The sequence below is a fragment of the Novosphingobium sp. FSW06-99 genome, assembly GCF_001519065.1.
Classification (GTDB): Bacteria; Pseudomonadota; Alphaproteobacteria; order Sphingomonadales; family Sphingomonadaceae; genus Novosphingobium.
This window is the reverse complement of sequence record NZ_KQ954261.1, coordinates 57,251-114,921: the sequence shown is the minus strand read 5'-3', so window position 1 is coordinate 114,921 and position 57,671 is coordinate 57,251. Positions and strand designations below refer to the sequence as shown.

Below are 57,671 nucleotides of genomic sequence, written 5' to 3'. Positions count from 1 at the left end.
CCGACGGGCGTAGCGCCACCGTCTGCACCACTTCGCCGTTGACCAGCACGACCAACTGGCTGAGATCGCCCAGCAGCGCGGGTGACCAGGCGAAATGCAGCGTCAGTGTGGCATCGGTCACCACATCGCTTTGCCGCATGCCGAACGGAATGCCGATCTCGCCGCGCGTACCCGCCAGCCGGATCGGAGTCTTGATCCGCAAGTCCTTGAGCGACAAGTGCAGATGCCGGGTGCCATTGCCCGCCTTGGCCGGATCGATCAGCGGCGCGGGCGTGCCGGCCACCGCCGTCACCGGCTGGGCCTGGGCCTGTACCGCGCGCGGCTGTGCCACCAGGCCCAGCCCCAGCGCCATCAGCGCAATCGCCGCCGCACGGGCCAGCGGGCCCTTGCCCGGCTTGGCGTTGTCACGTTCGGTGCTTTCCGCATCTGCGCGGGCGGCGGCGGCGCGCTTTTGCGCCTCGACACGCTGGGCGCGCAACAGGCGCCGTTCGGCAAAGTTCAGGCGCAGGATGCGTTTCATGGTAACCCGGTCGACCCTGATGATATCGCCGATCGATCGCAGGCCGGACACCACCGGATGCGGCGCGGGCAATTGCCAGGCATCGGCACGCCCCATCACCGCGCGCACCAGTTGGCGCGAGGCGGTCATGTCCATCGGCCGAAACCGCAGATAGCTGGCGCCCGCCACCGAACGGACGGTTTCCACCGGCACGGCGAGCGTTTCGTCGCCCATCGCCAGCGTGATATGAGTGACTTTCAGATCGCGCATCGGCATTTCGCGCGGCAGCGTCACCGCCGCGCCGCCCATCGAGATGTTGATCGTGGTGCCCGCCACGACATGGCCCGACGCGAGATAGATCATCACCGGCAATTCGGCGGGAATGCGGATATCGGTGCGGGTCTGGCGCGATTCACGCGCGACCGAGACCGCCGCCAGCAGGATGATCAGGCTGAACGTGGCCCAGGCGGTGTTGAGCACCAGCGAATCGAGCTGGATGTTGAACATCTGCGGGAACAGCAACAGCTTGGCAAAACCCAGCAGCACCGAACCGACGATCAGCGCGATGCAGATCAGATGCGGGCGCACGATCGCCCAGTCGAAAAACGTCTGGTCGAGCAGATCGCCCTTGTCGGTCACGTTGAATTTGCCCTTGCGCGGCTGAAACCAGGTCATCACCGTCGGCTTGACCAGGTGGAACGCCAGGATCGTTTCGTAGACTTCGCCCCAGAACGGGCGCCGGTCGCCCCGGTGCATGCGCTTGCTCGCCGCCGACGAACAGAACAGGTGCGGCAGGGCATAGGCAAAGATCTGTCCCGCCGAGGCATGGATGATGTTTTGCCCGAACAGCAGATAGGCCAGCGGGCTGGTCAGGAACACGATGCGCGGCAGCGGAAACTGGAAATGCAGCATCGCGTTGAGATAGCAAAGCCGCTGCTGCCACTTGAGCCCCGGGCCGGTCAGCGGATTGTCGATGCGCAGGATCTGCGTCATCCCGCGCGCCCAGCGCACGCGCTGACCGATGTGCACCACCAGCCGTTCGGTGGCGAGGCCTGCGGACAGGCGCGCGTTGATATAGGCGGTGTTCCACCCCGTGCGTTGCAGTTTCAGCGCGGTATGCGCGTCTTCGGTGACGGTTTCACCGGCAAAGCCGTTGGTTTCTTCCAGCGCGGCACGCCGGATAATCGCGCACGATCCGCAAAAGAACGTGGCGTTCCACAAGTCGTTGCCTTCCTGCACCGGGCCATAGAACAGCTCGCCCTCGCCAGGCATGTCCTTGACCGTACCCAGGTTGCGCTGGATCGGATCGGGCGAATAGAAATAGTGCGGCGTCTGCAACAGGGCCAGCCGCTGGTCCTTTTGAAACCAGCCCACCGTCAGTTGCAGGAAAGCGCGCGTGGGCACGTGGTCGCAATCGAAAATGGCGATCAGTTCGCCATCGGTGCGCTTCATCGCGGCGTTGAGGTTGCCCGCCTTGGCATGCAGATTGTTGTCACGGGTGATATAGCCGCAGCCCGCTGCCCGCGCAAAGGCGCGGAATTCGGGCCGACGCCCGTCATCGAGAATGAACACCCGGAACCGCCCGGCCGGATAGTCCATGTCCATCGCCGCGTAGACCGTGTTGCGCACGATCGCCAGGCTTTCGTTATACGTCGGGACATAGACGTCGACCATCGGCCAGGCTTCGGGCGCGCCGGTGATTTCCACCACCGGACGCGTCAATGGCCAACTGGTCTGCACCACACCCAGCAGCAGGATCACCCAGGCATAGACTTCGGCCAGGTACAGCGTGCTGCCCAGCAGGAATTCCAGCGGCGTGCCGAACGACAGCGTCTGAGTGGTGCGCCAGAACAGATAGCGCGTCGATACCAGCACCGACAACAGCGCCAGCGTGATCGTGGTCCGACGGCTCTTGCCGCGCGCCAGCACCAGCGCGCCGACAATCGTCGCGCCCGCGCATTGCCATTGCTCCCGGCCATCGAGCGGCACGCCGACAGTCAGCACGATCAGCGGCAGCAACAGCACGACCGAAGCCAGCCGCATGGCCCATGAACGCCAGGTATTGCTCATGCCGCCGCACTTTTCCCGGCCCGTGCTGCCGTGGCTTCGGGCTGTTCAACGGGGGCAACGCCTGCTTTGCAGCGGGCCTCGACCAAAGTCACCAGCGCCTGCATGCCGATCAGCGCGGCGCTCGCCGGGGCATAGCGAGACAGCGTCTGCTGCATGCCGACCGCTTCGTTGACGGCTTCGTCGCGATGGATCTGCGCGACCAGGTTTTCGCCCAGCAATTCGCGCAGGAACAGCGTGGCATGGCGCGCAAAGCGCCGCGTTTCATCAAGCTGGTTGAGCACGAACATGGTGCCGGTCAATGCGTCGAGCGGCCGGCCCGGGCTGATGCGCGGCAATTGCGCCAACGCCATCGCGGTCGGGCTCAGCGTGCAGATGTGCAACAGCGCATAGCGGCGCAGGATCTGCGCCAACGCCACATCGGTCGACGCGACATCGGCAATATACACGGTTTCGCCATCGAACGGCAGATCGCCAGTCCGCAGGTCCTGCGCAAAATCAACGCTGTGCGCACTGCGCCAGCCCGAACGCAGCACGACCCCGCCGACGGTCACCTGATCGATCACATCGTCGTCGAAATCGGGCAGACGCTGATCGGGGGCCAGCCCGAAATAGAGCTTCAGGCCGTCCTGTGCGGTCATGTCGAGCGCCACGACATCGCGCCCCAGCAACGACAGGCCTTGCGCCAGCCCCGCCGCGACAAAGCTGGTTCCAACGCCGCCTTTGGGCGAATGGCACACGATCAGCGGCATTACAGATCTCCGGATTGGACGCGGTCGCCCAATTGGCGCAGCAACGATCGCACATCGTCGGGTTTGTGCGTCGCCACCGGGGCTTCTTCATAACGGTTGAACAGCCCGGTCGGTCGCGAGGGCGCTGCCGCAGGTGAGGCTTCGACCACAGACTGGGCGGTATGATCCTCGCCACCATGCGTGTCGCCGGCAATGCGCGGGTCACGGATCAGCGCTTCGAACAGCGGCCATAGCTCCATATCCGCAAAATTATCGCGGAATTCCTGATATTTGAAGTTGTTCTGGCCCAGCCTGTTGAGCAGATTGGCGGCGTCCGAGCGCATGACGAAAACCTTCCGTAAGATTACTTAAGTTGTCGCCGGGAATGATTAATATCCCGTTGCCCAATTCGCCGAAATCGCTTGCTTTCTAGCACTTTGAGGCAAAATCTTGCGGTGCAGCATCGGCCCCCGGTCCTTCACGAAGGTTAATACCGTCGCGGGGAAAGCCGCGCCGGGACAACCTTGCGGGGCATCTCTTTTTAAGCGTGCGCCTGATCTGTCGCGGTGCAACCCGACGGCGGCAGGCGGTCTGCCGTCCGGACCTGGCTATCCGGCAGGCAGAACCGCCTGCAAAGGTTTGCTGAATCGCGATACAAATTTTTCATTTTTTCAACATCCCAGCAATTCTGCGGGGTTGGCGGCGGACACGCACGCTTTGTGACACCCAAGTCATCAAACCGTAAATGCGCTGCAACAATTCGCGGCCACTCGCCGCCTCGCATACGCAACAACTGAGTCCAGTTTCAGGGGGTTTCATGAACATCCAATCGCGTTGCTGGCTGCTGGCCAGCGCGGGCATCCTTGCGCTTGGCGGCGCCCTGCCCGCTTTTGCCGCCGATGCCGCAGCCGACAGTGCGACCACCACGCCGATCACCAACTCCGACGACATCGTCGTGACCGCGACCAAGGTGAACCAGGCGACGCCGATCACCGCATCAATCCACACCTTCGAACCGCAGGCGATTGTCAGCCGCGCGATCATCGAGGATTCGATCGCGCCGACCGCCGACTATTCGCAGATCGTGCTGTTCACCCCCGGTGCGTCGATCCTGCCCAGTTCGGGCAACGGCGTCGGCCTCGGCGACACCAAGATCGTGCTGCGCGGGTTTCAGGACGGCCAGTACAACATCACGTTCGACGGTATTCCGTTCGAGGATTCGAACGATCCGACGCACCATTCGACCTCGTATTTCCCCGACGGCACTTATGAGCGCCTGATCATCGATCGCGGCCCGGGCGCGGCGACTGACCTTGGCCAGTCCAGCTATGGCGGCAACATCCATATCATCTCGCGCGATCCGACCAAAGAGTTCGGCCTGCAGGAACAGGCGCTCTACGGCAGCTTCAACACGTTCCTCGAACGCCTGACGGTCAATTCGGGCGAAATCAAATCGCTGGGCGATCTCAAGGTGATCGCGGTAGGCGAATACAAGCGCACCGACGGCGCGCTGACCAACCAGCCCGGCTGGTGGGGCAACGGCTATGTCAAGATCGTCAAGCCGCTGGGCGACAATGCCCAGTTCAGCATCCTGGCCAATTACAACCAGAGCCTGTTCAACCAGTCCGACGCCGCCGGTGGCGCCACCGCCGCGCAGGTCGCGGTCTATGGCAAACAGTTCGGCGCAACCACCGCCGACAATCCCGGTGACTATGCCAACGCGCGCAAGGACTGGAACTGGGAAAACAAGACCACCGATATGGAAGTGGCGCGGTTGCAGTGGGAACCGTCGAGCATCATCACCATCGACAACAAGCTCTACACGTTCTTTTACAAGAACTTCACGCTGTCGACCGAAGATTCGAGCGACCCGTGCAACACCATCAACACGTCGAACAACACCTGCAGCCTGACGCTGGCCACACAGGTCTATGCCCAGGGCACCGGGCTGGGCGGCAGCGGCGGCAAAGTCGTGGCGGGTGATATCGCCGGCTATACCAAGGTCAACCAGTACCGCGACTGGGGCGACATCCTGCAAATCGATGTCAAGACTCCGATCGGCGTGCTGAAACTGGGTGCCTGGTACGAACATTCGCAGTCACACCGCTATCGCTATGAATACGACTTTACCAAGGGTTCGGCCAACGGCGGGATCAGCAACTACAATTTCAACTTTGACATCATGAACGATGGCCAGAACTGGAACTGGCTGGAAAAGGACAAGTCGTACAACGTCGAACAGAACGGGTCGCTCGTCCCCGCCTATGTCAACTATGACGAACGCACCAAGTGGAACCAGGAACAAGTGTTCGGCGACTATGAAATCAAGGCGCTGAATGACACACTGACCGTCACTCCCGGTTTCAAGGCGCTGTTCTTCACGCGTGAAGTTGATTCGCCGATCGCCGACCAGCACAGCCGCATCGGCGGCGATGCGCAGGAAACCTACAAGCCGGTGCTGCCCTATGCCACCGTCAACTATCTGATCACGCCGCAATTTTCGGCCTATGCCCAGTATGCACGGGGCTTCATCGTGCCCGCGCTGTCGGTCAGCCTGGAAACCAAGGGCGCCGGCAACGTCAATGTGCCGGTCGATCCGGTGCCGACCAAGACCACCAACTATCAGGCCGGGGTGGTGTTTGCCGGGCAACGCCTGAACTTCGACGGTGACATCTATTACATCAAGGCGTCGAATTCGACCGCGGTCGACCCGACCAACAGCAACAACGTTACGCTCGACGCCAATCCGGCGGTGTACAAGGGCATAGAAGGTCAGCTCAGCTATGTCGTGGTGCCCGGCCTGACCGCGATCGCCAACGCCACGCTGATGTCGTCAAAGGATTCGGTCACCGGGCTGTGGCTGGCCTATGCCCCCGATTACACGGCCACGTTCGGCGCAGTCTACAGCATGGGTCACCTCAAGCTGAGCTATCTGCACAAGCTGACCGGTCGCCAGTATGAAGACGGCCCCTCGTCGGGCGACGAAGGCACGACCAGCGGCGGCAACAATGTGCGGCTGGCGCCCTATAGCTATGAAGTGCTGTCGGCGAGCGGGACGTACGGCAACGTAACCGTGGGCGTGACGGTCAACAACCCGCTGGGCACGCGCCCGATCACCGCGCAATCGGGCCCCTCATCGAGCGCATCGACGCTGTACCTGTTCCAGGCGCCGACCAGCTATCAGGCGCAGATCAAGCTCCGTTTCTGACGAACTGAAACGCCACGACACAGCGCACATGGGCCGGGGAGCAATCTCCGGCCCATTCTCGCTTGGTCAAGCACGCAGCACAGGTTACCCGGCAGAGGCACAAGGGAGCCAGGTCTTGCACAGTCTTCCCAAGGTCGATGCGCGCTACGGGAAAGCGCTTTGCGTGGCGAGCCTGCTTGTCGCGCCGGTCGGCCTGTTCCACGCTGCTTTCCCAAAGCGCGGGGAGGCTGGCGTTGTTGCGTAAGGCCCTGCGGTGGGGATTGCCGGGAATGGCCGCGCTGATCCCCCTGCCCGCGTACGCCGGGCCGCCGTTCGTCACCGACGATCCCGAACCGACCGATCCCGGCCATTGGGAAATCTACAACTATGCCGGCGGCACGCTGCAACCGGGCAACAATGCCACCCAGTTCGGGTGGGATATCAACTATGGTCCGGTCAAGGATGTGCAATTGACCACCACGCTGCCGCTGGCCACCCAGACCGGCCAGCCGTTCGGCCTGGGCGATGCCGAATTCGCGATCAAAGTCAAAGTGCTGCACCATGACGACGGGGTGATCCCGCTCGACATTTCGGTGTTCCCGCGCGTGATCGTGCCCACCGCGCATGGCAGCACCCAGACGCAAGTGTTGCTGCCGGTGTGGGCCGAACACGACTGGGACGGGTGGAGCGTGTTCGGCGGCGGCGGCTACACGCTCAACCCCGGCGCGGGCAATCGCGATTACTGGCAACAGGGCGTGGTCGTAACGCATATGGTGCGCGCAGGGTTCATGCTGGGGCTGGAATATTACGGCCAGTCGCGCGACAGCTTGACCGAACGTGCGGTGACCGGGGTGAACCTTGGCACGCAAATCCACCTGGCCGGGCCGTTTTCGCTGCTGGGCGCGTTCGGCCAGGGCCTCAACCGCAAACAGACGGTGTTCTACACGTCGCTGAAACTGGATCTCTGACAATGTCCGACCGCAACACCACACTGGCCAAAGTCCCCACCGTCACGATCGGTTTCTGGGTGATCAAGATCCTGGCCACCACGCTGGGCGAAACCGGCGCGGATCTGTTCACGCAGCAATTCGCGATGGGCTACTTGCTGGGGATCGTGGTGTTTGCGTTGCCGCTGGCGGTGCTGGTGGCCTGGCAGATCCACACCACGCGGTTTCATCCCTTACTGTACTGGGCGACCATCCTCGCCTCGACCACGGCGGGCACGGCGGCGGCCGATTTCTTCGACCGGTCGCTGGGCATCGGCTATGCCGGGGGCGCCGCGGTCTTGTTGACCGGTGTGCTGGGCGCGCTGGCGGTCTGGCGCTGGACGCTGGGCACCGTCTCGGTTGCCAGCGTGTCGGGGCCAAAGGCGGAAAGCTTTTATTGGCTGACCATCACGCTGTCGCAGACGCTGGGCACTGCGCTGGGTGACTGGGCCGCCGATGATGGCGGGCTGGGCTATGCCGGTGGCGCCGCGCTGTTCGGCGGGCTGCTGGCGCTGCTGGTGCTGGCCTGGTGGCGCACCGGGATCAGCCGGGTCGTGCTGTTCTGGGCCGCCTTCATCCTGACCCGGCCATTGGGGGCAACCGTGGGCGATTTCCTGGACAAGCCGCTTGCCCAGGGCGGCCTGGGGTTTGGCCGCGACCATGCCACGCTGGTGCTGGTGGCCTTGATCGCGTTGGCGCTATGGCTGATCCCGCAGCGCGCGGGCAAGGCGCACTGATCGAACACGGCCCGGGCGAATTTTGTCCTAACGCACGTCCTGGTAATCGTTATGCGCGGGTCGGCCGCGCAGCATGATCGAGACATAGTTGGCCAGATAGATCCCGGCAGTGCGCGCAAAGCCCTGCTTTTTCATCCGCCGCGCCGATGTCGGCATGACAAACCGGCGCGAAAACAGCACTTTGCCATGAATCTTGGCGCGCTTGCCGATATCGACATCCTCGCCATAAAATTCGATGCTGCTGTCGAAACCGCCCATCTTTTCCAGCACATCGCGGCTGATCGCGAAATTGCCGCCGACCATCATGTACCCGGTCAGCTTGTAGACCGGCTGTGCGGCGATGAACCAACTGGTCGACATCTTGTTGCGAATGCCGGTCAGGTCGTAAAAGCTGTAGGGCCCCGACAGGCAGGCCAGATCCCTGCGCGCGGCGAACTGTTCCCAGATCTGCTCGATCCAGCCTTCGGGCGGGCGCGTGTCGGCATCGACATAGGCCAGGATATCGCCGGTCGAGGCGCGATACCCCGTTTGACGCGCGCGGGTGATGCCCTTTTCAGGCTCGAACACATAAGTCACCGCCGGATAGCGCTCGACCACTTCGCGCGTGCGGTCGGTGCTGTTGTTGTCGACGACGATGATTTCTTTCACTTTGCCCGCCAGATTGGCCATGACCGCGTCGAGGCACGCGGGCAGGTAGTCCTCCTCATTGTAGGCGGGGATGATCAGACTGATCGTCGGTCGGTGGTCACGAGTCATGGCTAGCGCTGTTGGCGCAATATCGCGGCTCTGGCCAGAACAGATTTGTACCCGCCATGCGTCCGTGCGGGCCAGGCGCCGTTTTGCCATCGCGCACCGGCAGCGAAGTGACGTCACGATTGCAGTCGCGGCGGGCTTGGGCCATAGCGAATGCCATGATCAGAACAACAACGGTCATCGTTTGCCGGATCGCGCTCATCGTAATGGCGTGGGCTTTGTCGACCACGGGTGCAATGGCATCCAATTGCTATAGTGCAACGTCGCAAGGCACCACCGGGCCCAGCGACTGGCAGACCTATTGCTGGGTTGATTTTACATCGTACAACAACACGACTGCAACATCGCCGGGCGGGCAGAATTTCAGCCTGACCTTGCAGGACGGCACGGTGCTGGCGTTCAATCTGAAAACCAGCGGCACCGCGTTGACCCCGGTTACCAGCCCTTCGTGGAACGGCGCGGCGATCGGCAACACCGCCATGATGGGCATTGCCGGCGAACCCGTGCTCTATGCCACCGCCGCCGGCACCACCACAGTGACAATTTCATCGATCACGCTGACCCCGCCCGCCGGGGCCAGCGGGGTGACCAATTACATGATGGCGCTGGCCGATGGCGAATCCACCAACACCGGCGAAACCCTGACCTTTGTTACCAACGGCAGCGCATGGACGACGCTCGACCAGGCCGGTGCGATCAGCGGCACCGAATATCCCACGATCAGCGGCACCGGCACCACCACGGTTACCGAAACCGGCACCTCGACCGACAATGTCGGCGCCTATATCATCGGATCGGCCAAGCCGACCCAGGTTACCACCACGCTGGTATCGGGCGGGCTGGAAGGGTTCATGCTGGCGGTGCGCTTCGCCTCGGTGCGCCTGACCACCCAGATTACCGATGCGCGCGTCAACACCGCCGACCAGTTCACGTATGCGATCGAGGCGACATCCAACGCGGCGGTGCTGGCATCGGGCACGTCGAGCGGCACCGGGCTGGGACCGTTCACCACCGCCGGGGTGGCCGCCGCCGCGTCGGTGCCGATGACTCTGGTCGAAACCATGGCATCGGGCAGCACCGGCACGCTGGCCGATTACCAGGGCAGCCTGACCTGCACCAACAGCAACACCGGTTCCACCACCACATTGCCCAGCGCGAAGATCACTGCCAGCTATGCCTTGGGCAGCCTGGCCTATGGCGACGCGCTGCTGTGCACCTATACCGAAACGCCCTTTCCCCATATCCTGCTGCAAAAGGCGCTGGGCACCGGGGGGCGGCAATTCAGCACCGACGAATTCACCATGACCATTGCGCAGGGCAGCACGACGGTCGCCAGTACCACCACCACCGGCACCGGCACAACGCTGGGGGCCGCAGCAACCGCGTTGCAGAAAGTCACCGCAGGCACCGCCTACACACTGTCGGAAACGCCGGCTGGCACAACCCAGACCGACCAATATACCTCGGCGCTGGCTTGCACCAACGGCTACAGCGCATCGACCACCAAGCTGCCGACCACGCCAGGCGGCAGTGTCACCCCGGCACTGGGCGATGTGCTGACGTGCACGATCACCAACACCAAGGTCGCCGCCAACGCCGCGCTGACCATCGTCAAGTCGGCCGCCGTGCTGTCCGATCCGATCAACGGCACCACCAATCCCAAATCGATCCCCGGCGCGATCATCCAGTACACGCTGACCGTCGCCAACACCGGCCCGGACGCAGTCACCGCCAATTCTGTATTCATTGTCGACACGCTGCCGAGCCAGATCAGCGTGGGCACCAGTTCCAACCCGGCGTTCGTACAGGGATCGCCGACCAGCGCGTTGACCTTCAACACATCGACCAACATCGCCTATTCGAATGCCACCACCGCGCCCACCACGTTTGCAGGCTGCACCTACAAGCCGGTGGCGGCCTATGATGCGGCGGTGCGCTATATCTGCCTGAACCCGCGCGGCACGTTCGCCGGATCGACCGGCACCCCGCCTTCGTTCCAGATCACCTATCAGGCGCAGATCAATTAGGGACCGTCGGTTGCCGAAACCCCCGACCGCTTTCGATCCTCCCCTGCACGGGGAGGATTTTGGGGACTAGCGCGCGCGGCCATCGAGGCCGAGGAACGCGAACGTCGAGGTGTCGAGCTTCATGCGCAGCACGACATAGACCCCGCGCGACGTGTTGCGGCTGGCGGCAAAGTCGGGGTCGCGGAAACCCGACACGTTGTAGCCCAGGTTGACCAGCACATTCTTGGCCGGAACAATCCCCACGCTGGGCCCGAAGGCAAAACTGGTGGTGCCATCCGACGGCGCCAAACGCACTGTGCCGCTGACCCCCACTTCAACTTTGGCCCCGATCCCCACGCGCGCATCGGCGCCAGCCAGCAGCGTTGTGCCCGACAGGTTGTACCCGTCATAGGCATCGAAATTGTAGCGCATCGCCACGAACACGCTCAATTCGCTGCGCTGGGTCAGTTCTTCATCGTCGTTTTCGCCGCGCGGGCTCCAGTCGCCCGAAACGCTGGCGATAAAGCGCCGCGCGCGCTGGTTGCCGCTGGTCAGCGCGGTATCGCCCGCCGTGCCGGCCGCCCCGGTGATCGAACTGGCGGCCAGCGTAGTGGTGTTGGCGCCCGTGGTCACCGTGGTGGTGGTCGATGTCGCCGCCACCAGCGTGTCGGCACGATATTCCAGCTTGGTCAGCAAGGCATAGCTGGCGCTCGCGGGCCGCCGGGCATAGGCGATCGAGGTGTCGAACACCGCCGAACGACTGCCATCGGTGCCGCTCGAATCGGTCACCGTCAGTCCGGTGCCCAGCACTTCGCCATCGCCCAACTGGCGGATCAGCCCGGCGGTCAGCCCGCGCCGGTCGGCGAATTCGCCATTGCGGAATTCGCCGCGCAGCGTGGCCGACCACAGGCTCTGTTTCCAGCCCAGCCCCAGGCTCAGTGCGGTAAAATTCTCGGTCAGCGTGCCGCTGCCGTTCAATTGCCCGCCATTGACCACCGGCTGCGCAACATTGAGGATCTGTGCCGCGTTGAACCCCGACAGCACTTTGTTGGCATCGACCGAGGCATCCATCGTCAGATGCTTTGCCAGCCCCACCGACTGCGTCAGCCCGAACGCGGCAAAGCTGCGCTCGCCATATTCGACCACATCCTGATCGCCCACGCCGCCGCTCAGCTTGGCGCCTTTCCACGGTTGCAGCTCGAACCCCACCCGCGCGGTGTGGGTATCGAGCGACTGGCCATTGGCCACGTCATAGCTCGCCACCAGCTTGACCTTCGGGTTGATCGTATAGCGCGCGGTCAGGCTGTCGTTGGCGGGCATGTCGATCGATCCCGCCGCACCGATGGCGTGGCTGACGGTGGCATCGATCTGCAGCTTGTCGTTCAGGAACTTGCGGCTGACCCCTGCCTCGACCACGGTCGATGTGCCACTGGTCGCGCCGGTGCTGGTGGTCGAACTGGTGCTGGAGGTGCCTGTCGCGGTTGTCGTGGTGGTGGTCGTGGTAGTCTGCACACCCGCCAGATCGTCCTCGATCGCGTTGATCCCCACGTGGAAATCGGTCTTGCCCAGCTTGTACTGCGCCTTCACTTGCAGCGCCTTGCGGCTCGACGTGTCGGTCAGGCTGTTTTCGAGCCACGCGCTGGTCACAAAAGAAAACTGCCTGGTGATGTGCAGCTTGGCATCGAGGCCATATTTGCGCCAGCCGAGTTCGGCATTGCCGACATTGCCCAGGCCATAGGCCGCGTCGGTCGAACGGACATAGGCCAGCATGTCGTAAGCCTTGCCGTGATGTTCGGCCTCTACCTGCCAGGCGTCGGACGTCACGCCAAGGGCACGGCTGGCCCCCAATTCGCCGCGCAAGGTGGTTGCGGCGTCGAGATCGACTTTGGCATCGAGCGCGCCCAGATTGGTCCGTGCGGTCGGATCGGTCTGGTTGGTGCCGACATCACTGACCCCGGTCATGCCGATCTTTACATGGCCGCCGTTCGTGGCCCATTCGATCCGGCCCCCGCCGACCAGCGCATTGGCCTGCGCGCCCAGGGCCGGATCAACATCGAAATCAATGATGACGAATTCGGGGTCCATGTTCGAATCATGGCTGAGCACCGGCTGTTTGAACGTGACCGTCCCCGACAGCACGTCGATGGAATAATCGACAAAGCGGGTCAGCGTGGTGGTCGACACCACGACATCCGACTGGAACCGGTCGCGCACCTGGATGGTGATCGTTTCGCTGTCGGCCACCATTGCCACGGTGCCCAGGCTGTAGGGCCCGGTCACCCCGGCGCCCTGGATTTCCAGATGGCGATGGGTGGTGGCGGTTTTCGCGCCAAAGCCCTTGAGATGCAGATTACCAATGCTGGCCTCGGCCGCCACGCCGGTCAGCGTGCGTTGATACCGTGCCAGATTGGTTTGCGACAGCCCGGTCTGGAAATCGCCGAACATGGCCGAAAAGCCCTTGGCCTCGATCCGCACATAGAGCTTTGACCGGCTGGCGGCGTCGAACCGGCGGTTCGATCCGTCGGCAAACACGGTGTAATAGCTGTTGGGGTTGATCGCCCCGGTCAGGGTCTGGTCGGCGGACTGCTTGGCGCTGTCATAGGCCAGTGTCAGCAGATATTTGCCCAGCACGCGCCCCTTGGCATAGAACGCGGTGCGCGCATGCGTGCCCAGATCGCTTTCGAACGTGCTCGCCCGTTCCATCCGGTCGGCGATGGTCTGCGCGCCCAGCGCGCCTTCGGCCAGGCCCACCAGCGTCCACGGCAGATTGCCCGGCACGACCCAGGTGTCGATGGTCTGGTGCCGCTTGGGCCCGCCGTCATCAAAGGTGAAATCGAAATGGACCGCGCCGCTGACCATGGTCGGCGCCAGCTCGACATAGGCCATGCCGTCGTCGCCTTCGACGGTCCAGTGCGGCGTGGCCCGGCCCTGCCCCGACAGCGAACGTTGCTGCAGGGCATTGATCACTTCGGCGCTTTCATACGGCGCGGAAATCCCGATATCGCCCGCCATGCCGCGATGCACCGGGCGACCGTTGCTGTCGAGAATGCGCAGCGCCAGGATCGGCCGGGTGCTGGCATCGGCAACCAGGTGCGTCTGTTCGGGCACCAGCCGCACTTGCGCGGCGACATTGGTGAAATAGACATCGCGGGTCAACGTGGCGGCCACCGAACGGTCGGCATTGCGCACCACCGCAACCAGATGCGTGGCATTGCCCTCCAGCGGAATGCCGCTCCAAATCGACACCGCGTAGGTGTGATCGGCGGTGATCCTGGTGCTGTCGAACGCCACTTTGGCAACCGGCTGGCCATTGGCCGACAATTCGACCTTTTGCCCGTAACGGTGACGGATCACCACGCGCACCGAGGGCGAGCGCGGATTGTGATCGACCGCCGGGAACAGGAACTGGGTGGGCCCGTCCCCCATCGCCAGCCAGTCGACATCCGCGCCAGAGGCGGTCTTGTCGCTGATTTTGGGCTCGGCGGACTTGCCCCCGGTTGCGGCCAGCCTCGCTGCCTTGGCCGCGCCCTGCGGCACCGTGGCATAGAAATCGGCCACCGTCAGCATGCCGCCCTGGCCCGACACAAACCGCGAAATGGCGCTGCCCGCGGTGCGCGTGGAACGGGCGCAATCGACAAAGGCGCCGCCCTCGGGCAGCGTCGTGGGTGCCACTTGCGCGACGTGATCGCCCGGCACCAGGCCATCGAAGTGATACCGCCCGTCCTTGTCGGTCACCGCATAGCTGCCATCTTCGAGCATCACGCGCACACCGGCAAGGCCCATGCGCAGCCCGGTCGACGAACAGCCGCCATCGGTGACCCGCCCGATCAGCGTCATGCGATCGGTCAGCATGTCGGCGACAATCTGTACCACGGCATGGGTAGAGGATGTCAGCCCAAGCGAATCTGTAACCGTTGCGGTGTTGGGCGCCTGCCCCGGCGTGGCATTTTCGTTGACTGTCGCGGCATACGTGATGACATGCGTAGCCCCGGCGGCCATTGCCCCCAGATTGACCGTCATGACCCGTCCATCCGGGGCAAACTGCACTTCGGAAGGCTGCGATGCGCCATCGATACGCACCGATTGCGGCCGGATGCGCAATTGTTTGGCGGGTTTGTCGACCACCGTCACGGCGCGCTTGATATTGGCCTCGGGATTGCCAACAGTCAGCGTGTAAAACACCACATCACCCTCTTGGGCGGTCGCTCTACTAGCCGATTTGGTTATTGTGGCGGCTGTTCCCGGCTTGTCCACCGGCACGTCGACGCGCAATGGCACAGTGCCGCTGACCGTGAAGATGGCGCCATAGGACCCCGCGCTGATCTGCACCGGCGTCCCATCGGGGCGCAGGATGCCCGCCAGATTCTGCGCCGATACCGCAGAAGGCGCGGTATAAGGCGCAGGCGGCGTGATTTTCAGCCGATATTGCCCCGGTGGCACCAGCGGAAACAGGTATTCACCCGGCGCAAGCTGGAACGACACGCCTGCACCGTCGGTCACGGCCTGGCCGGTGACCACCGTGGCAGGCCAACTGGTCACGCCGTCGGGCGCCAGCACGCTGGCCGCAACACCGGTGGTGGCATTGACCAGCGTGACGGTCGCGCCATCGATCGACGCGCCGCTTTCGCTGTCGAACACAAAGCCGAAGGGATCGTTGGCAACCGAAAGTTCGGCAATGGCGATCGGCGTGGCCGATCCCGACAGCATTGCCGCGATGGAAATGGTGTTCCCCGCCGCGACGCTCAGCTTGCAATCGCCCTGGACGGGCTGCGGCGGCACTGCGGCAGTGGGAATGGCACCGATGAAGATGCCGGTGTTGGGTCCCGTTTCGAAAACGGTCAGCGTTTCCTTGTCGCCGCCATTGGTCGACAGCATGACCTGGATCGATTCGACGACATTGGGATTGGTATTGCCCTGCGGCGCGTAGACTTCAAAATAGAACACGCTGCCGATCTGCACCGTGGTGGTCTGCGCCACCGAGGCGATCTGGCTGGCCGAGGCAGGATTGCCGGACACGGCAATCGGCGCCCCACCGCATTGCGAGGGGACGAAACTCAGCGTTGTCGACGTACCGGTACCGACCGCATAAGTCGTGATCGACGCGGTCGCTGCGGTCCGCGTGAACGAGACCGCGTTCGACTGTGCCGTCACGACCTGGCCCGCCTGTTGCCAGTTCGCCGTGGCAATGTTGGTGATCGTCTGCGCGGTGACGGCTGGCGCCGTGAACAGCGCCAGCAGACACAACAGACCGGTCACCACCGCCCGCAAAAAGGTGGGGTGTCGCGTCATTGCACACCTGCGAAGGCGCGGCGGGGCCCTGTTGGAGGCCATCGCCGCGCCATCCGCCTCAGTTGATCGTCGCCTGGAACGACAGTCCTTCGGACGCGCCGGGGGCCAGGGTTGCCAGCGTACCGGTCACGGTTCCGGTCGAGGACGAATAGTTGACCGTATCGTTACCTGCCGTACCCGAACCGCAGGTTGCCGCATTGCCCGAACCCGACACCACCGCGTTCAGCACGACAGAGCTGGCCTTGTAGGTAACCGTGGTCGGCAGAATGTCGCTGATGCTGATGTTGGTGGCCGAAGTGCCCGCCGACGATGCATTGGCAACCACGATGCAATATTGCAGCGTTGCGCCGGGAATCGCCTTGGGGTTGCTGCTGCCTTCGATCGGGTCAGACACGACCAGGCTGTTCTTGTTGACCGACAGCACCGGCGCGGACACCGTGTAATCGGCCAGCGCGGTGAATTTGCCGTCATAATTGGCGTCGCCGCCGTTGCCCGCCGCATCGGCAAACACCGTCTGCATCGTGCCCGGCGTCCATGCCACGCCCGAACCCGATTGCGTCAGCACGCTGCCTTGCGAACCGGAGGTGCCGCCCTGTTCCGCCGTTGCGGTCAGATTGATACCCGCGACTTGCGCGTTGCTGGCCGTCGAAGGGATGTTGGCCTGGACATAAAGGCATTCGGTGGTGCCGACCGGCACTTCGTCGAGCCAGGTGACCTGGGTCGCATTCGCCGCGCTGTAGCTGCACGTTGCACTGCCATTGGTGTTGACCCAATAGGTGAACGTGGTCGCAGTCACGCTGTCGGTGCCGCTGTGCGCGGTGGTGGCGCCGGTTGCCTGGGCCGCCGCGGCCAGACCGATGTCGATGACCTCGTTCGACGAGTTGGTCACCTGAAAGGTGGTGACTGCACCGGTCTGACCCGGCGCAACCGTGGTGGTCGCGCCGGTTTCGGTCGCGGTCAGCACGATCTTGGCATCGACGATGATCGCGTTGGCCGCGCTCGCCGCGGTCTGCGTAACACCGCTCACCTGGAAATTGACGGTGGCCGTGTTGGTGATGGTGGTGCCCGCCGCCGTACCGGCCGCATAGGCCGGATTGGCAACCAGACTCAAGAGCGCAGCCGTACCCGCCGCGCCCAGCAACTTGCTGACGTGTTTCATGGTATTTCCCCAATGTGAAATTCGTGTGTGAAAGTATTCAGGTCCGCAAAATCAGGCCCGTCTCCCCGCCCCGCGAGCCTCGGGTTGCTTCAAACTCCTGCTACACCAAGATTTTTTTGTTATTATTCAGGCATTTCAACGCACAGTGGCGTGAAATTCGATTTTCCCCGATGCGCCCGGCGCGATCTGCGGGATGACCAGTTTCACCGTGGTCACATCACCCGCCTCGGCCGCGCGCGTGGCGCCCTTGGCATCGGTGACGACCAGGTTGGACAATTTGCCAAAGGTCTTGCCGCCATCGACCGAAACGTCGAATTCACCGGCGCTGTCGTCGGACAGCATCAACGGTGCGGGCAGCGGATCCTTGTATTCGAAATTGCTGATCGGCTGGGCCAGATTGTTGTGGTATTCCAGCACCACCACGATGTGGCTTCCGGGCACCACTTTGTCATGGGTGACCGACGGATCGACAATCTGGTGCGTGACTTTGCCGTCGACGGTGGTGACTTTGTCGAGCAACTGCTTGCTGACCAGGGTCAACGGATCATTGGCGGCCAGGGCCGGTGCGGACACGCACAGAGCGGCCAGCGAAACCACTCCAATCTTGAGCATACCCTTGAAATTGATCATAGTCATGGCGAAACCCCTCAATTGATCTTGACTTGAAACGTGACGGTCTTGTCGGCGCTGCCGCCGGCGACATTGCCGAGCAGCACGGTAATTCCGGTGGCGGATGCCGTGCCTGCATCCGCGTCGGCGGCATCGGTCAGGCCCGTGCCGTTCAGCGTCATGGTGCCCGGCTGATAAGTCGTGCCCGTGGGAAAGGCGTCGGTCACGGTCAGTCCGGCGGCCGTGCCCGACCCGGAGGTGTGGGCAACGATACTGTACGTGACCACCGATCCCGACACGGCGGTGCCCCCGCCATAAGGATCGACGATCGTCGCCGATTTGGTCAGCGCGACTTGCGCCACGCTGGCCTGGACCGTTTCCAGCGCGTTCCCGGTACCGCCCGACAGACCGACCAGGGCATCGACGCCGCCCACGCCTTTGCCTGCAAACAGCGTGCCCGGCGTTCCAGATCCTGTCGCCGATGTCGCGGTCAGCCGCACCTGCGAGGTTTGTCCGTCGGTGGCCGATGCCGGTGCCGCCACGATCAGAAACACCTTGATCGTCGCATCGGGCGCGATCACCTGGCTGGCGGCTCCGTTGGTGATGACCGTGTCGACACCGGCGTCATAGATGCCGTTGCCATTGCTATCGATCGCCACGGTTTGCAGCGTGGTGGTGAACGCGTTGCCGGTTACTGCCGGCGCGCCGGTCAGGTCGAAGCTGTCGGCGCCATTGCCGGTGTTGGTAACCTGATATGTTAACGTTGCCGGGGATGCCCCGACCGGCACCGACGCCGTGACCAGCGGCGTCACCGCCACACCGATCACCTGATCGACCTTCACCACATTGGTGTTCGATCGCTGCGTGATCGTACCTGCGCCGATGTTGAAGGTCACGATAGCGGAATTCTGGATAAGCGTCCCCGCCAGCGTGCCGGTTGCCCACGCCGGATGCCCCAGTGCCAGTCCAGTGGCCATCGCTCCCGCGATGCATATGTGGTGAATGCCCCTCATTGCGAGCATCGGTATAACTACGTGTGGTTAAGAGGTGGTTATCCCTAATCGCGCGCTAACGGAATCGTTTGCCCTGCCGCTTGGTGCCAATGCGGATGGCTTGCCGAACAGGGGCTGGAACGCACAACCAGCCCCCTTGTCGCCGCCGTGTTGACCAAGGCCGGTACAACGACCATAGTTTTTTCATATGGCGGCCCGGACCGCCACGGCAGGCCAGAAACTGCGGGGCAAATGCGACGATTGCTGTCACAATCCCGTCACATGCGACGCCTACCGCCCCCTGAGCGGCGCCGGCCCCCGGCCCCCGATCACGTCCTGACGAGCTGAAGGGAAGCATATCATGCTCAAGAAATTCATTGTCGGCGCAGGCTTTGCCGCAGCGCTGACAGGCGTTGCCCATGCGGATAATTTTACTGGCGCTGGCGCAACCTTTCCCGCCCCGGTCTACACCGCCTGGGCCCAGGCTTATCACGGCGCAACGGGTAACGAACTGAACTATCAGGCGATCGGTTCGGGCGGCGGGATTCGCCAGATCGAAGCCAAGACGGTCGATTTCGGCGCCACCGACAAGCCGCTGAAACTGGAAGAACTCAACCGCAACGGGTTGAGCCAGTTCCCCACCGTGGTCGGCGGCATCGTGCCGATCGTCAACCTGCCCGGCATCGCGCCCGGCCAGTTGCACCTGACCGGTGATATCATCGCCAACATGTACCTTGGCCGCATCACCCGCTGGAACGATGGCCAGATCACCCGGATCAACCCCGGCCTGCGCCTGCCCGGCCTGCCGGTCACCGTCGTGCACCGCTCCGACGGTTCGGGCACAACGTTCATCTTCACCAGCTTCCTGTCGCACAAGAGCCAGGCCTGGGCCAACACAGTCGGCGCCAACGATTCGGTCAACTGGAAGACCGGCCTGGGCGGCAAGGGCAACGATGGCGTCGCCGCCTTCGTCAAGCAGACCCCCGGCGCGATCGGCTATGTCGAATACATCTATTCGCGCAAGGACAAGGTGACCTACACGCTGGTGCAGAACGCGGCCGGCCAGTTTCCGCAGCCCAACGGTGGCGCCTTTGCCGCAGCAGCGGCCAGCGCGCCCTGGGGCAAAGTGCCCGGCAACTATGTCATGTTGATCGATCAGCCCGCGCGCAACGCCTGGCCGATCAGCGGCGCGACGTTCATCCTGGTGCCGCGCAACCCGGAAAATCCGGCGCGCACCGCCGCCGTGCTGCGGTTCTTCGACTGGGCCTACAAAACCGGCGACCGCACCGCGAGCAGCCTCGACTATGTGCCGCTGCCCGGCCCGGTGAAGGATCTGATCCGTCGCCAGTGGGCGAACGAAGTGAAGGCTGGCGGTCGTCCGGTCTATAACGGTCACTGATGTCCAGTTCCCCGACTGTGGCCAACGAAGCCCTGCGCGTCAGTGACGCGCAGGGCCATCCGCGTGCCCCCCGCAACGACTGGCTGTTCCGTACGCTGTGCCTGACGGCCGTCCTGGCGATGATGGCCACCCTGATCGGGCTGGTCGGGTCGCTGCTGTCGGGCGGTTGGCTGGCACTGAGCCATTTCGGTTTCAGCTTTTTCACCACCAGCACCTGGGACCCGGTGGCCGACCAGTATGGCGCCGCGGCACCGATCGTCGGCACGTTGATCACCGCGTTCCTCGCGCTGGTCTTCGCCTTGCCGGTGGCGGTAGGCGTGGCGGTGTTCCTGGTTGAAATCTGCCCGCAACGGATCGCCAGGTCGCTGGCCATCGCGGTCGAACTGCTCGCCGGCATTCCCTCGATCGTCTATGGCATGTGGGGCCTGTTCGTGCTGGCGCCATGGTTTGCGCAGAACGTGCAGATCCCGCTGATGACCTGGGTCACGCCGGGTTCGTGGCTGGAAAAAGTGGTCAGCGGCGTGCCCAACGGCGCCAACATCTTTACCGCATCGCTGATCCTGGCGGTGATGATCCTGCCCTATATCGCCGCGATCCTGCGCGAACTGCTGATGAGCGTGCCCTCGCACATGCGCGAGGCGGCCTATGGCCTGGGCTGCACCCCGCGCGAAGTGGTGATGCGCATCATGCTGCCCTATGTCCGGCGCAGCGCGATCGGCGCGGTCATGCTCGGGCTAGGGCGCGCGCTGGGCGAAACCATGGCGGTGACCTTCATCATCGGCAATTCGCACAATTTCCCGGGCAGCCTGTTCGATTCGGGATCGACCATTTCCTCGACGATCGCCAATGAATTCACCGAAGCGACCGGCGACATGCACATCTCTGCGCTGATCGCGCTGGGCATGGTGCTGTTCATGATCACGTTCGTCACGATCGCGATCGCCCGACTGCTGCTGGGACGCGGAGGCCCGAAATGAGCAAACCGCACGACACGTTTCTGCACACCCGCAGAAAGATCTACAACGGCGTGTTCCTGGTGCTGACCGGGATCGCCACCGCCATCGCGCTCGCCGCACTGTTCCTGATCCTCGAAACGCTGGTGGTCAAAGGCGTTGCCGGGCTCGACGCGCATGTCTTCACGATGAGCCAGCCCGCCCCCGATGAACAGGGCGGCCTGCTCAACGCCATTGTCGGCTCGCTGGTGATGTGCGGGCTGGGCATGGTGATCGCGCTGGTGGTCGGCATTCTGGCCGGGACCTGGCTGGCCGAATATGGCGACGGCACCAAACTGGCCGCCGTGGTGCGGTTCCTCAACGACATCCTGATTTCGGCGCCATCGATCCTGATCGGGCTGTTCGTCTATCAGTTGCTGGTGCGGCCGTTCCATGGCTTTTCGGCGGTGGCCGGCGGTGTCGCGCTGGCGCTGCTGGCGATGCCGGTGGCCACCCGCGCGACCGAGGACATCATGCGGTTGCAGCCTTATGCCCTGCGCGAGGCGGGCATGGCGCTGGGCGCCAATCGTGGCCTGGTGATCCGTGCGATCATCTGGCGCGCCAGCAAATCGGGGCTGATGACCGGTGCATTGCTCAGCTTTGCACGCATCAGCGGCGAAACCGCGCCGCTGTTGTTCACCTCGCTGGGCAATCCGTTCCTCAGCTTCAAGCTGACCCAGCCGATGGCCGCACTGCCGACGACGATCTTTCAATTCGCGATGAGCGCCTATGACGACTGGCAACGCCTGGCCTGGGCCGGTGCGCTGCTGATCGCCGTGGCGGTCCTTACCACCAACATCCTCGGACGCGTCCTGACACGCGGGAGCACGCAGAAGTGACGTTTGAAACACCCCACCAGGACCAGCAGACCGTGATGATTCCGCCGCCCGAGGGCGACCGGGTGATCGATGTGCACGGCCTCGATTTCTTCTATGGCAAGACGCAGGCGCTGTTCGGCGTGCAACTGCCCGTCGCGCGCAACAAGGTAACCGCGCTGATCGGACCATCGGGATGCGGCAAATCGACCCTGCTGCGCACGATGAACCGCATCTATGACCTCTACCCGGGGCAAAGCGCAAGCGGCACGATCCAGTTCGACGGCGAGAACATCCTCGATCAGGCCAAGAATTCGGAACAGTTGCGCGCGCGCATCGGCATGGTGTTTCAGCGCCCGACACCGTTTCCGATGTCGATCTATGACAACATCGCGTTTGGCGTGCGCCTGCATCGCAGCGTCGGCCGGGCCGAAATGGACGAGATCGTCGAACGCTCGCTGGTGCGCGCCGCACTGTGGGACGAAGTGAAGGACAAGCTGACGACGTCGGGCCTGGGCCTGTCGGGCGGGCAGCAACAGCGGCTGTGCGTGGCGCGCGGGATCGCCATCAACCCCGATGTGCTGCTGCTCGACGAACCGGCCTCGGCGCTCGATCCGCTGTCGACGGCCAAGCTGGAAAGCACGCTGATGGAACTGAAAAGCTCCATCACCATCGTCATCGTCACACACAACCTGCAACAGGCGGCGCGTATCTCGGATTACACCGGGTTCATGCTACTGGGCAAAATGATCGAATTCCGCCCCTCGTCCGATGCTTTCGTCTCGCCGGAAACCAAGCAGATGCAGGACTATATCACCGGCCGTTTCGGTTAATCGGGGATCGACAGAGATTATGGCACAAGACCACACCATCCGCGCCTTTGACGATGACATGGGCCAGCTCAACGCGCTGATCGCGCAAATGGGCGGCCAGGCCGAAAGCCTGATCCGCGACGCGGTCGATGCACTGCGGCGCGGCGATCACGACCTGGCCAAACAGGTGATCCTGCGCGACAGGCTGCTCGACGCGCTCGAAGCCGAAGTCGAACGGCTGGCGATCCAGTTGATCGCGTTGCGCGCGCCGGTGGCGGGCGACTTGCGCCAGGTGGTGGCCGCGTTCAAGATTTCGGGCATGCTCGAACGGGTTGGCGACCATGCCAAGAATGTCGCGCGCAGCACGCTCAAGATCGAGGATTTCCGCTTTGCCGCGCTGGCCGAAGTGCCCGCCATTGCCGAAATCGCCGAAGGGATGATCCATTCGGCGCTCGATGCCTATGCCGCGCAGAATGCCCCCCTGGCCGAAGAAGTGGTGGCGCGCGACGAACTGGTCGATGCGCTCTATCGCGACCTGATCCGCCATCTGATCGAGCATCTGTCGGAAAAAACCGCCAACGTGATCACCGCCACCGAATTGCTGCTGATCGCACGCAATCTCGAACGCATCGGTGACAATGCCACCAACATTGCCGAAGCAGTCTATTACGCCGCCACCGGCACCGTGATGATCGACCGGCACAGAACGGCCGATTGAGCTTGCGCCGGGCCCCGCCCGGCGTCAGTGGGTTTGCCGAAGCATTCGTTTCGGGAGACGGCACCGGCCGGCTCCCGAAATTGCGGCAAACACAATCAGGCATATGTGATGACCAAACCGTTTGAACGCCATCGGCAGGCGTGGACCGCCGACGAGATCCAGAAACTGCACCAACTGGCCAAGAAAGGCATGGCGCTGAAAGCCATCGCCAAGGCGCTGACCCGCAGCGAGGAATCGGTAAAGGACCGCGCCAAAGCCGATGGCCTTGGCATTGCCAAACTGCGCTGACGGACGCCTGGACGCGACCCTGGGCATTCGTCGCCGAATCGGTCCTCCCCGCTTTGCGGAGGATTTTGGTTGGGCGGTCCCCCGCCCTAGGCGGCGTGGACAAATTCCGCAACGCCACGGTTGCCCTGTAAAAGGCCCCGGCCCAAGTGCGACAAGGGGGAGCGAAGCCGCAGGTGGAGCGGGCCTCCATCAAGGCTGAGCGACGCCGCCGGGGCCTTTTACAGGGCAACCCCGAAGGGGCTGGGCCCAAAGCCGCCATTGCAGCGTCGGCTCGGTTCGCAATATAGCCGATATTCCTTCACCTCGCCTCCTCGCACTGGCGGCTTTGGCCTCCAGCCGTGGCGCTGCGGAATTTGTCCACGCCGCCTAGGAGTCTTTGTTTTCGCACGATCTTCTAGGGTGTGTGGGGATTTGGCTCAGGGTGGAGCGAGAATGGCTGATTTTGAGAACCGGCGCGCAGCGTACTTCAGTACGTGAGCACCGGAAGCGCAAAAAGCGGCCGTTCGCAGCCCGCCCTGGGCGAAATACCCACACACCCTAAAGCAGCGCCGAAACCGGCAAGTGATCCGACAGGCGCAAGGACTCGGCGCGATAGGCCGACAGGGGGGCGTTGCTGATGATGTGGTCGAAATCGCGGCGCGGGCGCCACGCCGGATAAGTGGCGGGCGCCGATGGGACCGGCAGGCCGCCTGCGGCTGCGCAAAACGCGCGGATCGGCGCGCTGGCGGCGCCGCTGTTGAAATCGCCCATCGCCGCCCACGCCGGGGCCTCGCGCAGGACTTCGGCAATCGCGGCCAGTTGCACCAGTTGCGACGGTTCGCCCAGGCTGAGGTGCAGGCAGGCCACGCGCAAGGGCCTTGGCCCATCGACATCGACGATCAGGCAGCCGCGCCCCGCGATCCGGCCGGGCAATTTGATGTCGGCGACCAGCCGCAGCGGCCAATGGCTGAAAATCGCATTGCCGTGGCGCGACACCCCCGGCACCGTGCGATTTTCCTGCGTGATCAGATGGGCATGCCCCGATCCCGTGGCGATCGCCTGGGCCTGGTTGCGAAAACCTGCGCGGCGCCCGCCCAGATCGATTTCCTGTAGACAGACCACCTCATATGGGGCGATTGCGCTGGCGATGCGGCGCAAGGTCGTGGTCTTGGAGCGCGTGTGGATCACCTGGCGATGCGCCTGCAACAAATAGTCGCGAAAGCGCGCGGTGCCGATGCCCGCCTGGATGTTCCATGTCAGCAATGTCGTGCGCGCGGGCTCAGTCACGGTTGGGTCTTTCACGATGGTGCCGGGGAAACGCCTTGAACACACCGATATCCGCCCCGTTCATCCTGCATATCGCGCTGGCGACGGGGCTGTCGCTGCGCATTCTCTATCGCAGGCTACAGGTCAACACCGCGCTGGCCTGGATCGTCCTGCTGATCGCGATGCCGTTTGCCGGGCCCGTGCTCTATATCATGTTCGGCGATCCCACATTGGGCCAGCGTCGGCTGAAACTGGGCCAGCGCATCCGCCATTTCTATCAGGAAGCCTATGCGCTGACACGCGAAGACGGCGCCGATCTTGCCGGAATTCCCGGCCCCTTTGACGCATTGGCCGGATCGATCATGCGCGACAGCGGGTTTCCCGTGCTGGCGCGCAACAGCTATACCATCTTGTCAGACGCGGGTACGATCATCGACAGCATGTGCCGCGACATCGATCGCGCGCAATGCGATTGCTGCCTGGAATTCTATATCATCGATCCCGCCGGGCGCGTGGCCGAGGTGTTGCAGGCGGTGCTGCGCGCGGCGGCGCGCGGGGTTGATTGTCGCATTCTGGCCGACGATTTCGGCAGCAAGGCGCTGTTCCGCTCCGACTGGCCCGAACGCCTGCGCACCGGCGGCGTGCGGCTGATCCGGTCGCTGCCGGTGGGACTGATCAAGTCGCTGTCAAAACGGTCGGATCTGCGCAACCATCGCAAGCTGCTGATCTGCGACCGCACGGTCGCCTATACCGGCAGTTTCAACCTGATCGATCCGCGCCTGTTCAAACCCGACAGCCATGTCGGCGAATGGATCGATCTGATGATGCGGATCGAGGGCCAGACCGTCGATGCGCTGGCCGCGGTGGTCAACGCCGACTTTCTGCTGGAAGAACCCGGTGCGCAACTGGATCGGGTCGCCCTGCGGATTGACCCGCGACAGGCGCCCCTGCCCAGCACGCACGCGCTGATGCAAGTGCTGCCCTCGGGGCCCGAAATGCCCAATTCGACGATCTACGAATTCATCGTTGCGGCCATTTTCAACGCGCGGCGGCGGGTGCGCATCGTCACCCCCTATTTCATCCCCGATCAGGCCGTGCTGCTGGCGCTGACATCGGCGGCCAAGCGCGGGGTTACGGTCGAAATCATCGTGCCCGCGCGGATCGACACCCGGCTGGGGCAGTTTGCCAGCCAGGCCGCCTATGAAGACCTGCTGACCGCGGGCGTTGCCATCCTGCGCTTTGGCGGCGGGCTGCTCCATGCCAAGGCGGTGCTGATCGACGATGGCGTGGCGCTGTTCGGCACGGTCAACATGGACATGCGCAGCTTCTACCTGAACCTCGAACTCAGCCTGATCCTCTATGAACCGCAGATCAACGCGGATCTGGGCGCGTTGATCGACGGCTATGCCGCGCGCAGCACCGCGCTTGTGCCGCAAGTCTGGGCCGCGCGCCCGGCCAGTCAGCGCTTTCTTGAAAACCTGCTGCGCCTCGCCGGGCCGTTGTTGTAGCATTCAGCGCAACCGCGCCGCTGCCATGAAATCGACAAACAGGCGGATACGCGGCGGGATCGGTTGGCCCGGCAGGAACACCGCGAACAAATCGATGCTGTCGCACCAGTAATCCTGCAGGCATTCAACCAGGCGGCCCGATTGCAGATCGTCCTCGACATCCCACAGCGCCTCAAGCGACAGCCCGCGCCCCGCCAGTGCCCAGCCATGCAGGACATCGCCGCTGCCGCTGGCCAGTTGTCCGCCCACTTTCACGGTGATCTGGCCCTCTTCGCCGCGAAACCGCCAGTGATCGTGCAGGCGATGGCGTCGCGCCAGCCGCAGGCAATCGTGGTGCGCCAGATCGGCCGGGGTCGCCGGGGTGCCACGCCGCGCCAGATAGTCGGGGCTGGCGCAGACCAGCCGTCGGGTGGAGGCGATCTTGCGTGCGATCGCCGCCGGATCTTCGGGTCGATGCACCCGCAGCGCCACGTCGAGCCCGTCCTGACCCAGCTCCAACCCCGCGTCCGACAGCACCAGATGCGTTTCCAGCCCCGGATGGCACTGCGCAAATTCGGCCAGCAGCGGTGCGATACGGCGACGGCCGAGTTCCATCGGCGCCCCCACCCGCAACAGGCCTCGCGCCGAAGCGCCGCGTGCCGAAACCTCGGATTCGGCATCGCGCACATTGCCCAGGATGGCACGACAGCGATCGACATAGAGCGCGCCTTCGTCGGTCAGGCGAAACCGCCGCGCGCTGCGTTCGGCCAGCCGCACCCCCAGCCGCGCCTCGAGCGCCGCCAGCCTGCGACTGACCGCGGGCGGCGAGGAACCCAGCGCCCGCGCCGCGGCAGATATCCCGCCCGCTTCGGCAATCGCCAGAAACAGCTCGATATCGCCAATCGAGTCCAGGACAGCCTCCATCTTTCCGTCCAGCGCAAATTTAGCATCCGGATCACCCGCTTTCCAGCAAACTTCACGCGGTCTACTGCGCGCCGGAAACGATCCCCCCGGCCAACCGGCCCATTGCCCCCATGAACCAGTCCAGGCCCGGTCCAGCACCCTGTGCGACACCAGGCATTATAAAAATTGCCTTCCGTTGTAACAATTTGTTACCTTTGCAGACCTTTTCCGAAGCGATCTGTGCGTGCTAGGGGCCGTGAAGATCGGTGACGTGCCTGGGCCGCCACCGATATGACGGCTTAACCGGATCAGGCTGCGACACTCAGGGGCACTGGCTCAACCGGCAATTGGTCTCACGCTGTTTCGCCCTTAAAAGCGCTTTGCCGACGGCAAAGTGCGTTGATAGGGGCGATACCCGATAACCGCCCTTTGCCAGGGCGTGGAGCACGACGCATGTTGGATATCGTCAAAATCGCGCTGCACCGTCCACTGACGTTCATCGTCATGGCGATCCTGATCGCGATTTTCGGTGTGCTGGCGGCGGTGCGCGCGCCGGTCGACATCTTTCCCGACATCCGCATCCCGGTGATCGCGGTGGCCTGGCAATATGCGGGGCTCAATCCCAAGGACATGTCGGATCGGCTGATCACACCCTACGAACGGACGCTGACCACCACGGTCAACGACATCGAACACATCGAAAGCCAGTCGATGGTCGGGGTCGGGATCGTCAAGATCTATTTCCAGCCGGGCACCAACATTGCGGTGGCCAACGCCCAGGTAACCGCGATTTCGCAATCGGCGCTCAAACAGTTTCCGCCGGGAACCACCCCGCCGCTGATCCTCAACTACAGCGCGTCGACCGTGCCGATCGTGCAAATGGCGCTGAGCGGATCGGGCCTGACCGAACAGCAACTGTTCGATATCGGCACCAGCCAGATGCGGCCGCAGCTTGTCACCATTCCGGGGCTGGCCATGCCCTGGCCATCGGGCGGCAAGCAGCGCCAGATTCAGGTCGATATCGATCCGGCAGCGATGCAGTCCAAGGGCCTGTCGGCCCAGGACGTGACCGACGCGATCGCCGCGCAGAGCCAGATCAACCCGGCCGGATCGGTCAAGATCGGGCCGACGCAGTACAGCGTATCGCTCAACAACGCCCCCGCCTCGGTCGCCGCGCTCAATGATCTGCCGGTCAAGGTGGTGAACGGTGCGACCATCTATATGCGCGATGTGGCGCACGTGCGCGACGGTTTCCCGCCGCAGACCAACGTGGTGCACGTCAACGGGCGCCGTTCGGTGCTGCTGACGGTGCTCAAGAACGGCGCCACCTCTACCCTGTCGATCATCGCCGGGGTCAAGGCCAAGCTGCCGCAGATCATGGTCGGCCTGCCTGATGCGCTGAAAGTGCAGCTTGTCGGTGACCAGTCGATCTTTGTGCGCGCGGCCGTCACCGGGGTGATCCGCGAAGGGCTGATTGCGGCCGGACTGACCAGCCTGATGATCCTGCTGTTCCTGGGCTCGGTACGGTCGACGCTGATCATCGTCACCTCGATCCCGCTGGCGGTGCTGGCGGCGATCGCCACGCTCTATGCCTTTGGCCAGACGCTCAACGTGATGACGCTGGGCGGACTGGCGCTGGCGGTCGGCCTGCTGGTCGATGAAGGCACGGTGACGATCGAAAACATCAACTGGCACCTGGAACAGGGCAAGGGGGTGATCCCGGCGATCACCGACGGCGCGGCGCAGATCATCGTGCCTGCCTTCGTATCCATGCTGTGCATCTGCATCGTGTTCGTGCCGATGTTCTTTCTGCCGGGCGTTGCCGGATACCTGTTCGTGCCGATGGCGCTGTCGGTGATCTTTTCGATGGTGTTCAGCTTTATCCTGTCGCGCACACTGGTGCCGACGATGGCGATGTATCTGCTGAAACCGCACCAGCCACATGGCGCGCACGATGCGCCGCCACGCGGCATCGGCGGGCTGTTCGTGCGCTTTCAACGCGGATTCGAGGTAAATTTCGAACGCTTCCGCAACGGCTATATCGGATTGCTTCGGCTGGCGCTGCTGGCGCGGCGGCGGTTTGTGATCGGCTTTATGGTCGCGGTGCTCGCCTCGTTCGTGCTCGTGCCGTTTCTGGGCAGCAATTTCTTCCCGGCGGTCGATTCCGGCCAGATCCTGATGCACGTGCGCGTGCCGATGGGGTCGCGCATCGAAGACACCGCCGCACGGTTCGACCGCATCGCGCAATCGATCCGCCAGGTTCTGCCCGCTGGCGAGATTGCCACGATCACCGACAACATCGGCCTGCCGGTAAGTGCGATCAACACCACGTATTCCAACAGTGGCACGATCGGGCCCCAGGATGGCGACATCATGATCACCCTGAAGGAAGGCCACGCGCCGACCGAACAGGCGATCACCACGCTGCGCCGCGAATTGCCGCAACGTTTCCCCGGCGCCACGTTCGCGTTCCTGCCGGCCGATATCACCAGCCAGATCCTCAATTTCGGCAGCCCGGCCCCGATCGACGTGCAGGTAACCGCCCGCGATCCCAAGGCGGCACGTGCCTTTGCCGATCGGCTGCGCGCGGCGCTGGCGCCCATTCCGGGGATTGCCGATACGCGCATTCAACAGCCGGCGGCGTCGCCCAATCTGAATGTCGAGGTCAACCGGTCGCTGATCGGACAATATGGTCTGACCGAACGCGATGTCACCAACAGCCTGGCCAATGCGCTGGCCGGGACCAGCCAGGTGGCGCCGGTGTTCTTCGTCAACCCCGACAACGGCGTGCAATATGCGGTTGTTGCACAAGCCCCCGAATACTTGGTGTCATCGATCAACACCTTGGAAAACATGCCGGTTTCGGGCAGTGTGGGCAGCGCCGGGCAATTGCTGGGCGGGGTTGCCCGGCTCGACCGGTCGGACATTCCGGCGGTGGTGTCGCACTACAACATCCAGCCGGTGTTCGACATCTATGCCACCACCCAGGGCCGCGATCTGGGCGGGGTGGCCAGCGATATCAACCGCGTGCTGGCCGGTCTTGCCAAGGAACAGCCAAAGGGCGTGACCGTCACCATCCGTGGCCAGGTCGCCACCATGAACATTGCCTTCATGGGCCTGGGCCTGGGCATTCTGGCCGCAATCGTGCTGATCTATCTGCTGATCGTGGTCAATTTCCAGAGCTGGCTCGATCCGCTGGTGATCATTTCGGCGCTGCCTGCCGCCTTGGCGGGCATTGTGTGGATGTTGTTCGTATCGGGCACCACGCTGTCGGTGCCCGCGCTGACCGGCGCGATCATGTGCATGGGCATCGCCACCGCCAACTCGATCCTGGTGATCAGCTTTGCCCGCGAACGGCTCGATCTGACCGGCGATGCCACGCTGGCCGCGATCGAGGCGGGCATGGTGCGGTTCCGCCCGGTGTTGATGACCGCGCTCGCCATGATCATCGGTATGGTGCCGATGGCACTGGGGCTTGGCGAAGGCGGCGAACAAAATGCCCCGCTGGGCCGCGCGGTGATCGGCGGCCTGTTGTTTGCGACGACCGCCACGCTGATTTTCGTGCCGGTCGTGTTCAGCATCGTCCATCGCCGCCGCACAGCGGTCGAACCCTCTTTCGAACCGGTATTGACCCATGCCTGATTCACATTTGCACGAACCCCGCGATTCGACGCTGGTCGATCTGCACCAGGACCTGCCCGATGCCGCCCGCCTGAAACGGCTGGGCGTGGTGATCGCGGTGGGTGCGGTGATCATAGCCGGCGCCGGGATCGCCTGGCGCAGCCATTCGGTCGGCACCGAAACGGTCACCGCGCATGCCGCCGCGGTCAGCGATGTTGCGGTGGTCCATCCCGCCCCCGCCGCACCGACCGACGATCTGGTGCTGCCCGGCCAGGTCCAGGCGTGGAACAGCGCGGCGATCAACGCGCGCACCAATGGCTATGTGCGGTCGTGGCTGGCCGACATCGGCGATCATGTCCACACCGGCCAGCCGCTGGCCGTGCTCGACGCGCCCGAAGTCGATCAGGCACTGGCGCAGGCCGAGGCCGATTATCAGACCGCGCTGGCCAACCGCAGCCTGGCGGCGACCACGGCCACCCGCTGGACCCAGTTGCTGACCCAGGACGCTGTGTCAAAGCAGGAAACCGACGAAAAGCAGGGCGATCTGGCTGCCAAGACGGCGGTCGCCAATGCGGCGCTGGCCAATGTCAAACGATTGCGCGCGATGCAGGGCTTTGAACGCGTGCTGGCGCCATTCGACGGCGTGGTTACCGCACGTGCGGCGCAGATCGGCGCGCTGGTGGTCACCGGCAATCTCAACGCGCAGCCCCTGTTCACGGTTGCCGATGTGCATCGCATGCGCATCTATGTGCATGTGCCGCAGACCTATTCGGCCATGCTCCACCCCGGCATCGTCGCCAGTCTTGACTTGCCCGAATACCCTGGCCGCACGTTCAGCGCGACGCTCGTCCGCACGGCTGGCGCGGTCGATGTGCAATCGGGCTCGGTGCTGGTCGAACTGCAATCGGACAACACCGATCGCCAGCTCAAACCGGGTGCCTTTACCCAGGTCCATTTCCACGCGGCCGGCAGTGTCGGCACGATGACGCTGCCCGGCACCGCGATCCTCTATGGCAACGACGGGCCAAGCATTGCGGTGGTCGGCGCCGACGGCAAAGTCACGGTGCGCCTGGTCAAGATCATCCGCGACGATGGCAATGTGGTGCGCGTGACGGGCGCGTTGAACACGGGGGATGCGGTGATCGATTCGCCACCCGACGCCATCCACAACGGGCAAAACGTCCACGTGACGCAAGTGCTTCCCGCCGTGACAGCCGCAAAGGCAGGCGCCCGTGCAAAATAGAACGCTGGTTGGTACGGCCGCGCTGATGCTGCTGGGCGGGTGTTCGTTCGCCCCGGCCCAGCACCCGGTCGCGGTGGCAACGCCCCCGCATTTCGACGCGATTCCCCCGTCGTGGAGCGAAGCAGCGCCCGCCGACGGCGCCGCCCGCGGCCCCTGGTGGCAGGCGTTTGGCGACCCTGTGCTGGACGATCTGGAATCCCGCGCCGAGGCCGCCAGCCCGACCCTGGCCGCAGCGCTCGCCCGCCGCGACGAAGCCCGTGCCGTGCTGGGCCAGAGCAAGGCCGCGCTGGTCCCCGAAATCGACGGTCTGGCCAGCGCAGAGCGTGAACGCGAGGCGGTCGACCGCCCGCTCAGCACCGGTTCGGCGGCGACCTACAATGTCTATACGGTGGGGCCGCAGTTGTCCTACGAAGTCGACTTGTGGGGCCATGTGCGCAACGCCGTTGCCGCCTCGCGGTCGGAAGCGCGCGCGACCGAGGCCGATCTCGCCTCGGTGCGGCTCAGCCTGCAGGCGGCAGTGGCGGATGCCTATGCGCGGTTGCGCGGGCTCGATGCCGAAAGCGACCTGCTGACCCGCACGGTCGATGCCTATACCCGCGCGTTCGATCTGACGCGGCGGCGGCACGACGGCGGCGTGGCTTCGGGCCTCGATGAAAACCGCGCGATGACCGTGCTCGGCAATGCCCGCGCACTGGCGGTCGATGTGGCCAACCAGCGCACCACCACCGAACACGAACTGGCCGCCTTGGTCGGCGTGCCCGCCAGCGGATTTCATGTCGCGCCGGTCAACCATGTGGTTGCCGCGCCCGGCGTGCCGGTCGGCACGCCGTCGACCCTGCTGCAACGCCGCCCCGACATCGCCGCCGCCGAACGCCGCGTGGCCGAGGCCAATTCGCGCATCGGTGTCGCGCATGCCGCGCTGTTCCCGACCGTGACACTGGGGCTGGCAGGCGGCTTTCAGTCGACCGGTCCGGCGCTGTTGTCGGCGCCCAATACATATTGGGCGCTTGGGCCGGTGGGGCTCGATCTGCCGCTGTTTGACGGTGGACGACGGCGCGCGGCGCTGCGCCAGGCGCGCGCGCAATTCGATGAGGTAACCGCCAACTATCGCACCACGGTGATCGGCGCGTTCCGCGATGTCGAAGACGCGCTGGCCGCCGCACGCGATCTGGCGCGCGAGGCCGACGAACAGAAAAAGGCGGTCAAGGCCGCCGAAACCACCAGCCAGTTGTCGTTCACGCGCTATCGCGAAGGCGCTGCCGACTATCTGGAAGTGGTGACCGCACAGACCGACGCACTGACCGCCGAACGCACCCTGCTGGCCGTGGAAACCCGCCGCGCGCAGGCCAGTGTGGCTATTGTGCGGGCGCTTGGCGGCCCGGTCGGATAAGCCGGGTCGGCAGGCCCTTGAACACATAGAGCAGCAGCGCGCGCGTGCCCAGCCAGGGGCTGAGCGCGACCGCCGCGATCGACAGCGCGACCAGCAGGATCAGCGACAGGCGGCGTTCGCGCCGCACCGCGTTGTCTTCGACTTCACTCGCCGCCAGCATGCCCCATGCGCACAGGCTCATCAGGCCGATGTTGGTGGCATAGAACGCCGCGACCAGCGGCACCGTGTCATACCGCGCGACGATCATCGTGGTGAACGGCATCAATGTGACCAGCAGCAGCAAGGGCCGCCACCACCGCACATAGGCTTCGCTGGCGCTTGCGCCCAGATGCGCCAGCCGGATCGCCGACAGCCACCCGGAAGACAGCACCACAAAACTGATCAGATAGGGCAGCAGGTGCGGCCACAGTGCCCGCAGCAAGCCGACGAACGCGGCATTGTCGGCCACGACCAGCCCCTCTGGCACGCGAATGTCGAGCACCAGCAGCGTCATCGCCACACCGTAGATCGCATCGCCCAGCCCATCGAGCCGGTGTCTGGGATACATGCCGCCCTCCCCCATGTCAGGACGTCATGCTACCCCACCCCTGCGCCGGGCCCAAGCCCCGATCAGGCAACCGTCGCCGGCAAGGGATAGCGCATCCAGAACGCGCGCCGTTCGCCATCGGGATCATGCGCCAGACGGGTTGCCTCCGACACCAGCAGGCAGGCGCGGCATTGCGCATCATAGCGCGTCCAGCCCGCCCCGTGCGGCCCGCCCGGCACGCCGTCGGCGGCGAATCCGGCGATCATCGCGCTGTGTTCGGCCACGATCCGCACCGCTGCGCCGCTTGCCCCGCCCAGCAGCAGGTCATCGGGCCGCGCCAGACTGGCAGAGACATCCATGGCATGGGCCGCGCCATAGCGGCCATCCCAGGCCGGGCAGGTCCAGTCCCAGCGATAGAGCCAGGTCGGTGCCCCCGCGCCCGCGCGCGCATCGGCCTGCGCAAGCGCCAGGCGGCGAAACCCCCAATCGGTGATGATCCGCGCCTGCGTCAGATAGGCCGTCGGCGCCGCCCCGCGATAGAGCGCCGCAATCGCGCCCGCATCGGCGCCGAACCTTGTGGCCAATACGCTGTCGAGGCCTTCATCGGTCAGATCGAACGTGTCGAAGAACAGCCCGGCATCCTCGCGCGTGGTTGAAATGATCGTGGGCACATGCGCGCTGAGTGCCAGCGCGCGCGGATCGTCGGGCTGCCACGGCATGACCTGGTCATCGAGCGAGGGCATGAACGCCAGCGCGCCCACTTTGACCGAGGCGGCCAGCAACAGCCCCATGTCGATTTCGGCCAGACGCGGCCAGTCTGCCGCGCCCAACCCCAATTCGGCGAGCAGCGCCACGGTCAGCGCGCCGGCGCTGTCGGCATCGGTGAACACCGGCCACGATCCGCTTTGCACCACCGCCCGGTGGAACAGCCCTTGCGCCGCAGGCAGTGCCAGCAGGGCGCTGATTTTCCACCCGCCGCCCGATTGCCCCATCACCGTCACCCGATCGGGATCCCCGCCGAACGCCGCCACATTGTCGCGCAACCAGCCCAGCCCCAGCACCAGATCGAGCAGGCCTGCGACGTTCGATCCGGCATGGCGTTCATCCGCGCCCAGCGCTTCGAGCGCCAGATAGCCGAACACATTGAGCCGGTGGTTGATCGCCACCACCACCACATCGTGGGTCAGCGCCATCATCGTGCCATCGTACATCGGCGCATTGCCCGACCCGATGGCAAAGCCGCCGCCATGGATCACCACCAGCACCGGCCGGGGCCGCGCCGGGCCTTGCGGGGCATAGACATTGAGCGTCAGGCAATCCTCACCCAGCCCGCCATCGGCCGGGGCGCGGTCGAACTGGATCAGCCGGGCATAGGCATTGCTGATCGGGGTCGGCACTTGCGGCGCCACCTGTCCGGGGGCGAAACAGTCGCGCCGCCCGGACCAGGCTGCCCGCGCGACGGGGGCGCGAAACCGCGCTGCCCCGCCGACGGGTTCACCATAGGGAATGCCGCGGAACACGCCGATACCCTGGTTCACCAGCCCCCGGATTCGCCCGGTGGTGGTTTCCACATCGGCAAACACCGCCGGGTAGAAGGCCGGGATCACCGGCGGCTGATAGGGCACCGGCTGGTCCATGGTGCTTGGCATCCCTTCGCTTACTTGCCGCCCCAGTTATAGCGCAGCGTGATCCCGCCGGTCAGCGGCTGGGCCAGTGTCACCGGCACCGGAAACAGCGGCGACAGCGCGTTGTTGAGCGTGACCGCCGACAACTGGCCCTTTGAATTGAACAAGTTGCGCACATAGACCGACAGTTCGAGGCCGCTCGCCAAAGTCGCACCGACGCTGGCGTTGACGGTGTTGTACGAGGGCAGGCTGTAATAGACATTGGTGGCGCTGCCCTGATAGCCCGATGTGCGCTGCCCGGTCCAGGTGTCGGTGATCGAGGCATTGGCCCTGGTCTGCCCAACATCGAAGCGATAGGTCGCGCCGACGCTGAAATTCCAGCGCGGGCTGAGCGGCAGGCGATCATCGGCATTGGCCAGCCCGAGCACCGGCGCAGGCGTGGTCAGCCGGGCGACGGTGTGCGCCCCCGCGCCGGTGAGCGACAGGCCCTGCACCAGCCGAAGCACGAAATTGCTTTCGACGCCCTGGATGCGGGCATTGCCCGCATTGACCAACTGGTTGATCCCGTTGACGTTCTGGGTGGTCTGAATGTTCGTCCATTCGATGTCGTAGCCATCGATGTTGAACGTCAGGCGGTGGTCGAAGAAACTGCCCTTTTCGCCGATTTCATAGTTCCACAGCTTGTCGGGCTGGAATGTCGATGGCACCGTCGATCCGAACGAAGCGGGCAGCACAAAGTTCGGCCCGCCCGGCCGGAACCCCGACGAGACTTTGCCATAGACCATCACGTCCTTGCTGACATGCAGGCGCGGGTTGAACAGGTATGTCCACACCCCCTGCGACGAGGTCGATTCATAGGAATATGTCGGGTCGAGCGCGATGCCGCCGTTCTGCACAACCGGCAGAATGCCGATCCACGAAATGTCGGACCCATAGGCCTGACTCTGGTGGCTGTAGCGGACGCCCACCGTCATGTCGAAGATATCGCCCAGATAGCCGGTCACATCGCCAAACCCGGCCACTTCGGTATAGTGGCTCGGCAGCCAGCCATAGAACGGGTAATTGGTATAAGGCGCGGGCAACTGGCCATTGGGGCTGGCGGTATAGAGCAGGTCGACCAGTTCACCGGTATATTCGTGATCGTAATAGAACCCCGCCACCCATTCGACCGTGTGGTTCGACGGCGATTGCAGCCGTACTTCCTGCGTCACTTTGCTGGTATTGGTATCGACCAGCAGGCTGTAGGGGCTGGCGCCAACGGTGGGGGCGCCGAAATAGGCCGTGTAGACGCTGGCATAGATCGGCACGATCACGCCGTAGAACACGCTGTCGTCGGTCTGGTAATAGCCGTGGTTGCGCTGCCACGATGTGACCGACACCGCCTTGGCAAAGCCCAGGTCATAGCTGATCGTGCCCGACAGCACCGCGACCGAAGTAATCGAGGGCTGATTGACCGCATATTGCTGATCATAAGCCCCGGCCACCGGCGTGCTGTTCGACAGATTGTAGAATCCGACGTCGAGCCCGTTGGCCTTGCTCCGCTGCGCAAACGCCGACAGCCGGATCTCCAGCTTGTCATCGGGCTGGTACAGCACTTGCAGCCGTCCGCCGACGACATCGGCACTGCCCAGATGATCGAGCCCGCGCGCGGTGTCGTGGCCCCAGCCGGTGTCGTGTTCGACATTGCCGTCAAGGCGGATCGCCAGATCCTGCCCGATCGGCAGATTGATCGCCGCGCGCGCCGCGCCATTGGTTCCGGCATGATCGGTGGCCGAGCCGTCGAGTTCGATCTTGGCCGACGTTTCGCCCAGCTTTGGCGGTGTGGTGACATATTTGATCGCCCCGCCCAGCGCATTGGCGCCATAGAGCGTGCCTTGCGGGCCGTTCAGCACTTCGACCCGGTCCATGTCGAACAAGTTGAAATTGAAGCTTTGCGAGCCCAGCCCGAATTGCGTGCTGGCACCGATCGGCACATCGTCGAGATAGAGCGAGACCGCGCCGCCCAGTTCGGCAGTCGACGAGGCCACGCCGCGAATGGCGATCAGGTTGGTGGTCGGGTTGTACGACTGAAAGCTGAGGCCCGGCACTTGCGTGGCGAAATCGTTGAACGTGCTGGCATGCATGCGTTCCAGATCGGCATTGCTGAGCGCGGTCAGTTCGCCGCCGACTTTCTGCACGCCTTCGTTGCGGCGGTTGGCGGTGACGATGATTTCGGGCTCGCTGGCTTGCGGCGCGGTCGGCACGGCGTCGGCGGCATGCGCGGCGGTGGCAAGCATCATGGTGGCAGGCGTGGCCCAGGCCACACTGACGAGCAGGCTCGTCGCAAATCGGGTCTTCATGCAGTCCTCCCTTTATCGTTGACAGGTAGTTAGCGCCGGATCGCGATAAAAAAGAGGACTGAAGCGCGCAAAATGCTGCGGCTGTTTTCGCTCATTGACAATCGACAAAGACAGGCCAATCAAGCGCCTGCAGGAGAATGTCATGGGTGTCATACCACAAGTCGATACCGGCTATCTGGCCGCGCTGGTGGGCGATGCGCGGGTGGCACACCTGTTTGCCAAAGCTGGCATCGCGCCAGACACCGAACGGCTCGACATGGCCGATTTCTGGCGATGCTGCGCGGAAAACATCCGCCAGACCGGCGATGAAAGCCATGGCACCGCGCTGCATCCGGTGCCGCCTGGCAGCCTGTCGCTGCTGGTGATGGCCGCCAAAGAGGCCGATACGCTGGGCGGCGCACTGCATCGCCTGACCGAGGCGGCGCGGCTGGTGCGCGCCGAAGTGCGCCTGCATCTCAGCCATGGGCGCGGCATCCTGCGCCTGACGATCAGCCCCGCAACACCGGCGCCAGGCCTCGCCGAAACCATGCGCATGGCAATCTATTGCGAGTGTTTTGCCATCGTCATCCACTGCGCATTGCGCTGGATGACCGGACGCCGGCTCGATCCGGTGCGCGTGCGCGGCGCGGCCGAATTGCGGGCGATGGGCGGCGAACTGCTGCTGGCGCTGGGCGCGCCGGTGGCGCGGCGCGGCATCGGGGTCAGCATTGATTACGCCGCGCAGGACCAGACCGCACCGATTCTGCCGCGCCGCTACACCGCCTGGGGCGAAGCCGAATTCGCCACGTTCCTCGACATGCTGGCGCAAGGTGACCCGATGCCCGTGGCCAGCGACCACGCGCGGGTGATCGAGGCGCTGCACGGCGGATTGCACACCCAGGAAGACGTCGCCGCCGCTCTGGGCATCAGCGTGCCGACGCTGCGCCGCCGCCTGGCGCAGGACAATCTGACCTTTCGCGACATTTCCGCCGAATTCCGCACCCGCCGCTTGAAAGACCTGCTGGCGACGCAAATGCCGCTGGCGGCAATTGCCGAACAGCTCGGCCTGTCGGACGAACGCTCGCTGCGCCGGTTTGCGCGCGACCATCTGGGCCTGGCCCCGGCCGAATATCGCGGACGGCTGGGCTGATTACAAAAAAAAGGCCGGCGTTTCCGCCGGCCTTGGAAAGTTTGGGAGAGGATGCCTGAAAGGCCTGTCCCCTGTGGCCGCTGACCCGATTCTTGGCAAATGCAGGTTATGCGCAAGCAGATGCAAAAAGCGCAATATGTCTGACAATTGCCCGCAATCGTTTGATATTCATCACGAAAATAGCGCCTTCAAATCGCGCTTGAGTATTTTGCCATTGGCATTGCGCGGCAAAGTCTCGGCGTGAAAGCGGATCGCGACCGGCACCTTGAACGCGGCCAGCCGTTCGCCGACCCAGGCGCGCAAGTCTGCCTCGGTGGCGCTGTGGCCGGGTGACAGGTGGACCACGGCGGCGGGTTCCTCGCCCAGCGTGTGGTGGGGTATGCCGATCACCGCCGCATCCATCACCGCCGGATGGTCATAGAGCGCGTTTTCGACTTCGGCCGAATAGATGTTTTCGCCGCCGCGAATGACGATGTCCTTGGCCCGGTCGACGATATAGCAATAGCCATCGGGGTCGAGCCGCGCGAGATCGCCGGTGCGCACCCAGCCCTCGACGAAGGTGGCCTCGGTTGCTTGCGGGTTCTCCCAGTATCCTTTGACGACCATCGGCCCGCGCGCCCACAATTCGCCCACTTCGCCGATCGCCTTGTCCTCCAGCGTGTCGGGATCGACCACGCGCAGATCGGCCACCGCCACCGCCGGGCCGCAACTGTCGGGGCGGGCAAGATAGTCTTCGCCGACGATGTTGGTGACCGTGGCCATTGTTTCGGTCATGCCCCAGCCGTTGCCGGGCCGCGCGCCGAACACCGCACTGATCTTGCGCACCAGATCGGGGGCAGAGGGCGCGCCACCATAGGACACGGTTTCCAGCGACGAGAGATCGTATTTTTCGCGGTCGGGATGTTCGAGCAATTGCCACGCGATGGTCGGCACCCCGCCCGCCAGATTGATGCGTTCGCGCTCGATCAGCGCCAGCGCCTGGCCTGCGTCCCAGCGGCGCATGAACACCAGCGTGTTGCCGGCATAGACCGATCCCATCAGCACCGCGCTGCAGGCGGTGACATGGAACAGCGGGATCGACACCAGCGCGGTGCGCGGGCTGGGCGGCGGCGGCACTTCGCCCCGCCGCAGACAAGACGACGCAGCGACATAGGCGCTCGACAGGATATTGGTGGCAAGGTTGCGATGCGTGCCCAGCGCGCCCTTGGGATGGCCGGTGGTGCCCGAGGTGTAGAAGATCGTCGCCTCAAGATCGGGGGCCAGATCGGCCTGCGGCAGATCGCGATCCTGCAGGGCTCCATAATCGCCGGGCCGACCGATCACCGTCTCCAGCGCCACCACACCGGGCCGGGCCTCGGCCATCCGCGCGCCGAACACATGCTGCACCGAAGGCACCTCGCGGAGCAGCGGCACGATGCGCTCGATCCGTTCCGCATCGGCGATCAGCACGCTGGCGCCGGCCGTGTTCAGCCCATACGTCAGTTCCGCGCCGGTCCACCATGCGTTCAACGGCACACAGATCGCGCCAAGCGTGGTCACCGCAAAGAACACCACCGGCCATTCGGGCACATTGCGCATGGCCAGCGCCACGCGATCCCCCGGCCCGACGCCGATATCCCGCAAATGCTGCGCCAGCGCGGCCACCGCGCGGAACCAGCCTTCAAAACTGACGCGTTCGTCTTCATAGACCAGAAAATCGCGGGTGCCGTGCGCCCGCCCGATCCGGGCCAGCGTGCCCAGATCGGCAGGTGCGTTCTTCCATGCGCGGAATGTCCGCCCATGCGCGGCCACTTCGACCATTTCGAACGGCGCACCCGGTGCACATAGCGCGTTGCGCGCCTCGTCCAGCGTCAACATAGCCTCTCCTTCTGTTACACCATCGCCTCGATCAGCATCGGGCCCGGCGCCGTCAGCGCACGGGCGAACGCGGCGCGAAACGCGGCCACGCTGTCGGCGCGCTCGGCCGGCACGCCCATCCCGGCGGCCAGCGCGCACCAGTCGAGCCGGGGATTGTCGAGACTGAGCATCGACAAGGCCTTAGGCCCCGCGTTCTGCACCCCGACCCGTCCCAGTTCGATATTGAGGATCGCGTAGGAGCCATTGCTCAGCACCACGGTCACCACCTTCAACCGCTCGCGCGCCATCGTCCACAGCGCCTGGCACGTGTACATGCCCGATCCATCGGCCTGCAACGCGATCACCTGGCGGTCGGGACAGGCCACCGCCGCGCCGGTCGCCACCGGCAAACCCTGCCCGATCGCGCCGCCGGTGACCATCAGCCAGTCGTGCGGCGCGGCGCCCTTGGTGGCGTCGAACAGAGCGGCCCCTGCCGAAATCCCTTCTTCCGAGACGATCGACCCGGCAGGCATCAGGTCCGCCAACACCGCGCCGATGGCCTCTGGCGTCAGGCGTGCACCGGCGTCGGGCACGTGGCGCGGCTGAAGGTCCACCGGTTGCGCCGGGGCCTCCAGCGCATCGGCCAGCGCGGTCAATGCGTCATGCGCATCTTCGCGCAGGCCTGCCAGCCGCAAGACTTGCGCGCCCGGTGGCGACAGCGCGCCGGGCTTGTCGGGATAGGCAAAGAACGCCACCGGCGGCTCGGTGCCACACACCACGATGGTGCGATATGGGGCCAGGAATTCGCTGGCCACTTCGCCAAAATAGGGCAGCTTGTCGATCGCCACGCGCCCGGCGCCGCGCTCCACCCGCGCAGCAAATGTTTCGCATATCAGCTTTGCCCCGGTGGCAGCGGCGATCCGCCCCGCCACTTCGAGCGCATCGGCCCGCAATGCCCGCCCGCCCAGCAACAGGGCGACCGGCCCCGCATCGCCGCGCAAGGCTTCGGCCACCTCTGCAATCGCCGCAGCGGGTGCGCGCGGTACGGGCGGCGCAGGGCGCGGGTCCACCGGCGCGGCAGGGCCGCTCCAGGCATGGTCGGCGGGTACGATCACCGTTGCCACCTGCCCCGGCCATTCCATCGCCGCGACAAAAGCTTCGGCCCCGGCCTGCGCCAGATCGCGCGGCGATCGGGCCACGCGCACCCAGTCGGACATCGGCCGCGCCACGCCAACCGCATCCGATGTCAGCGGCGCGTTGAAATGCAGGTGATAAGTCGCGTGATCGCCGACCATGTTGATCACCGGCGATCCCGCCCGGCGCGCGTTGTGCAGATTGGCCAGGCCATTGGCCAGCCCCGGCCCCAGATGCAGCAAAGTCACCGCCGGCCGGCCCGTCATCCGCGCATAGCCATCAGCAGCGCCGGTCACCACCCCTTCGAACAGCCCCAGCACCGCGCGCATCCCCGGCTGCCGGTCGATCGCGGCCACCAGTTGCATTTCCGACGTGCCCGGGTTGGCAAAACAGGTATCCACCCCGCATGCGCACAGCGTGGCGACAAAGGCCTCTGCCCCGTTGAAAGTCATTGTGTGCACCGTCTCCCGCACTTTGCTTTGCGGGCATCGTGCAGGGTTGCCGGGCCACGTCAAGACGGCAAAACCGTGCCAAGCGGCGCTGCCGCTACGGCAAGGCCGAATGCAAAAATATCAACGGCCCGCTGCGCGCCTGCGGCGGGCCGTTGGCGGCAATCGGTGGTCAGTGGCGGTCGGCGTGGATCGCCGCGCTGTTGGCATTTTCTTCCTGGTTCAGGCTGCGCGCCTGTGCCCCGGTCAGATGGCCATGGTTGTGATCGGCACGCGCGTCCGCGCGTTCCTGCTGGCGGATCGCATGGTCATCGGCGCGCAGCGCGTGGGCCTGCGCATGGGTCAACTGGCCATCGCGCACGCCGGCGCTGATGCGGCGGTTCTGGTTGGCCAGGCGCTTGTTGACATGGGTGCGGGCGGGATGGTTCTTTTGCCACTGCGTTTCGGCATGGGCGGCAATCGGGCCCATGGCAACCGTGGCCAGCGCCAGCCCGGCGGCGATCCGGCCCAGCAGGCCCGCGCGCAAGGCGGCAGGCAACGCGGATTTGGCATTCGACATGACAGACACTCCCCTGGGAATCGATGGCAATCGCGCCTTCGATCGTCCGGTATTTGCCTTGCCAGAATTGAACCGAAAGTGACTTTGCGCTTCATCGCGCATTCACCAAATCGGCCCCGAAACCAGGGTTCCGGGGCCGTTCAGGCAAAGCAAGTGCCGATCAGGCCGTAGCGAGTTCGTGCCCCAGTTCGATATAGCGCGCCAGGTGGAAATCCTCGTCGCCCAGTTCATGGCCGATCATGACCAGCCGCTTGGCATAGTGCGTCAGCGCCAGTTCCCAGGTCATGCCGATGCCGCCGTGCATCTGGATCGCCTCTTCAGCGACCAGCGACCCGGCCTTGCCAATCGTCGCCTTGGCCGCGCTGGCCGCGCGTTCGCGCTCGACCCGCGTGCCCGAAAAGCGGTCAGCGGCGTTGATCGCCGCGCTGCGCGCCTGTTCGATTTCCAGCGCCACGGTTGCCATACGGTGTTGCAGCGCCTGGAACTTGCCGATCGGGATGCCGAACTGTTTGCGCGTGCGCAGATAATCGAGCGTCTGGTCGCGCAAGGCGTCCATCACTGCCACGCCTTCCCACGCCAGGGCCACCAGACCCCACGCGCGCGCCGCCTCGATCACCGGGCCCGCGCTGCCCGCTTCCCCCACCAGCGTGGCAGGCGTCGCGGCAAAGGCGACATCGCCCGCCGCCCCGCCATCGATCAGCAGATAATCGCGCACGGTCAGCCCCGGCGCATCGCGTTCGACCAGAAACGTCGACAGCCCGGCCTCGGCGCGCGCCACCACCAGCAAGCGGTCGACACTGCCGGCAAAGGCCACCACGGTCTTGGCGCCATCGAGCACCCAGCCTTCGCCCGACTGCGTGGCGCGCGTGGTAATACCCGCCGGATCGAACCAGGTATCGGCTTCCTCTTCGGCATAAGAGATCACCTGCGATCCATCGATCACTGCGGCCAGATCGTCGGTGCGCCCGGCGGCGGCGAGCACGTGCCCGGCCTGCAGTGTCGCCAGCCACGGTCCGGTCAACAGCGCACGGCCGATTTCGCCGAACACCACCGCCACATCGAACGGCGATCCGCCGAACCCGCCGACGTCTTCGCCAAACAGCGCGCCGATCGCGCCCAGTTCGGCCAATTGGCCCCAGATCTCGCGCGACCAGCCCTGCCCTTCGAACGCGGCGGTCTTGCGCACCGCAAACGGCACTTTGTCGGCCAGAAAGCGGCGCAACGAATCCGCCAGCATCTGGCGGTCTTCACCCAGTGAAAAATCCATGTGCGTTACAGCTCCAGAATGGCCTTGGTGATGATTTCACGCTGCACTTCGTTCGAACCGCCGAAAATCGACAGCTTGCGATCGTTGAAATAATGCGTTGCCACCGGGCCCGCCCATTCGGGGCCGACCGGTTCGCCGTTCCAGCCGCCTTCGAACGATTCGGGCAGCCAGGGTCGCGCGTGGGTGCCCGCCGCGCGGCGCATCAAGTCATCGATCGTCTGACGGATTTCGGTGCCGCGAATTTTCAGCATCGAACTTTCCGCGGTCGGCGCCGCGCCCGCGCCCGCCGCCACCAGCACGCGCAGGTTGGTGGTCTTCATGTTTTCCAGATCGATTTCCAGCCGCGCCAGCCGCGCCGCGAACTGCGGGTCTTCGGACAACGGACGGCCGTTGCGCCGCTGTGTGCGCGCGATCTCCTGCAATTCGCCGAACGCCGCCATCGACGCGCCCACGCCTGCGATATTGGTGCGTTCATAGGTCAGCAGGTACTTGGCGTAAGTCCAGCCCTTGTTCTCTTCGCCCACCAGGTTTTCGACCGGCACGCGCACGTCGGTAAAGAACACTTCGTTGACTTCGTGATCGCCCGACAACAGCTTGATCGGGCGCACTTCGATGCCCGGCGTCGCCATGTCGATCAACAGGAAGCTGATGCCTTCCTGGCGCTTGCCCTCGGTGCTGGTGCGCACCAGGCAGAACATCATGTTGGCGTATTGCGCCAGCGTGGTCCAGGTCTTCTGCCCGTTGACAACATAGTGATCGCCATCGCGCACCGCGCTGGTTTTCAGGCTGGCCAGATCCGATCCCGCGCCGGGTTCCGAATAGCCCTGGCACCACCAGTCGCTGCCATCGAGAATGCGTGGCAACCACTGTTTTTTCTGCGCCTCGGACCCGTATTTGAGCAGGACCGGGCCGATCATCGACAGGCCGAACGGCAGCACGCGCGGGGCATTGGCCAGCGCGGTCTCTGTCTCAAAGATAAACCGTTCCATCACGGTCCAGCCGGTACCGCCCCATTCGACCGGCCAATGGTTGGCCAGCCAGCCGCGCGCGTGGAGAATGGCATGCCATTCCTCGTGCTCGGCCTTGGTCAGATGCTGACCCTTGCGGATCTTGTCCGACAGCCGGACGGGCAATTTGTCTGCCAGGAAGGCACGCACTTCGGCGCGAAACGCCTCTTCCTCGGGCGTGAAGTTCAGGTCCATCGCTCTCTCCTGTCGCGAAGCGCCGCGCGCGCATCCGCCGGTTCATCAATCGATTAACATACGACGCGGGGCAAGCAAGTGACCATTTGGGGAAGCCCGGGCTTGGCGCGCGCCGGACGAGCGGCTATGCGCCACGGGCCGACGGCCGATGCCCGCGATCGAAGGGAAAACCGATGCCTGCCCCGCATTCCCGGCGTCTGGCCGACAAGACCTGCGTGATCACCGGCGCCGCGCGCGGGATCGGCCATGCCATCGCCGTGCGCTTCCACGCCGAAGGCGCGCACGTGATCATGACCGACCGCGACCAGGCCGCGGGCGCTGCCGCCGCAGACCTGATCGGCTGCCGGTTCGAACCGCTTGATGTGGCCATGGAGGCCGACTGGCGGCGCCTGTCGCACGCGGTGCCGACGTGCGACGTGCTGGTCAACAACGCCGGGATCACCGGCTTTGACGGCGCGAACGGCCCGCAAGATCCCGAACACACCACGCTGGATGATTGGCACCGGGTCATGACGGTCAACCTCGACGGCACGTTCCTGGGGTGCCGCTGGGCCATCGGCGCGATGAAGGCCAGCGGGCGTGGCGCGATCATCAACATGGCCTCGCGTTCGGGCCAGGTCGGCATTCCGGGCGCTGCGGCCTATGCCGCGTCAAAGGCCGCGATCCGCAACCACACGCGCAGCGTGGCGCTCTATTGCGCCGAACAGGGCTGGGCCATCCGCTGCAACGCGATTGCGCCGGGAGCGATCCTGACGCCGATGTGGGATGCCATGCTGGGCCATGGCGAAGACCGCGAGGCCCGCATCGCCGCCGCTGTTGCCGACGCCCCGCTGCGCCGGTTTGGCGAGGCCGACGAAGTGGCCGCAATCGCCGTGCTGCTGGCCAGCGACGAGGCCACTTATATGACCGGCAGCGAACTCACCATCGATGGCGGCTTGCTGGCCGGCACGGCGGTGCGCCCACGCTGATCTTGCCCCAATTGCCACTTGACGGCGCGTGAGTCGTGACGGAGCCTGCCCGCAACCGGCACAAAGGCCGATGGGGATGCAAAGACGATCGGGTCGCACGATGTCTGCAACGGCGCTCGGCGATCTGTGACACCATGACGGGCAGGAGGATGCGATGCAGGCGCAGCGTGATCACACCGATGTCGATCCCGGCGCGTGGATCGGCAGCATAACCTATCGCAGCGAAGCGGTCAGTGCGCCGTCACCGGCCGAACTTGAAGGCCTGGTTGCGCGGGCACGGGCGCGCAATCACAGCCTGGGCATCACCGGCATGCTGTTGTACGATGGTGGCCGCTATCTGCAGACACTTGAAGGTCCGCCCGCCGCGCTCGACCATATCTGGTCAGCCATCCAGAACGACCCCCGCCACGCCGCGATCGATGTGCTGAGCCAGCACATTGTGCCCACGCGCCTGTTTTCAGGGTGGGACTTGCAGCTTTACCGGCGCAGCAAGGACAAGACGCGGCTGTCGCCGGGCGTGGCCCGGGATATGGTGCCGCTGACCGACCATATCCCCGCCACCGCGCGCTTTGCGCTGAATGGCGATGATCGCAGGCTCAACGCGCTGATCGGTGATCTGGTCGGACAGGGATGGGTCAGCGATGCGCTGGTCACCCACCTGCTGGAACCGACCGCACGCGCGCTGGGCGATGCGTGGCTGGCCGACGATTGCAACGAACTCGATCTGACCATCGCGCTCAGCATGCTGCAACTGGCGGGCCATGCCATTCACGCCGGATCGACCGCCGAAGGTATCCGCCAGCGCCGCTATTCCATCCTGCTGGCAACCGCACCGGGTGAACCGCATATGCTCGGGCCCACGCTGTTGGGCGACATGTTCACCGATGCGGGATGGATCGTCGACATGGCCTTTCCCGACAGCGACGAGGCGCTGGCGCGGCAAGTGCGCGAACAGCGCCCCGATGCGGTCGATATCGCGCTATCGGATGCCCTGCCGCGCCATCATACGCTGTCGACTTTGCGCGACACCATCGCAAAGAGCCGTACGGCCAGCCCAGACGAACTGCTGGTTGTCTCGGTCGGCGGTCGCCTGTTTGCCGAAGCGATAGCCACCGCGCAATCGGTCGGCGCCGACCATGCCCGCAAGAGCGCGGCGGGAACCAGCGTGCGCCTTGCCTGGTTGATCGAACAGCGGCGCCGGGGCCATTTGCTCTCCTGATACCAGGCTGCACGGCGCGCGACGCATACCGGCCCGCCTGGGCACCATAGGCTGTTGCGATCATTCGTGGTCGGCGGTGGAACACTGTAGCTATACTTAGGAATTCGAACTCGGGACCGTTTTCTCGCTCTTGAGCGCGCACGTCTATACCCGGTCGCGGCGGGTCGATCGCAACCGGGCAAGAGCCCCCCGCCCCGGTTCGGTGGCCAGGCGGACACATTTCCGGACATCGCAAGGGTCAATGGCCCTGCCTCGAATTTTCGCAGCTTCCACGGAAGAGGTCCGGCATGTTTTCGTTTCTGCACAAATACAGCAATTTCGACAAAGTCGAGGCTCTCAAGGTTCTGCGCGCCAAAGTCATGCTGGCCGATGCGGACTTGAACATCACCTATATGAACGAAGCGCTGCTTGACCTGATGCGCGAGGCTCAGGACGATATCCGCAAGGATCTGCCGCGTTTCAGCGCGGACGAGCTGATTGGCAGCAACATCGACGTGTTCCACAAATCGCCATCGCATCAGCGCGCCATGCTGGCCCGGCTGGATGGTCCGCACAATGCCACAATCGCCGTCGGCGGGCGCAATTTTGACCTGGCCGTCATGCCGATCATTGCCGGCAACACGCGATACGGGTTTGTGGTTGAATGGATCGATGCAGAAGAACGGCTGCAGAATATCGATTTCGCAGCGCAGATTACCGCCATCGACCGGTCACAGGCGAGGATCGAATTCACGCCCGAAGGCACGATCGTCAATGCCAATGCCAATTTCCTCGATGTCCTGGGCTATTCGCTCGAAGAGATCAAGGGGCGGCATCACAGCATGTTCGTGGAACCGGCGCTGCAGGGCGGCCATGAATACCGCAATTTCTGGGAAAGTCTGGCGCGCGGTGAATTCCGGGCCGGTGAATTCAAACGGCTGGGCAAGAACGGCAAGGAAGTGTGGATCCAGGGGTCCTACAACCCCATCTTCGATGACCATGGCAAAGTCGCCAAAGTCGTGAAGTTTGCCAGCGACGTGACCGCCGAAAAACTCCGCAATGCCGAATTCGAAAGCAAGCTCAACGCCATTTCCCGCGTACAGGCGATCATCGAGTTCTTGCCGAATGGCGAGGTCCTGACCGCAAACGACAATTTCCTCCAGGTGCTCGGATATCGCCTGGAAGAGATCAAGGGCCGCCACCATGCCATGTTCGTGGACGCGGCTTATTCCCAGTCGCAGGAATACCGCGAATTCTGGGCCCGGCTGAATCGCGGTGAATTCGTTGCCGATGAATTCATGCGGATCGGCAAGGGCGGCCGGCAGGTCTGGATCCTGGCATCCTACAATCCGATCCTCGACATGAACGGCAATGTCGTGAAAGTGGTCAAGTTTGCCACCGATGTCACCGGGCGGGTCAACGCGGTGAACCAGATCGCGGCCGGCCTTGCGAAACTGGCGGTCAACAATCTCGATGCCGATCTTGTCGACAGCTTCATCCCGGAATTCGAAAAGCTGCGCAGCGATTTCAACGAATCGCTGCGGTCGCTGCGCGGGACGGCGGCCATTGCCGACCGGATTGCCGAGGGCGATCTGACCGTTGACGTAAAGCTGCTGTCCGAAAACGACATGCTCGGCGTCTCGCTGCGGGCGATGGTCGACAACTTGCGCAAGACCGCAAACCTGGCCGCAACGATTGCCGAAGGCGACCTGTCGACCGATGTCCGGCCGTTGTCGGAAAAGGACGCGCTGGGTATCGCCATGCAGACGATGACGCGCAACTTGCGCGCGACTGCCGCCGTGGCGAGCACGATCGCGCAAGGCGATCTGACCATCGAGGCCCAGGCCATGTCTGACAAGGATGTGCTGGGGCTGGCCTTGCAACGCATGGTGGAACAGTTGAGCCATGTGGTGACCGGCGCGGTCGCCGCGACGGGCAATGTGTCGTCGGGCAGCCAGCAATTGTCGGCAACATCCGCCCAGGTTTCCCAAGGCGCCGCCGAACAGGCCGCATCGACCGAAGAAGCATCTTCGGCCGTCGAGGAAATGGCTGCCAACATCAAGCAGAACGCCGACAACGCCGCGCAGACCGAACAGATCGCCCGCCAGTCGGCCAAAGATGCCGATCTGTCCCAGCAGGCCGTGCTGCGCGCAGTCTCGGCGATGGCCACGATCGTCCAGAAAATCGGCATCGTGCAGGAAATTGCCCGGCAGACCGACCTGCTGGCGCTGAATGCGGCGGTCGAGGCGGCCCGCGCCGGAGAACACGGCAAAGGCTTTGCCGTTGTCGCATCCGAAGTACGCAAGCTGGCCGAGCGTTCGCAAGCCGCCGCTGCGGAAATCGCCACAATGTCGAGCGAAACGGTCAAGTCTGCGCAAGATGCGGGCGAGATGTTGAACCGACTGGTGCCCGATATTCGCAAGACCGCCGAACTGGTCGCGGAAATCTCGGCGGCCTGCCGCGAACAGGATGTCGGCGTCAGCCAGATCAACGTGGCAATACAACAGCTTGACAGCGTCATGCAACAAAACGCCAGCGCAGCCGAACAGATGTCGGCCACATCGACCCAACTGGCTTCACAAGCCGAAGACCTGCAAGCATCGATCGATTTTTTCAAGGTCGGCACCGCGCGCGCTCCTGGGCGACCAATCGCCTCTGGCGCAGCCAAGGCCATCGCCCGGCCCGCGCCGCGCGTACCGGCAGGTGGCGAGCGCAAGCCCGCTGCCACTGCCAGGAACACGGTTTCCAAACAGCAGGAACGCGCACGCGGCTTTGCGCTCAACCTAACGCTTGGCGAACCCGATGACGACGACCGGAATTTCCGCGCAAACGGCTGACCTGGCCGATGCGCACGCCGGATGGCACCGCGCCCAATTGTCGCAACGACCGGTTTCATCGGCGGGCAGGACCACGAGGTCTGGCCCGCCGATGGCCTTATCATGCGCCTGCGTAAATATCCTCAGCCCTCGCCCGGTTGCCGCGTTGCAATCGGATTGACCACAAGCCGTTATGGTCTCCGCAGCGGCTCTCACGGAACACTCCGGCTTGCCTCCCGTCGCGGCACAGCACCCATGTCACGGCACTGATCTGATTTTTCCTGTCATTAATCGATGAGGTCCGGCATGTTCTCTTTTCTGCAAAAGCACTATCAGACCGACAAGATCCAGGCCATCGATACGCTGCGCGCCAAAGTCATGCTGGCCGACGCGGATCTGAACATCACATATATGAACGAAGCGGTGCTGGAACTTCTGCGCGAAGCCGAAGGCGACATTCGCAAGGAACTGCACAAGTTCAGCATCGATACCCTGATCGGCAGCAACATCGATGTCTTTCACAAGAACCCGGTGCACCAGCGCACCATGCTCGCCCGGCTCGACCGGCCGCACAACGCGACGATCCGGGTGGGTGGCCGCGCGTTTGATCTGACCGTGGTTCCGATCATGACCGGCGGCAAGCGCATCGGTTTCAGCGTGGAATGGACCGATGCGGCCGAGCGCCTGCAGAACATCGACCATTCCGCCCAAAGCGCCGCGATCAGCCGTTCGCAAGCGGTGATCGAATTCACCCCGGATGGCACGATTGTTACTGCCAACAGCAATTTCCTCAACACCATGGGCTATTCGCTGATCGACATCCAGGGTCGGCATCACAGCATGTTTGTCGATTCCGGGGCGCAGGGCAGCCCCGAATATCGCGCGTTCTGGGACGATCTGGGACGCGGCGAATACAAGGCGGGCGAGTTTCGGCGGATCGGCAAGAACGGGCGCGAAGTGTGGATCCAGGGCACCTACAACCCGGTGATCGACCCTTCGGGCAAAGTGGTCAAGGTGATCAAATTTGCCACCGATGTCACCGGGCGGGTCAACGCGGTCAACCAGATCGCCGCAGGCCTGGCCAAACTGGCGATCAACGACCTCGATGCCGACTTGCGCGAACGGTTCACCCCGGAATTCGAAACCTTGCGCCACGATTTCAACGAATCGCTGAAATCGCTGCGCGCGACCGCGGCGATCGCCGACCGGATTGCCGAGGGCGACCTGATGGTCGATCCGCAACCGCTGTCGGACAATGACGCGCTGGGCATCGCCATGCGCACGATGACATCCAATCTGCGTGCAACAGCGGCGGTCGCCGGCGCCATTGCCGAAGGCGACCTGACCGTCGATGCCACCCCGCAATCCGACAAGGACATGCTGGGCAAATCGCTGCAACTGATGGTCGAACGCCTGCGCAATGTGGTGACCGGCGCGGTTGCGGCGTCGGGCAATGTTTCGTCGGGCAGCCAGCAATTGTCGGCAACATCCGAACAGATGTCGCAAGGGGCGATCGAACAGGCCGCGTCGACCGAGGAAGTTTCGTCCTCGATGGAACAGATGGCCGCCAATATCAAACAGAACGCCGACAACGCCGCCCAGACCGAAAAGATCGCCCGCCAGTCGGCCAAGGACGCAGATCTGTCCGATCAGGCGGTGGTGCGCGCGGTCGCGGCGATGGGCACGATCGTGCAAAAGATCGGCATCGTCCAGGAAATTGCCCGGCAGACCGACCTGCTGGCGCTCAATGCAGCGGTCGAGGCCGCGCGCGCGGGGGAACATGGCAAAGGCTTTGCAGTGGTCGCCGCAGAAGTGCGCAAACTGGCCGAACGCTCGCAGGCCGCCGCCGCCGAAATCTCCACTTTGTCGGCCGACACGGTCAAATCCGCGCAGGAAGCGGGCGAAATGCTCAACCGCCTGGTGCCCGACATCCGCAAGACCGCCGATCTGGTCGCCGAAATCTCTGCCGCGTGCCGCGAACAGGATATCGGAGTCAGCCAGATCAACATGGCGATCCAGCAGCTCGACGAAGTGACCCAGCAAAACGCAGGTGCGTCCGAACAGATGGCCTCCACCTCGACCGAGCTCGCCTCGCAGGCCGAAGAACTGCAAATGTCGATGGACTTTTTCAAGGTCGAAAACCACGATCGCAGCGCCGCGCGCACGCCTGCCAGGCCGCAACCCAAAGTGGCCAACCGCGCCGCGCCGACAGGCACGCGCAAACCTGCCGTGGCAGCGCCGCGCAACACCGTCGCCAAACAGCAGGACCGCGCGCGCGGCTTTGCGCTCAACTTGTCGGCGGGCAAGCCCGACGACGAAGATCAGGACTTTCGCGCAGCCGGCTGATCGCGTGGCACGCCCGGCGTCACCCGGGCGTGCACGGCTGTCCCGTGGTGACCAGCGCGGCGACGCGTTGCAGCCGCTGCGCATCGGTTGGTGAAATGCCCAGTTCGCGCGCCGCGATTTCCTGTGCGCCGAGCGCACGCGGGTCCTTGCCGGTGACATCGGCAAACACCGTCAACGCTTCGAGATAATAGCCGTAGGCGCTGGCGTGGTAATGGTCCCAGGTCCACAAGTCGACCTGGCCAAAGCCGATGCCGTCATACGGATCGGGGTCGGCCACCCCGGCGGCAATCGCGCATGTGAACGCCTGTCCCACCGGGTGGACTTTGTCGATGGCAGGCCATGCCTTGGCCGCCTGATCGATCCCGTGGCGCACATCGAGCGCCATTTGCGCGATCGGCTGGCCATACCAGTGCCCGGCCTTCTGATAGGTCAGATCGGGCCGCGACCAGGTGGCGGTCAGGCTGACTTCGACATTGGCATTGCGTGCGACGAACAGCCCGGCCAGGCGTCCGGCATAGGCGATCGTATCGGCGGGATCACCCGGTTTTACGGGGTCGAGCGTGCTGTATTCCTGCAGCACGACATGGTCCCAGCGCCGGTCGAGCAGCGCGCGCCGGTTGTCCCAATGCCATTTCAGCGTCTTGCCGCCCGATGTTTCCAGGCTGACGGCATAGTTCAACCCGGCTTCCTGCGTGAACAATCGGAACAGCGCGGGCACGCCGCCGACGCCATCGTGGTTGAGATCGGTCACGCTGTCGGCGCGATATTTCCACACCGGCGAATTCGCGCCATAGGTAAAGCTATTACCCACAAACAGGATCGTCTGCGCAGGCGCGCCATCTTGCGCAACACCCGGCGCCGGAGCCCCCAGTGCAGTGGCCATCAGCATCGCCACCAAACCCTTGATCATGCCCTGCTCCTTATTACCACACATCGACAAACCCGCGCCGCTCGCGCCGCCCCGGCCGGGTGCGCGCGGCGCGTAAGCCCGTCAACAGCCAGTCGCGTGTTTCGGCGGGATCGATCACCGCATCGATTTCCAGCACTTCGGCCACGCTGATCGCCTGTCCCTTGGCATAGAGCCCGTCGACCAGACGGCGAAACAGCGCGTCGGGATCGGCGGCGGCTTCGAGTTCCTTGCGAAAACCCAGCCGAACCGCGCCTTCCAGCCCCATCGGGCCGAATTCGCCGGTGGGCCAGGCGCAGACGGTGTGGCTGGCGGTCAGATCGCCGCCCGCCATCGCCTGTGCGCCCAGGCCATAGCCCTTGCGCACCACCACGGTGAACCACGGCACCGTCATCGTTGCCGCCGCGACAAACAGCCGCGATCCGCGCCGCACGGCGGCGGTGCGTTCGCTGTCGGGCCCGACCATGAAGCCGGGGGTATCGCACAGCGACAGCACAGGGATATCGAACGCATCGCACAGCCGCAGGAACCGCGCGCCTTTTTCGGCCGCCGGAGAATCGATCGCCCCGCCCAGATGGCGCGGGTTGTTGGCGATGACCCCGAACGGTTCGCCACCGATCCGCACAAAGCCGGTGATCATCCCCACGCCATAGCCGCCGCGCAATTCGCAGAACGATCCGGCATCGCCCAGCGCCGCGATCAGCGCGCGCATGTCATAGACGCGCAGCCGGTCTTCGGGCACGGCGCGGCGCAACGCGCGCGGATCGGGCGCGGGCCCGGCGGGCACGGTGCCCTGAAACACGCCGATCAACTGGCGCGCCACGCGCGTCGCCTCGGCCTCGCTGTTGGTCAGCACGTCGAGCACGCCCAGCGCATATTGTTCGTGCGCGGGGCCGATATCTTCGGGCGCAAACCGGCCCAGCCCGCCCCCTTCGATCATCGCCGGGCCGCCCAGCCCGATATTGGCCCCGCGCACACCGATCGTGACATCGGCGCATCCCAGAAACACTGCATTGCCCGCAAAGCACCGCCCGGCCACGATGGCAATGCGCGGCACCTGCCCCGACAGGCGGGCAAACGCGGTAAAGCTGGTGGTGTCGAGCGACGAGGCATTGAGCGGCGCGGCATCGACATCGCCGGGCCGTCCGCCGCCGCCTTCGACATAGAACACCACCGGCAAGTGCCAGCGTTCGGCCATTTCGAGCAGGCGGTCGGTCTTTTTGTGGTTGAAGTGCCCCTGCGTGCCCGCCAGCACGGTGTAATCATAGGCGAGCGCGACCACGCTGGCGCGCTCTTCGCCGCAATGTCCGGCGTTGACCAGCCCGATGCCCGCCACCATGCCGTCGCCCGGCGTGTTGGCGCGCAGATCGCCCAGATCGCGCCGCCCGCGTTGCGCCGCGATCGCCAGCCCGCCGATTTCCTGAAACTGCCCATGGTCGAACAAGTCGGCCAGGTTTTCGCGCGCCGAGCGCAAACCGGTGGCCTGGCGCCTGGCCATCGCCGCCGGGCGCGCGGCATCGCCGGTCAGCGCCAGCCGGTCGCGCAGCGCGGCCAGATCGGCGCGCACATCGTCGGGATCGTGGTTGGCCGGCGCCACCGCCAGGTCTTCGCCCACGCCCGGCAGCCACCAGCCCAGCACCGCGCCTTCGGCCACCACATCGCCCAGCGCCACGGTGCAGGCCAGCAGCCGCCCCGGACCATCGGTGGTGGCGGGGTGGAGCATCTTCATCGCCTCGATCACCACCACATCGGCGCCCGGCATGATCGCCGCACCCGGCGCCAGCGGCAGGGCGGCGATCGACCCGGCGAGCGGCGCGCGCAAGGCCAGCGCGCCGGGTTCGGGCGGCTGGCCTGCATCGACCACCGGCGGCAGGTCGTCCTCGGGCGGCGCCAGCGCATGGGCGGCCGCGGCCAGCGCAACGGCATGGGTATCGATGAACGCGGTATCGACATCGCCCGCGCAGACATCCGCGCGCGCCAGCAGGACACGCAACAGCGGCAGGCTGGTCGACAGTCCGGCCAGCCGGAATTCGCCCAGCGCGCGCGCCGCCTTGGCCAGCGCGGCAGGCATGCCGCCCCGCGCCACATGCACGATCAGCTTGGCCAGCAGGCTGTCATAGCCCGGCGGCGGGGTATAGCCTGCATGCGCGGCGGCATCGACGCGCACGCCGGGTCCGCCGGGGGGCTCGAACCGCACAATCGTCCCCGTCGCCGCGCGCGGCAGGCCATCGGCGCCGATCCGTTCGGCGTTGATCCGGCATTGCACGGCAAACCCCCGCGCCCCACGCCAGTCGGGCAAGTCAAGCGCAGCAAGGCCGGCCCCGCGCGCCAGCATGATCTGCAAGGCCACGAGATCGAGCCCGGTGGTCATTTCGGTAACGGTGTGTTCCACCTGTAACCGCGCGTTGACCTCGATAAACCACGGCGCATCGGCATCATCGCGATCGAGCAGGAATTCGACCGTGGCCAGCCCGTGCAACCCCGCCGCCGCGCCCAGCGCCAGGGCGTGATCGGCCAGCCGCGCACCCAGCGCTGGCGCCAGATCGGCCACCGGCGCCATCTCGACCAGTTTCTGGCGGCGGCGTTGCAGCGTGCATTCGCGCAAGCCCAACACCGCCATTGCGGTGCCATCGCCGATCAGTTGCACTTCGACATGGCGTGCGCGGGCAACCGCGCGTTCGGCATAGACTCGCCCGTCGCCAAACGCGGCCAGCGCCTCGGCGGCGCATGTCTGCACCGCCGCCTGCCAATCGTCGCCCCGCCGCACCAGCCGCATGCCGCGCCCGCCGCCGCCGCCCAGCGCCTTGATCATCACCGCCGGATGATCGGCGCAGAACGCGTCGAACCCGTGATCGACCGAAGGCAACACCGGCACGCCACATTCGCGCGCCAGCGCCAGCGCGCGGGTCTTGTCGCCAAACAGCGCCAGCGTGGCGGGCGCGGGGCCGATAAAGATCAGCCCCGCCGCGCCGACCGCTTCGGCAAAGGCGGCGCTCTCGCTCAGAAAGCCATAGCCGGGGTGGATCGCCTGGGCACCCAACGCCCGGGCCGCCGCGATCACCGCCGCGCCGTCGAGATAGGCCGCCACCCCTGCGCCCGGCAGCACGTGCGCGGCGGCCATCGCCGCCAGATGCGGCGCCTGCACCTCGTCGGCGGCGCGAATGCCCAGCGGCACGTCGCCGCCATCGGCAATGGTCTGCGCAATGCGCAACGCGATTTCGCCGCGATTGGCGACAAGGATGCGGATCATGCCGCGCAACAAAGCGCGGAATGCATCGGCGTGCAAGCGTTCAGCTTTGCAGCCCTAGCCGCGCCGCCCAGCGATAGAGCAGCAGCACCGTGCCAAAGATCACCACCACGGCGAGCGCCATGCCCCACAACGCAAAATCGCTGCCAACCAGCGCCAGCGGCCAGTCGCTGTCGCGCACCGCCAGAAACCCGG

The 57,671-nt window shown here is 64.7% G+C and carries 40 protein-coding genes (2 of these 40 running past the window's edge); 19 read left to right on the top strand and 21 right to left on the bottom strand.

The window, feature by feature from the left end; all coding sequences use genetic code 11:
* The 3 genes in view from bcsA to AQZ49_RS17500 are tightly spaced (each overlapping or abutting the next) and all read right to left on the bottom strand, a layout consistent with a single transcriptional unit that may run on beyond the window.
* Positions 1 to 2,569 carry the 5' portion of a UDP-forming cellulose synthase catalytic subunit gene (gene bcsA, locus AQZ49_RS17510; protein WP_156428373.1) on the bottom strand. It extends 1,907 nt beyond the left edge of the window, so only the first 2,569 of its 4,476 coding nucleotides appear in the window; its start codon is at positions 2,567 to 2,569; the stop codon falls past the left edge of the window.
* Positions 2,566 to 3,318, bottom strand: coding sequence for a cellulose synthase operon protein YhjQ/BcsQ (locus AQZ49_RS17505; RefSeq protein WP_067618673.1), 753 nt, complete (start codon positions 3,316 to 3,318; stop codon positions 2,566 to 2,568). The genes bcsA and AQZ49_RS17505 overlap by 4 nt, the downstream gene beginning before the upstream one ends.
* Positions 3,318 to 3,641: a hypothetical protein gene (locus AQZ49_RS17500; RefSeq protein WP_067618670.1), complete on the bottom strand. Its 324-nt coding sequence runs from the start codon at positions 3,639 to 3,641 to the stop codon at positions 3,318 to 3,320. The genes AQZ49_RS17505 and AQZ49_RS17500 overlap by 1 nt, the downstream gene beginning before the upstream one ends.
* A 473-nt stretch (positions 3,642 to 4,114) precedes the next feature.
* Between AQZ49_RS17500 and AQZ49_RS17495 the strand changes: the two genes are divergently transcribed.
* The 3 genes from AQZ49_RS17495 to AQZ49_RS17485 all read left to right on the top strand — a co-directional run bounded on the left by AQZ49_RS17495 (position 4,115) and on the right by AQZ49_RS17485 (position 8,207).
* The gene (locus AQZ49_RS17495) at positions 4,115 to 6,505 is read left to right on the top strand and encodes a TonB-dependent receptor (RefSeq protein WP_067618666.1); all 2,391 of its coding nucleotides are present in this window, start codon (positions 4,115 to 4,117) and stop codon (positions 6,503 to 6,505) included.
* Between the two features lie 269 nt (positions 6,506 to 6,774).
* Positions 6,775 to 7,452: a hypothetical protein gene (locus AQZ49_RS17490; RefSeq protein ID WP_067618663.1), complete on the top strand. Its 678-nt coding sequence runs from the start codon at positions 6,775 to 6,777 to the stop codon at positions 7,450 to 7,452.
* A gap of 2 nt (positions 7,453 to 7,454) precedes the next feature.
* Positions 7,455 to 8,207: a COG4705 family protein gene (locus AQZ49_RS17485; RefSeq protein WP_067618660.1), complete on the top strand. Its 753-nt coding sequence runs from the start codon at positions 7,455 to 7,457 to the stop codon at positions 8,205 to 8,207.
* 27 nt (positions 8,208 to 8,234) lie between these two features.
* Here AQZ49_RS17485 and AQZ49_RS17480 read toward each other — a convergent pair whose 3' ends face one another.
* Positions 8,235 to 8,963, bottom strand: coding sequence for a glycosyltransferase family 2 protein (locus AQZ49_RS17480; protein ID WP_067618657.1), 729 nt, complete (start codon positions 8,961 to 8,963; stop codon positions 8,235 to 8,237).
* A 233-nt stretch (positions 8,964 to 9,196) separates the two neighbouring features.
* Between AQZ49_RS17480 and AQZ49_RS17475 the strand changes: the two genes are divergently transcribed.
* Positions 9,197 to 10,987, top strand: coding sequence for a CshA/CshB family fibrillar adhesin-related protein (locus AQZ49_RS17475; protein WP_231739290.1), 1,791 nt, complete (start codon positions 9,197 to 9,199; stop codon positions 10,985 to 10,987).
* A gap of 66 nt (positions 10,988 to 11,053) precedes the next feature.
* On the opposite strand, the gene AQZ49_RS17470 is transcribed toward AQZ49_RS17475, so the two are convergent.
* The 4 genes from AQZ49_RS17470 to AQZ49_RS17455 form a co-directional block, all read right to left on the bottom strand.
* Positions 11,054 to 16,255, bottom strand: coding sequence for an isopeptide-forming domain-containing fimbrial protein (locus tag AQZ49_RS17470; protein ID WP_082701869.1), 5,202 nt, complete (start codon positions 16,253 to 16,255; stop codon positions 11,054 to 11,056).
* A 58-nt stretch (positions 16,256 to 16,313) separates the two neighbouring features.
* On the bottom strand, positions 16,314 to 17,414 hold the full coding sequence (locus AQZ49_RS17465; protein WP_067618647.1) for a hypothetical protein: 1,101 nt from the start codon (positions 17,412 to 17,414) through the stop codon (positions 16,314 to 16,316).
* A gap of 135 nt (positions 17,415 to 17,549) precedes the next feature.
* Positions 17,550 to 18,050 (bottom strand): hypothetical protein, encoded by a 501-nt coding sequence (locus tag AQZ49_RS17460; RefSeq protein ID WP_156428371.1) that lies wholly within the window; start codon positions 18,048 to 18,050, stop codon positions 17,550 to 17,552.
* An 11-nt stretch (positions 18,051 to 18,061) separates the two neighbouring features.
* Complete coding sequence (locus tag AQZ49_RS17455; protein ID WP_231739289.1) at positions 18,062 to 19,000, bottom strand: hypothetical protein; 939 nt, start codon at positions 18,998 to 19,000, stop codon at positions 18,062 to 18,064.
* A 376-nt stretch (positions 19,001 to 19,376) separates the two neighbouring features.
* Here AQZ49_RS17455 and pstS point away from each other — a divergent pair, with 376 nt between their 5' ends.
* The 6 genes from pstS (at position 19,377) to AQZ49_RS17425 (ending at position 24,039) form a co-directional block, all read left to right on the top strand.
* The gene (pstS, locus tag AQZ49_RS17450; protein WP_067618637.1) at positions 19,377 to 20,414 is read left to right on the top strand and encodes a phosphate ABC transporter substrate-binding protein PstS; all 1,038 of its coding nucleotides are present in this window, start codon (positions 19,377 to 19,379) and stop codon (positions 20,412 to 20,414) included.
* Positions 20,414 to 21,391 carry a phosphate ABC transporter permease subunit PstC gene (gene pstC / locus AQZ49_RS17445; RefSeq protein ID WP_082701867.1) on the top strand — a complete coding sequence of 326 codons (978 nt, stop codon included), beginning with the start codon at positions 20,414 to 20,416 and terminating at the stop codon, positions 21,389 to 21,391. The genes pstS and pstC overlap by 1 nt, the downstream gene beginning before the upstream one ends.
* The gene (gene pstA / locus AQZ49_RS17440) at positions 21,388 to 22,245 is read left to right on the top strand and encodes a phosphate ABC transporter permease PstA (protein ID WP_067618634.1); all 858 of its coding nucleotides are present in this window, start codon (positions 21,388 to 21,390) and stop codon (positions 22,243 to 22,245) included. The genes pstC and pstA overlap by 4 nt, the downstream gene beginning before the upstream one ends.
* A 35-nt stretch (positions 22,246 to 22,280) precedes the next feature.
* On the top strand, positions 22,281 to 23,054 hold the full coding sequence (pstB, locus tag AQZ49_RS17435; RefSeq protein ID WP_067618793.1) for a phosphate ABC transporter ATP-binding protein PstB: 774 nt from the start codon (positions 22,281 to 22,283) through the stop codon (positions 23,052 to 23,054).
* A gap of 19 nt (positions 23,055 to 23,073) precedes the next feature.
* Positions 23,074 to 23,751, top strand: coding sequence for a phosphate signaling complex protein PhoU (gene phoU, locus AQZ49_RS17430; RefSeq protein ID WP_067618631.1), 678 nt, complete (start codon positions 23,074 to 23,076; stop codon positions 23,749 to 23,751).
* 108 nt (positions 23,752 to 23,859) lie between these two features.
* Positions 23,860 to 24,039, top strand: coding sequence for a hypothetical protein (locus AQZ49_RS17425; RefSeq protein WP_067618628.1), 180 nt, complete (start codon positions 23,860 to 23,862; stop codon positions 24,037 to 24,039).
* Positions 24,040 to 24,576: 537 nt separating this feature from the next.
* On the opposite strand, the gene AQZ49_RS17420 is transcribed toward AQZ49_RS17425, so the two are convergent.
* Positions 24,577 to 25,305, bottom strand: a complete 729-nt coding sequence (locus AQZ49_RS17420) for an endonuclease/exonuclease/phosphatase family protein (RefSeq protein ID WP_231739288.1) — start codon at positions 25,303 to 25,305, stop codon at positions 24,577 to 24,579.
* Positions 25,306 to 25,340: 35 nt separating this feature from the next.
* Between AQZ49_RS17420 and cls the strand changes: the two genes are divergently transcribed.
* On the top strand, positions 25,341 to 26,792 hold the full coding sequence (gene cls / locus AQZ49_RS17415; RefSeq protein WP_067618625.1) for a cardiolipin synthase: 1,452 nt from the start codon (positions 25,341 to 25,343) through the stop codon (positions 26,790 to 26,792).
* Between the two features lie 3 nt (positions 26,793 to 26,795).
* Here cls and AQZ49_RS17410 read toward each other — a convergent pair whose 3' ends face one another.
* Positions 26,796 to 27,695: a LysR family transcriptional regulator gene (locus AQZ49_RS17410; RefSeq protein ID WP_197411106.1), complete on the bottom strand. Its 900-nt coding sequence runs from the start codon at positions 27,693 to 27,695 to the stop codon at positions 26,796 to 26,798.
* A 432-nt stretch (positions 27,696 to 28,127) separates the two neighbouring features.
* On the opposite strand from AQZ49_RS17410, the gene AQZ49_RS17405 reads away from it, so the two are divergent.
* From AQZ49_RS17405 to AQZ49_RS17395, 3 genes are read left to right on the top strand one after another with little or no spacing between them, the layout of a single operon-like run.
* Entirely contained in the window at positions 28,128 to 31,316 is a 3,189-nt protein-coding gene (locus AQZ49_RS17405) for an efflux RND transporter permease subunit (protein ID WP_067618622.1), read from the top strand.
* Positions 31,309 to 32,538: an efflux RND transporter periplasmic adaptor subunit gene (locus AQZ49_RS17400; protein ID WP_067618618.1), complete on the top strand. Its 1,230-nt coding sequence runs from the start codon at positions 31,309 to 31,311 to the stop codon at positions 32,536 to 32,538. The genes AQZ49_RS17405 and AQZ49_RS17400 overlap by 8 nt, the downstream gene beginning before the upstream one ends.
* A 25-nt stretch (positions 32,539 to 32,563) precedes the next feature.
* Positions 32,564 to 33,928: an efflux transporter outer membrane subunit gene (locus AQZ49_RS17395; protein ID WP_067618615.1), complete on the top strand. Its 1,365-nt coding sequence runs from the start codon at positions 32,564 to 32,566 to the stop codon at positions 33,926 to 33,928.
* On the opposite strand, the gene AQZ49_RS17390 is transcribed toward AQZ49_RS17395, so the two are convergent.
* The 3 genes from AQZ49_RS17390 to AQZ49_RS17380 form a co-directional block, all read right to left on the bottom strand.
* Positions 33,894 to 34,475 (bottom strand): TMEM175 family protein, encoded by a 582-nt coding sequence (locus tag AQZ49_RS17390; protein ID WP_067618613.1) that lies wholly within the window; start codon positions 34,473 to 34,475, stop codon positions 33,894 to 33,896. The two genes, AQZ49_RS17395 and AQZ49_RS17390, sit on opposite strands and share 35 nt — an antisense overlap.
* 62 nt (positions 34,476 to 34,537) lie before the next feature.
* Positions 34,538 to 36,091 carry a carboxylesterase/lipase family protein gene (locus AQZ49_RS17385; RefSeq protein ID WP_067618609.1) on the bottom strand — a complete coding sequence of 518 codons (1,554 nt, stop codon included), beginning with the start codon at positions 36,089 to 36,091 and terminating at the stop codon, positions 34,538 to 34,540.
* A 20-nt stretch (positions 36,092 to 36,111) separates the two neighbouring features.
* Positions 36,112 to 38,418, bottom strand: coding sequence for a TonB-dependent receptor (locus AQZ49_RS17380; RefSeq protein WP_067618606.1), 2,307 nt, complete (start codon positions 38,416 to 38,418; stop codon positions 36,112 to 36,114).
* Positions 38,419 to 38,560: 142 nt separating this feature from the next.
* Between AQZ49_RS17380 and AQZ49_RS17375 the strand changes: the two genes are divergently transcribed.
* Complete coding sequence (locus AQZ49_RS17375) at positions 38,561 to 39,547, top strand: AraC family transcriptional regulator (RefSeq protein WP_156428370.1); 987 nt, start codon at positions 38,561 to 38,563, stop codon at positions 39,545 to 39,547.
* A 171-nt stretch (positions 39,548 to 39,718) separates the two neighbouring features.
* On the opposite strand, the gene AQZ49_RS17370 is transcribed toward AQZ49_RS17375, so the two are convergent.
* From AQZ49_RS17370 to AQZ49_RS17350, 5 genes are all read right to left on the bottom strand, one after another.
* Positions 39,719 to 41,404 carry a class I adenylate-forming enzyme family protein gene (locus AQZ49_RS17370; protein WP_067618600.1) on the bottom strand — a complete coding sequence of 562 codons (1,686 nt, stop codon included), beginning with the start codon at positions 41,402 to 41,404 and terminating at the stop codon, positions 39,719 to 39,721.
* 14 nt (positions 41,405 to 41,418) lie between these two features.
* Complete coding sequence (locus tag AQZ49_RS17365; RefSeq protein ID WP_067618597.1) at positions 41,419 to 42,969, bottom strand: acetolactate synthase large subunit; 1,551 nt, start codon at positions 42,967 to 42,969, stop codon at positions 41,419 to 41,421.
* Between the two features lie 169 nt (positions 42,970 to 43,138).
* Positions 43,139 to 43,525, bottom strand: a complete 387-nt coding sequence (locus tag AQZ49_RS17360) for a hypothetical protein (protein ID WP_197411105.1) — start codon at positions 43,523 to 43,525, stop codon at positions 43,139 to 43,141.
* 160 nt (positions 43,526 to 43,685) lie between these two features.
* Positions 43,686 to 44,792: an acyl-CoA dehydrogenase family protein gene (locus AQZ49_RS17355; RefSeq protein ID WP_067618594.1), complete on the bottom strand. Its 1,107-nt coding sequence runs from the start codon at positions 44,790 to 44,792 to the stop codon at positions 43,686 to 43,688.
* 5 nt (positions 44,793 to 44,797) lie between these two features.
* Positions 44,798 to 45,994, bottom strand: coding sequence for an acyl-CoA dehydrogenase family protein (locus AQZ49_RS17350; protein WP_067618591.1), 1,197 nt, complete (start codon positions 45,992 to 45,994; stop codon positions 44,798 to 44,800).
* Between the two features lie 173 nt (positions 45,995 to 46,167).
* On the opposite strand from AQZ49_RS17350, the gene AQZ49_RS17345 reads away from it, so the two are divergent.
* From AQZ49_RS17345 to AQZ49_RS17330, 4 genes are all read left to right on the top strand, one after another.
* Entirely contained in the window at positions 46,168 to 46,962 is a 795-nt protein-coding gene (locus AQZ49_RS17345; RefSeq protein ID WP_067618589.1) for an SDR family oxidoreductase, read from the top strand.
* A 154-nt stretch (positions 46,963 to 47,116) separates the two neighbouring features.
* Positions 47,117 to 48,181 (top strand): BLUF domain-containing protein, encoded by a 1,065-nt coding sequence (locus AQZ49_RS17340; protein WP_067618586.1) that lies wholly within the window; start codon positions 47,117 to 47,119, stop codon positions 48,179 to 48,181.
* A gap of 287 nt (positions 48,182 to 48,468) precedes the next feature.
* The gene (locus AQZ49_RS23030; RefSeq protein WP_067618583.1) at positions 48,469 to 50,997 is read left to right on the top strand and encodes a methyl-accepting chemotaxis protein; all 2,529 of its coding nucleotides are present in this window, start codon (positions 48,469 to 48,471) and stop codon (positions 50,995 to 50,997) included.
* 285 nt (positions 50,998 to 51,282) lie between these two features.
* Positions 51,283 to 53,322, top strand: a complete 2,040-nt coding sequence (locus AQZ49_RS17330) for a methyl-accepting chemotaxis protein (RefSeq protein WP_197411104.1) — start codon at positions 51,283 to 51,285, stop codon at positions 53,320 to 53,322.
* A 19-nt stretch (positions 53,323 to 53,341) separates the two neighbouring features.
* Here the strand turns inward: AQZ49_RS17330 and AQZ49_RS17325 are convergent, their stop codons facing one another.
* The 3 genes in view from AQZ49_RS17325 to AQZ49_RS17315 are tightly spaced (at most 13 nt apart) and all read right to left on the bottom strand, a layout consistent with a single transcriptional unit that may run on beyond the window.
* Entirely contained in the window at positions 53,342 to 54,232 is an 891-nt protein-coding gene (locus tag AQZ49_RS17325; protein WP_067618580.1) for a DUF4886 domain-containing protein, read from the bottom strand.
* Positions 54,233 to 54,245: 13 nt separating this feature from the next.
* Positions 54,246 to 57,515, bottom strand: a complete 3,270-nt coding sequence (locus AQZ49_RS17320; RefSeq protein ID WP_231739287.1) for a carboxyl transferase domain-containing protein — start codon at positions 57,513 to 57,515, stop codon at positions 54,246 to 54,248.
* A gap of 4 nt (positions 57,516 to 57,519) precedes the next feature.
* On the bottom strand, positions 57,520 to 57,671 hold the end of the coding sequence (locus tag AQZ49_RS17315; protein ID WP_067618574.1) for an OPT family oligopeptide transporter. The gene runs 1,843 nt beyond the window's last position; only the last 152 of its 1,995 coding nucleotides appear in the window; its start codon lies beyond the right edge, outside the window; its stop codon occupies positions 57,520 to 57,522.

What these genes read in the sequence shown, in the direction of transcription:
- AQZ49_RS17410 (WP_197411106.1), bottom strand. Translation starts at nt 27,695, where the DNA reads ATGGAGGCTGTCCTGGACTCGATTGGCGATATCGAGCTGTTTCTGGCG.
- AQZ49_RS17345 (WP_067618589.1), top strand. Translation starts at nt 46,168, where the DNA reads ATGCCTGCCCCGCATTCCCGGCGTCTGGCCGACAAGACCTGCGTGATC.
- pstS (WP_067618637.1), top strand. Translation starts at nt 19,377, where the DNA reads ATGCTCAAGAAATTCATTGTCGGCGCAGGCTTTGCCGCAGCGCTGACA.
- AQZ49_RS17485 (WP_067618660.1), top strand. Translation starts at nt 7,455, where the DNA reads ATGTCCGACCGCAACACCACACTGGCCAAAGTCCCCACCGTCACGATC.
- AQZ49_RS17400 (WP_067618618.1), top strand. Translation starts at nt 31,309, where the DNA reads ATGCCTGATTCACATTTGCACGAACCCCGCGATTCGACGCTGGTCGAT.
- AQZ49_RS17355 (WP_067618594.1), bottom strand. Translation starts at nt 44,792, where the DNA reads ATGGATTTTTCACTGGGTGAAGACCGCCAGATGCTGGCGGATTCGTTG.
- pstA (WP_067618634.1), top strand. Translation starts at nt 21,388, where the DNA reads ATGAGCAAACCGCACGACACGTTTCTGCACACCCGCAGAAAGATCTAC.
- AQZ49_RS17505 (WP_067618673.1), bottom strand. Translation starts at nt 3,318, where the DNA reads ATGCCGCTGATCGTGTGCCATTCGCCCAAAGGCGGCGTTGGAACCAGC.
- AQZ49_RS17460 (WP_156428371.1), bottom strand. Translation starts at nt 18,050, where the DNA reads ATGACTATGATCAATTTCAAGGGTATGCTCAAGATTGGAGTGGTTTCG.
- AQZ49_RS17500 (WP_067618670.1), bottom strand. Translation starts at nt 3,641, where the DNA reads ATGCGCTCGGACGCCGCCAATCTGCTCAACAGGCTGGGCCAGAACAAC.
- AQZ49_RS17360 (WP_197411105.1), bottom strand. Translation starts at nt 43,525, where the DNA reads ATGTCGAATGCCAAATCCGCGTTGCCTGCCGCCTTGCGCGCGGGCCTG.
- AQZ49_RS17495 (WP_067618666.1), top strand. Translation starts at nt 4,115, where the DNA reads ATGAACATCCAATCGCGTTGCTGGCTGCTGGCCAGCGCGGGCATCCTT.
- AQZ49_RS17395 (WP_067618615.1), top strand. Translation starts at nt 32,564, where the DNA reads ATGCTGCTGGGCGGGTGTTCGTTCGCCCCGGCCCAGCACCCGGTCGCG.
- AQZ49_RS17470 (WP_082701869.1), bottom strand. Translation starts at nt 16,255, where the DNA reads ATGACGCGACACCCCACCTTTTTGCGGGCGGTGGTGACCGGTCTGTTG.
- AQZ49_RS17340 (WP_067618586.1), top strand. Translation starts at nt 47,117, where the DNA reads ATGCAGGCGCAGCGTGATCACACCGATGTCGATCCCGGCGCGTGGATC.
- phoU (WP_067618631.1), top strand. Translation starts at nt 23,074, where the DNA reads ATGGCACAAGACCACACCATCCGCGCCTTTGACGATGACATGGGCCAG.
- AQZ49_RS17330 (WP_197411104.1), top strand. Translation starts at nt 51,283, where the DNA reads ATGTTCTCTTTTCTGCAAAAGCACTATCAGACCGACAAGATCCAGGCC.
- AQZ49_RS17365 (WP_067618597.1), bottom strand. Translation starts at nt 42,969, where the DNA reads ATGACTTTCAACGGGGCAGAGGCCTTTGTCGCCACGCTGTGCGCATGC.
- AQZ49_RS17325 (WP_067618580.1), bottom strand. Translation starts at nt 54,232, where the DNA reads ATGATCAAGGGTTTGGTGGCGATGCTGATGGCCACTGCACTGGGGGCT.
- AQZ49_RS17425 (WP_067618628.1), top strand. Translation starts at nt 23,860, where the DNA reads ATGACCAAACCGTTTGAACGCCATCGGCAGGCGTGGACCGCCGACGAG.
- AQZ49_RS17370 (WP_067618600.1), bottom strand. Translation starts at nt 41,404, where the DNA reads ATGTTGACGCTGGACGAGGCGCGCAACGCGCTATGTGCACCGGGTGCG.
- AQZ49_RS17385 (WP_067618609.1), bottom strand. Translation starts at nt 36,091, where the DNA reads ATGGACCAGCCGGTGCCCTATCAGCCGCCGGTGATCCCGGCCTTCTAC.
- AQZ49_RS17375 (WP_156428370.1), top strand. Translation starts at nt 38,561, where the DNA reads ATGGGTGTCATACCACAAGTCGATACCGGCTATCTGGCCGCGCTGGTG.
- AQZ49_RS23030 (WP_067618583.1), top strand. Translation starts at nt 48,469, where the DNA reads ATGTTTTCGTTTCTGCACAAATACAGCAATTTCGACAAAGTCGAGGCT.
- pstB (WP_067618793.1), top strand. Translation starts at nt 22,281, where the DNA reads ATGATTCCGCCGCCCGAGGGCGACCGGGTGATCGATGTGCACGGCCTC.
- AQZ49_RS17390 (WP_067618613.1), bottom strand. Translation starts at nt 34,475, where the DNA reads ATGTATCCCAGACACCGGCTCGATGGGCTGGGCGATGCGATCTACGGT.
- AQZ49_RS17490 (WP_067618663.1), top strand. Translation starts at nt 6,775, where the DNA reads ATGGCCGCGCTGATCCCCCTGCCCGCGTACGCCGGGCCGCCGTTCGTC.
- AQZ49_RS17350 (WP_067618591.1), bottom strand. Translation starts at nt 45,994, where the DNA reads ATGGACCTGAACTTCACGCCCGAGGAAGAGGCGTTTCGCGCCGAAGTG.
- pstC (WP_082701867.1), top strand. Translation starts at nt 20,414, where the DNA reads ATGTCCAGTTCCCCGACTGTGGCCAACGAAGCCCTGCGCGTCAGTGAC.
- AQZ49_RS17465 (WP_067618647.1), bottom strand. Translation starts at nt 17,414, where the DNA reads ATGAAACACGTCAGCAAGTTGCTGGGCGCGGCGGGTACGGCTGCGCTC.
- AQZ49_RS17475 (WP_231739290.1), top strand. Translation starts at nt 9,197, where the DNA reads ATGGCATCCAATTGCTATAGTGCAACGTCGCAAGGCACCACCGGGCCC.
- AQZ49_RS17380 (WP_067618606.1), bottom strand. Translation starts at nt 38,418, where the DNA reads ATGAAGACCCGATTTGCGACGAGCCTGCTCGTCAGTGTGGCCTGGGCC.
- AQZ49_RS17405 (WP_067618622.1), top strand. Translation starts at nt 28,128, where the DNA reads ATGTTGGATATCGTCAAAATCGCGCTGCACCGTCCACTGACGTTCATC.
- AQZ49_RS17455 (WP_231739289.1), bottom strand. Translation starts at nt 19,000, where the DNA reads ATGGCCACTGGACTGGCACTGGGGCATCCGGCGTGGGCAACCGGCACG.
- AQZ49_RS17480 (WP_067618657.1), bottom strand. Translation starts at nt 8,963, where the DNA reads ATGACTCGTGACCACCGACCGACGATCAGTCTGATCATCCCCGCCTAC.